The organism is uncultured Maribacter sp. (assembly GCF_963977385.1).
Classification (GTDB): domain Bacteria; phylum Bacteroidota; class Bacteroidia; order Flavobacteriales; family Flavobacteriaceae; genus Maribacter.
The window spans coordinates 1-57,671 of record NZ_CAXBOU010000024.1; the positions used below are offsets into that span (position 1 = coordinate 1).

A 57,671-nucleotide genomic window follows, 5' to 3' on the forward strand; every position below is an offset into this window, starting at 1 on the left:
CAATATGCCGCTTAAAACTAATATTAATCTGTAGCCGTATTTTAGGACGTGACATTATAAAAGTAATATGAAAAAAATTATTATTTTATCTCTTACTATACTTTTAATAGGGTGTAAAGAAGAAAAGAAAAAAGAAGATGTTAAAGCTAAAGACAACCAAGAAGTTGTTAAAAAGGAACGGCCAGTAGCAATCGAAAATGGTAAGTTTTTTGAAGTCGACGGCAAGAGAATGCTTTATGGTGGTGAAAATGAAAATCAACATTTTGACATAACCGATTATTTACTTAAAGATGAACAGTTTCATTACGGAATTGGGCGTGAAAAATTTCCAGCTTTATTAAAACCAGAATTCATTACAGTAAGCGAAGCGAATAAAATTTGGGCAGATAGTACTAGGTTTTTATTAGCCCATTCTGGAAATGACATTAAAGCTTATTCTGTTAAAGACCTGACGAGACACGAAATTGTGAATGATGTTTTAGACGGACAACCAATAATGGCAGTTTACTGCATTTTAGCTGATTTAGGAGCTATTTACGATAGAAACTATGGAGGAAAAGAACTGACATTTGCTTTAAGTGGTTACACATATTATGATAAAAATGTATGGAACGGATTAGATGGATTTGTCTTTTGGGATAGGGAAACGGAAAGCCTTTGGTGGCCTTTAATTGGGAAAGCTGTATCTGGACCTCTAAAAAATGTAAAACTTATTGAAATGGATAATAGCAAGTGGAAAGATACTACTTGGAAAGATATAAAAAATAATTACCCAAATGCTCAGGTTTTAAAATCTGAACAGGATTTTGAGAGACCAACTGAATGGAAAAAAACTGAAAATGTGACATCAATAATAGAGAATTACACGATTGAAAAATAATAACATTTACCAACAAAGGCTGTAAGTAGTTACTTTTTCTCGACTACTTATGAAAATCCTAGTAGATTTTTAGTTTGCTGTATACTTGTAGAGTTAAGTACTGTCCTACGCCACTACTAATATCCGAGACATTAGCAAGTGTTTAATACATAATATTATGAAAGCATGGAATTTTAAAGTAAAAAGTAACCCTAAAGAGATTGGTGATAAATTAGAATCCGCACTTGGGGCTGTCGATGGTTTGGTTTTCAATATGAATTGTAAAAAGAATAACTCAGTAACATTTAAAGTACGCAAAAAGATTCTTTATGCGTGGTATATGCTATTCCTTAATTACATTATTGTAAATGGAAGATTATCAAAAACAGCTATTAAAAATGAGACTGATGTAGAAATTTCTTTTACGCTACACTTTTTAATGGCGTTGATAATATTCACTTATGTGTTGTTATTTTTTGGTTTACTTATAACGATAATTTTAGGGACAAATAACAGTCTTTTGATGTTTATCTCTGGCGGGATTTTACTTGCAGTCGGAGTATTATTATGGATTGAATTTCAGAAGAGAACTGATAAGAAGGTTCAAGAATATAAGACCTTAATCTCTGAAATATTAGAGTTCTAAAAAGGAAAACCTCCAATGAAAAACACCTTTCTCATACTACTCTTTTTTTATTTTGTAATAGGATGTAACGACCCAAAATTAAGCATAAAGAGGTCGTCACTACCTATTACAATGCTTTCGATTCAGGTGACTACAATGAAATAAAAACAGTTATAAGCGATAGCATTACAATTATTGGAGGAGATTACGTAATGCCTTTTAATAACGAAAGTTTTTATGAACACTTTAAGTGGGATTCCATTTTTAAAACAACGTATAACATTCTTAAATTAGAACAGAAGAATAATCTAGTTTTTGCCACCGTAGCATCAAAGTCAATTAAAAATGAGTTTTTAAAAAACAATCCGCTTACATGCAAGTTTAAAATCTCATTCGAATCTGGTAAAATTTCAAAAATCGAAGATTTTGAATACATAGCAACTGATTGGGAAAGTTGGGTAAATGAAAGAGATTCTTTAGTAAATTGGATAAGCAAAAGTCACCCTGAACTAGATGGTTTTGTGCATGATATGACCATGAAGGGTTCCATAAATTATGTAAAGGCAATTGAGATTTATGAAAATGATAAAAAGGCCCTGTAGCTTTGTAACTAAATACAAGAAGTAAACAAATTTAAGAGTCCGTACAAAATGGCAGAATTTTGGGAAGAAGCATTTAAAGACAAGCAAGAAATGTGGGGATTTGAACCTGCACAATCTGCGGTTATAACAAAGGATCTTTTCGTTGCAAATAACGTGACCAACATTTTGATTCCAGGAATTGGTTATGGTCGAAACGCCAAGGTATTTACCGATAATGGGATACGGGTCACAGGTATTGAAATCTCTAAAACAGCCATTGAATTAGCGAAAAACCATTTCGGAAACAACCTTACAATTTACCATGGTTCGGTTACGGAAATGCCTTTTGATAGTAATAAATATAGCGGCATATTCTGCTACGCATTAATTCATTTATTGAATAAAGAAGAGCGAAAGAAGCTACTTCAAGATTGTTATAATCAGTTATCCGATAAAGGTTATATGATATTTACTACCATCTCCAAAAAGGCAACAATATATAATCAAGGTACATTTATAAGTAAAGATAGATTTGAGATTTTCGGTGGCGTTAACATGTTCTTTTATGACCAAGAAACAATAGAGGAGGAATTCGGAGCATTCGGTTTAGTTGAAATAACGGAAGTGATTGAGAGCTATCCTTTTCATATGATAAAGTGTAAGAAAAGCTAATTAGATGAGCTTGCATATTGTAATTGAATTACCAACGCTTGCCAAAGTAATTTTCAAATGATAATCCAAATTATGAAGGTTTACAGCTAGGGTTGTTGATTTTTAGAAATGCTATATTTAGGTCTATGAATGAAACATTGGTCGTACTTCGGAAAGAGTTACATAAACACCCTGAACTTTCTGGTCAAGAGCATACCACTGCAAAACGTATTGTTGAGTTTGTAAAGGATTATCAACCAACCAACATCATTGAAAATATCGGTGGGACAGGGGTAGCAATAATCTATGAGTTCGGAAATGACGGACCAACCGTTGCCATTCGTTGTGAGTTAGACGCTTTGCCAATAGTAGAAGAAAATACCTTCTCGCATCAATCTAAGAATAAAGGTGTTTCTCATAAATGTGGGCATGATGGTCATATGGCCATTGTTGCAGGTTTATCTATGTGGTTGGCAGAAGCTCAATTCAAAAAAGGAAGTATAGTACTATTGTTTCAACCTGCTGAAGAGACAGGAAAGGGCGCAGCTAAGATGTTAGCAGATACTAAGTTTACAAATCTTGCGCCAGATTATGTTTTTGCACTTCATAATTTACCTGGTGAGAAACTACATTCTATATTAGTGAAACCTGGTTATTTCACGGCCACAGTACAAAGTTTGTGCATTCAATTGAAAGGAAAAAAAGCACATGCCTCTGAACCAGAAAACGGAGTAAATCCGTCACTAGCAGCGGCAGAGTTAATTCAACTATTATCCTCGTTTGCTAATCCAAATTTTGAAAATGATGGTTTTGCTTTATTGACTCCTATTTGTATGCATATCGGTGAAAAAACCTACGGAATATCTCCTGAACATGCAGAGTTGCACTATACAATTCGAACATGGAGCGGACAACTAATGAGCGAGTTAGAAGATAAGATTAAAGATGTAGTTAATGTTGTGGCTAAAAAGCATCAATTGAGTTATGACATCAATTGGTTTGAGTTTTTTCCGGCTTCAGAAAACAATGCATTCTGTGTTGAATTAGTGGAAAAGGTGGCTACGGAAAAAGGATTTGAATTAAATAAAAAACCAACACCGCTAAGATTTGGCGAAGATTTTGGGTGGTTTTCTCAAAACTATAAAAGTGCTATTTTCGGATTAGGTGCTGGCGAACAGCATCCTTCTTTGCATCATGCAAATTATGACTTTCCAGATGAATTAATAGATACGGGACTACTTATGTTTAAAGGTTTAATTACCGAAATTTTAGGTAAATAAGACATTTGTATTATTTATAAGTATATCATTTTAAGAAGGTTTGTCTTGCATCCAAAATAAGTAAAATAGGTATCTTTAAGCCGAATCAACGAAAACCAACCTACATGAAAAACCTATTTCTATTACTCTTTGTTACTGTACAACTTTTTTCCTGTCAAGAAGAAAAGAAAGTAATTGAACCTGTAGTACAAAAGCCAAATATTATATACATATTAGCCGATGATTTAGGCTACGCCGAAATTGGCGCTTTCGGTCAAGAGAAAATAGAAACCCCCAATATAGATGCCCTTTCCAAAGAAGGAATGATTTTCACACAACACTATTCTAGTGCTCCGGTTTGTGCACCAGCACGATATATGTTTTTAACAGGAAAACATTCAGGCAATGCTTTTATACGTGGTAATGATGAGTGGAACGAACGTGGTGATGTTTGGGATTATAGAGCAATGGCTAAAGACTCCACCTTAGAAGGGCAGCGACCTGTACCAAAAGGTACCAAAACAATTGCCAACTACTTGAAAGATGATGGTTATACGACAGGCTTGGTTGGTAAATGGGGATTAGGCGCTCCGCATACACATTCTATACCCAATGAAATGGGATTTGATTTTTTCTATGGCTTTAATTGCCAACGACAGGCACACACCTATTATCCGTTGCACTTATACAAAAACAGAAATAGAGTCCATTTGGCGAATGACACGATTGCACCTAGCACACCATTCACAAAAGGCGCAGATCCAAAGGACCCGAATAGTTATAAAGATTATACGTTGACAGATTATGCACCTGACTTAATGTTTAAGGAGCTTACGGGCTTTGTTAAGCAAAATAAAGACAATCCGTTTTTCTTGTATTGGGCAACTCCGATTCCGCATGTAGCATTGCAAGCACCACAAAGATGGGTTGATTATTATATTGATAAATTCGGACCAGAAAAGCCTTATTTATCAGGGGAAGGCAATGATTATTTTTCACACCAAAATCCACATGCCGCCTATGCTGCCATGGTTTCCTATTTTGATGAGAATGTAGGTAAGTTGATACAACAATTGAAAGATGAAGGTATTTATGATAATACCCTGATTGTGTTTACATCTGATAATGGTCCTAGTTATGCTGGTGGTGCCGACCCCGAATTCTTTGATAGTGCTAAACCATTTGATAGTAAATATGGCAAAGGAAAAGGGTTTGTGTATGAAGGAGGAATTCGAGTGCCAACATTTTTTACTTGGCCAGGAAAAATTAAGCCAGGAACCACGAGCGACCATGCGTCGGTTCAGTATGATATGTTGGCGACTTTTGTCGATGTAGTAGATATTGAACTACCGATGCCAACCGATGGTATAAGTATTTTGCCAACATTGCTAGGAGAAAAAAATCAAACCGAACATGAATTTATGTATTGGGAATTTCCTGAATATGGTGGTCAAGTAGCCATTAGAATGGGGGAGTGGAAGATTATACGTCAGCATTTAAAAGATGATGAACAGCCAACCTTAGAGTTGTATAATCTAAAGGAAGACCCTACAGAAAAAGTAAATGTAGCTGAACAACATCCAGAAATTTTGGATAGGGCAGCAGCAATCTTCAAAAGAGAGCATACTACGGCAGAAACCGAACGGTTTCAAATACCGCTCATTGAAAATGGATTGTTAGAAAAATAATTTGCTAAGAACATTATATTCCTTCTTTTTGTATTAGCAAGTTTACTCGTATTCTATAAATTCCTTCTTTTCAGTGTATGATTAGTCCGATAAACTAATTAGTTTTATATCACATAAGTTTTTAGATAAAATAAATTGTTCCATTTACACATGATAAAAAGTATTAAAACTCTTGGTTTAGGTTTGCTTCTGGTAACGCTGACATATTGTAAATCAGAAACCAAGGAAAAGAAAACAGCAGTAATAGTAATAGATCAGGAGCATGTATCAGCTGAAGTTGAGAAGCATATATTAGTAGTTGATAAACCTGAAGGAGTAACTACACCTGAAGGAATGGTTTGGGTACCTGGAGCCACATTTGAACAAGGCGCGGTAGATGCTGATAAAATGGCAATGGATCATGAAAAACCTACTATTGACGTTATGGTAGATGGCTTTTTTATGGATGCTACAGAGGTAACCAACAAACAATTTGCTGACTTTGTAAAAGCTACGGGATATGTAACCATTGCAGAACAAGGTATAGATTGGGAAGAATTAAAAAAACAAGTTCCAGTAGGTACTGAAAAACCGCATGATTCTATTTTGCAGCCAGGGTCGTTAACCTTTAAAAAGTCAAAATCTCCCGTTGCAAATCTTTATGATTTTTCGCAGTGGTGGAATTGGACGATTGGTGCTAATTGGCAACATCCAAATGGACCAAAAAGCAATATTAAAGGAAAAGACAATTATCCTGTTGTTCAAATATCCTATGAAGATGCCTTGGCATATTGTGATTGGGCAAATAGACGTTTGCCAACAGAGGCAGAATGGGAATTGGCTTCAAGGGCTGGTTCGTACGGTACGGTTTATAATTGGGGCAATGATCTTTCTGTATTAAGTAGTAAAGCCAATACGTGGGAAGGTCAATTTCCTGTTGACAACAGTAAAACGGATGGATATGAATTACGTGCTCCTGTAAAATCATATCCAGCAAACGCACTAGGGCTCTATGATATGGCGGGTAATGTTTGGGAATGGACGAGTGATTGGTACAATACCAATTATTATAAAGAGGTAAGCGGTCAAAACACTATTTTAATCAATCCGACAGGGGCAACAAGTCCTTTTACACCTAATAATCAACTTGCAAAAGAGAAAGTTATAAAAGGAGGCTCGTTTTTATGCAGTGCTTCTTATTGTGCTAGTTATAGAGTATCTGCTCGTATGGGTTCTAGTATGGATTCTTCTCTTGAGCATACAGGTTTCAGAACAGTAGCTAGTGTAAATATGTTAACGAAATAATTAAGTAATCAAAATTACTCCACACACTTTAGAAGTCGGTCTAGCTCAATGCCTTTGGTACGACTTATAGGTATTTTTTTATCTTTAATTTCAATGAACTCATGGTTGTATCGTTCAACCATTTTTAAGTTAACAATATAAGATTTATGTATTCTTACAAATTTATCATCACCAAGTTTTTTATGAAAAGTACTTAAAGTAGATAATATTACATAATTACGTTCTGGGGTAATTACCTTAACATAATCACCTAAAGCCTCTACCCACTGAATTGCATGAATGTTAAGCTCAACCTGTTTTAAGTTGTGTTTTATCACCAATTTGCTTTCCGGTTTATTTCTAATGCTAGTTTTAACCTTGATAATAGCTTTGCCTACTGCTATTTCAAATCTTTTTTTACTATAAGGCTTCAAGAGAAAATCAATAACATTATGATCAAATGCTTCTAATGCATAGTTCGAATTTTGACTAGTAATTATAACTTGTGGTTTTATTTGTAATCCGGCTATAAATTCAAATCCGTTCATAAAGGGCATCTCAATGTCCAAAAACAATAAATCAATTTTTGATGAATTTATCTTTTCCAATGCTTCGGTACTACTGGTAAAGGAATATAGAAGTTCTAAATTCGGAGTTTTGTGTATAATCTGTTCCAACAAAGTACGTTGTACATTTGAATCTTCAACTATCGCACAGTTTAATTTTCTCATCTTGCATTACATAATGGTCCCTACAATACTTACGTATTTTATACAGTGAAGGTTCGTTTACTATGATATATTTTTTAATCCTTTTACATATTTAATTACCTTATTAAAGTTATTAATAAGGTATCTGATTATCTAATGACTCGATTAAAACTTTTGATAACTTAATTGTAAGTTTTTTACTCAAAAACCTACTTTTGTATTAGAGATTAATAATTGAACCACTTGATATTATGTCTGATAAAATAGAACGCGTAAAAACATTAATTATAGGATCCGGCCCTGCAGGCTATACAGCAGCTATTTATGCTGCACGTGCAGATTTAAAACCTGTTATGTATACTGGTATGGAGCCAGGCGGACAATTGACAACCACCACAGAAGTAGATAATTTTCCGGGCTATCCAGAAGGTATCGACGGACCTTCAATGATGGTGCAGTTACAACAACAAGCCGAACGTTTTGGTACCGAAGTTAGAATCGGTATGATTACTTCAGTTGAATTTTCGAAGGAAAAAGGAGGTATTCACAAAGTAGTTGCCGATGGTGAAAAGCAAATAGAGGCTGAAACCGTAATTATTTCTACGGGAGCTTCCGCAAAATATTTAAATATACCGAGTGAACAACGTTTACGTGGTGGTGGAGTTTCTGCTTGTGCAGTATGTGATGGTTTTTTCTATAAAGGTCAAGACGTTGCCATTGTTGGGGCGGGCGACACGGCTGCGGAAGAAGCATCTTACCTGGCAAATATTTGTAATAAAGTAACCATGTTAGTGCGTAAAAGTGAAATGCGAGCTTCGAAAGCGATGCAACATAGAGTAAATAGTCTTAAGAATATCGAGATACGTTATAATACAGAGGTCGATGAGGTTTTAGGCGAGCAGGTAGTTGAAGGCTTACGTATGGTAAATAACCTAACGGGAGTAAAAGAAGAAATAGCCATTACAGGTATATTTATCGCTATTGGTCACAAACCAAATACTGATATTTTTAAAGGTCAGTTAGATATGGATGAAACAGGATATCTAATTACGAAAGGTAAATCTACCAAGACGAATTTACCAGGAGTTTTTGCTAGTGGTGATGCCCAAGACAAAGAGTACAGACAAGCTGTAACTGCAGCGGGTACCGGTTGTATGGCTGCTTTGGATGCTGAACGTTATTTAGCTTCTATTGGTTCTGTAGAAGAATCAGTAGCAGACCAGTATAATTTATAGTTGTAAAATAACGCTATAAAAAAAACGCCGTTTCGAAAGAAACGGCGTTTTTTTATTTTTAATAAAAATTAGCTAATCTATTCTTTTGTAATTTTCTGAAAACGTTCTGTTTCCTTCCTCATCTAGGCTTATTTGACTGAACCTATCATCGCTAAGTTGAAGTTCAAAAGTAAAAATACGCATGGTATCCATAGCCATAATCATCTCATTATCTCCATATTCAATGGTTTCTATAAGTTTATCATCCGTTATATTATACGTGCCATAACCAAATCTTCCAATTTTGTCAACAGGTACATACCGACTCCACATTATTTTGCCATTATAATACATTTTCACCTGTCGATACCCGTCAGTGGTAGGTACGGTATCGATAATTTGTTGGCCATCATAATTATAAAAGCTTTCCAGTTCCCAGGTACCTTCTATAGTATGCATGTAGTTCTCGTTGATTATATTGGTCGAGGCGGCAGAAACCAAGACTAACATTAATAAAACCAATCCTATTAATTTTTTCATGGTGAAGAGTTTTAGTTAATATTTCAGTTGAATATCTACTAAAAAGATACGAAATAAATTTAGGATATGTTAAAATTTAAAGCAATTAATTAAGAATATGGTAAAAATATCTTCACGTTATTTAGTATTCTAAATTACTAAGGTGTTAAGTATTTTACTAAGTTTAAGAATATCTTCTTTTGTATGGGACGAACTAAGAACAATACGGCTCATTAATTCATCATCTTCAGTAGGATAACGAAAGTTAGTGACTAGAATACCATTTTCTTCTAGCAAAGCTGCCATTTGCTCATTTTTAAAGCTAAAGGTAGGATGTCCTTTAGACATTGAGAAGGACAATGGATTGGAAAAATGAGTTAGGAACAGTGCAATGTTCCGATTCAACAATGCTCTTTTTTCTGAATAAATAGAATGAGCATCTATTAATGTAGCTAAAGCAGACGGTGTAGCCGGACTAGAACCACCAAAAAATTGAGTTTCTTTTAAATTATCAATCATGGTCTCACTACCAAAAATTGCACCTGCCTGTATGCCAAAGCCTTTACCGAGAGAACAAGTAACTAATAACTCCTTAGGTTTTAACGATTTCAAGTATTTGAGGCTACCACCACCATTAGAACCGGTAATGCCGATACCATGAGAATCATCTATAATAAGAATTACATCTTCTAAAGGTAGTTTTTGAAGAGGTTTGTAATCGGGAAAATTATTGCCATTAAAATCAATGCTATCTAAGAATATCACATGTTTTTTATCACGGTTCTTTAAAACATCTTTTTCTAGTTGCTGCCAGGTTTGATAAATATATTGTTGTCCTCTAAATAGCGCAGAATGAGTATTAGGAGCATAATATAATTGATAATCTTCACAACTAAAATAATCACAAATCAATTGCCCAGCTAAATACCCAGATGACATGGTAATACAACCTTCACTACCTACTAAATTTGATAAGTAGGATTCAGTCTTGTCAAAAATAGAAATGCGAATATTAGATTTTCTTGACGCACTATAAGAAGTGCCATATTTTTTAATATTCTTAATAAAAAGTTCCTGAAAATCTAGGTCTGTCTGTAAACCTAAATATGACGTACCGCCAAAATATAGAAAGTCTTTACCGTCTACATTAATTGTTCTACCAGGAAATTCATCGATTGTAATCATTACTCTAATAGTCGTACACCGGTACCGGCAAGTTTAGGAAAAATTACTTTTCCGTCAGGTTCAATTTGAACTCCTGTGGCAATATCACTTTTCAAAAGAAGTGCCCCGTCCATATCCACATAATCTAATTGTGGTATTAATTGAGCTATGGCAGAGATGCCAACTGTAGACTCTGTCATGCAGCCCACCATAACTTTTATGCCTAAATCCTTTCCTTTTTGTATCATGCGTAGGGCAGGGGTGAGTCCGCCACATTTGGTCAGTTTAATATTGATACCGCTAAAATGAAGTGCACATTTTTCAACATCACTTTCTACAATGCAACTTTCATCAGCCATAACAGGTAAAACGCTATGATGCATAACTTCTTCCATACCAGACCAATTATCGGCTTTTAACGGTTGCTCTAAAAATTCTACTCCAAGCTCTTTTAAAATTGGGGCATTAAATATGGTCTCTTTCGCGGTCCATGCACAATTGGCATCAATTCTAAAAATAGCATCGGTGTGTTTTCTGAGTTCTCTTACAATGGCTACATCATCGCTTGTGCCTAATTTTATTTTATAGATAGGCCATGGCATTTCTTGCATCTTAGCCAGCATAACATCAATAGATGCAATACCTATGGTGTAATTCGTAATAGGATAATGTTCGGTATTTGTACCCCAAATTTCATATAAAGGCTTGCCTAGTAATTTTCCATAAAGGTCATGAGCTGCTAAATCTAAAGCGCAGATGGCAAAGTTTGATAAGCCTTTGTTTACCAAAAAACCATGGAATATTTCTGGTTTGGTAAATTCGAATTTTTCAATTTCTCCTGAAATGGCCCCAATTTCAGCCATCATGCTCTCAGTAGTGATTTTATAATATGGATTGGATGTTGCCTCGCCATAACCTGTTTGACCATTTAAGGTAAGGGAAGCAATCATAGTATCTTGAAAATCATGAGATTCTCTTGAGATACTAAACGTATGCTTCAATGGTAATGTATATTTTTTTAAGTGTACTTGCATGGTACTAATATACATATTAGCACCTGACTAAAAAATGAAAACCCACTGATAATTCAGTGGGTTTTAAAGTTAAGTTGATTGATGATTTTTAATACTTATGTACACTACCAGATACCGATTTGTTCTTCTGTACCGACGGATTGCCTTTGTAAGATATATTACCACCACTAGAAGCTTCCGCAGTTAAATTATTGGCAACATCTATACTAATGTTGGCTCCGCTGCTGGCATCTGCATTACAACTTAGGGTCATAAGGTCGTTTGCTTTAATATTAGCACCACTACTGCCATCTACATACACTTCTTTTGCGTTACCGGAAAGTGTAATATTAGCACCACTACTGGCATCTATCTCCATGTCCGTCACTTTTACATTTGCATTTAACATCGCTCCACTGCTGGCGTCAACATGTAATTTATCAGCCTGTATCATATTTTCCGCAGTTAAATGAGAACCACTTGATGCATATAAACCAGTAACTGCCGGTAAAGTAACATATACCTTTTTGGTAGCTCTACCGATGTTCTCTATTGCATGAATTTTTAATTTACCGTTTCTAATATCGGTACCTATCAAATCCAAGATATTTTCATCTGCTTCAACAGATATGTCAAAATCAGAACCTTGGGTTACAAAAACATAGATACCTTCAGATGATGATACTTCTGTAAACTCTTCAGTAATTTCTCGAGTTTCTTCGACGACTACGCCGTTTCCTTTTTCTCCTGTGCCAAAATCTCCGAAGTTAATGTCAAAGCCACAAGAGGTAAGCAAAAGGGTGAGAACAAGTGCGATTGTAATTCTTACTAGTGTTGTCATGATTGTTTGTTTTTTAGATTGATGTAAAATTGATTGTTTTATAATTTTTCTACGATTAAATACTACTCAATTGTAGATTATGGTGTATGAACTGTAATTAGTTGATACTATCGTTAGCGTTGATTTTTACGCCGTTCTCATCTAATTTCATTTTAAAGGATTCACCATTATCATTGACATCGATATCAATACCGTTTTCATTGATTTTTATTTTACCCTTTTCCCCATTACCATTAATATTAATATCAATTCCATTTCCATTAATATTAATTCGATTTTCCCCGTCGCTTTCATCGTCCTCACTCATATATTCAGGGCAGTCTTGACACTGCAATTCACCGTTGGCGGCCATTTTCCAAACATAGCCTTCAAGGTTATCAACATCTTTATCAGTTGTCATGGTAGTAATATAATTTATACTACTTGCCTGATCGTACTTAAGAATGGTACCCACCGGAAGAAAAATATTAACACGTACTTCTTGATCCTTAAATTTCGGACCTTGAGTGGTTAGGTAATCGTTAAAAGAAATAGTGTTGCCATTAACCTCATACTCATAAATAATTTGCTCAGCTATTGCCTTTGCTTCTCTGTTCGATGGCCCATCTGCTTCTTTACGTACTTGAATGCGTACTAAAGAATCTTGTGATTTTCTAATGCGGAATCTAACATCGTCAGAAACTAAGACCTTATTACCAGCTTCATCATAAGAGATGAACGTATCTCCCATATGTATATCCTTTTCATAGTCGTACTCATCGGTAGCCACCAAATTAATTTGCAAAGTATCTGAAGGTATAATCCCTGTAATTTCATTCTCAACAGAAGTACTACCAGTATAAGCATGAGAAGCAGCTTCTCTAATACCAAAAACAATTAAAAGAATTACAGTAATCAACCAAAGACCTAAAAGTGAAAATTTTGCAATATTTCCTATAGACTTCAAGTTATTGACCAATATTTTTAATCCTAAATACATTAAGAAGAAAAACGGAATACCTATAGCAAAAAAGGCTAATAACGATACTACCCATATTGGTAAATTAGTTGAGTTGACCACATTGTAAAAATCTATACCAGGTACATGAATAACATCTAATATACCTACTGTAAAAAGGCCAACGAAAAGTCCGATTAATGTCGAAGCTCCTATAATAACCAATAGAATACCTATGAATTTGCCAAATATTTTGAATAGAAACATGACTATATCACCAAAAGTGTCAAATACGGTTTTACCTCCTTTTTTAACGGTATTGCCTACTTTTTCATAGTCAACACTTTTTACGCGATCCGCAACGTCATCAAAACCCTCTTTGACCTTACGTTCGATATTACTGATGTTCACGGTTTCACCACTCATATCTAATTTTTCTGCCGTGGTTTTCGCTTCAGGAATAAGGATCCATAATAGTCCATAGATAAATATGAAACCACCCCAAGTGAATATGGTCAAGAATATCCAAATTAAGCGTATCCATAAAGGATCGATTCCAAAATAATGAGCTAAACCTGAAGAAACCCCAGCAACGTATTTTTTCTCTGTGTCTCTGTATAGTTTTTTAACTCTCTCTTTATTAGAAGCAGTTTTTGCTCTTGGCTCATCTTCAAAGATTTCCTCATCGACCATATAATCTTCTGGTTGCCCCATAATAGCGATTACATCATCTACTTCTTTTTGTGTGATTACCTGCCTTTCATTTTCTAATTTCTCATGGAAAAGTTCGGCGATACGTGCTTCTATATCGGCAATGATTTCATCACTACCCGGTGTATTGGCAAAGGATCGTTTAACCGATTCTAAATACCTACGCATTTTATTATATGCCACTTCGTCTATATGGAAGAGCATGTTTGCTAGATTAATATTTACTGTCTTGTTCATCGTTAGCTGTTTTTTGTGTTGGTTACCAGGTTCGTGGCTTTTCTCAATTCATCCCAAGTGGTATCTAATTCTTTAAGAAAAAGTTTACCGGTCTCGGTTAAGGTATAGTATTTTCTTGGCGGTCCAGAAGTAGATTCTTCCCAACGGTAGTTCAGAAGACCTGCATTCTTTAACCTTGTAAGTAGTGGGTATATAGTACCTTCTACTACCAGCATTTTGGCATCTTTAAGCGTACCTAAGATTTCAGAAGCATATTTATCGTGTCCGTTTAAGATGGACAGGATGCAATACTCCAAAACCCCTTTTCGCATTTGCGCTTTTGTGTTTTCTACATTCATAATGTCTTTTTGCTTTTTATGCAGTCCCCTTTGTGGAGGGGTTTGCTCCATAGTGTCTGTTGTCTGCATAGATTAACTGTTCGTTTTTTGTTCGATGAATAAACATCCTGATTAATTTTTGATTGATTAATAAACTCTTAAGGGTGTGATGAATACCCTGTCTTTTAATGTAAACTTATAACTCTGCTCATAAGCCATTTGCTATCAGTCTTTTTCCAGATAACAATAAATTTTGTTGGCTTCGATATGGCATTCGGTTCTTGGTTATTGTAAAATTTGTGCAATCCTATTTGTACTGCTCCAAAATCTTTTATGGGGTAAACCTCTACACTTTCTTTAATTAAGGTTCGTGTTACTTTACCACAAATATTCTTCTCGATACTTTTTAAAAGTTCAGCTTTGTCTGTTGCCAACCCTCCTTTATCATGATAAAACTCAATATCCTCATCATAGAACTCGGTTTGTGTTTTCATATCACACTCATTATATGCGATGAAATATGTTTTATCCAATTCCATAATGGTATTGTAAAGGGCTTCGTTTTCTACATCTTGACCCTTAAGCATGTTTGATACCAATACAAGAGTTAGAATTATTATTATTTTAATTAGGCCCATTATTTTATGAATTTTATAGTTAATGGATATTCAAAATGCTCACCTTCATTTGTTTTTATGGTTGCCAAAATGGTGTATACAATATTAATAATGAACAAAGCTGATTGGGCTAGTCCAAGTAATCCTACAGGTATCATCCAAGGGCCAAAGAAATCATCGCTATTAAAATGAAAATCAACAAAACTAAAACTCTGTAGGTTTGAAAAACTAAAGTGATCAAAGTCGAAAATATTTGGAATTAACCCCCCTAAGAAAAATGGTATGCTAATCATACCTACTAAAATAGAGTAGAGTAAAATGCTTATTTGAAAATTTAATGCCTGTTTGCCATTATGGTCTATAAATTCATATTCTTTCTTGTTCGCTGTCCATAATACAAGAGGTATTATAAAGTTCCCAAAGGGAAAAAAGAATTTAAAAAACGTACTCGCATGTATAAGTGCAGAGAGGTTTCGTTCGTGCTTAGTTACTGTTTCTATCATGATTGGTTCGTTGTTGATGATGATTGTTTTTATTACTATGCAAAAGCTATTTACTTTGATAACCTAATAACTTCCTATGCAAATATATGGCTAAAAAAAGGTACTATGTTAGACATAGTACTAATATTTAACATTATTTTAACATTTTAGTATGCTATAAATAATAGCTACTTTTATAAAAATATATAGATAATATGGCCGTAACAGCTAGTAAATTCAACATGTTTTCTTTTTTAAAACTACCTGCAGCATGGTGGTGTGGGGTGCGCTTAAGAACAATAGATAAAAATAAGGCCGTTGTGACCGTAAGGCACAGATGGATTAATCAGAATCCGTTTAAATCAATGTTTTGGGCAGTACAGGGTATGGCGGCAGAATTGGCTACAGGAGCCATGATGATAGACCAAATTGAAGCTTCTGGCAAGAAAATATCCATGTTGGTAGCTAATAATAAAGCCAATTTTTCAAAGAAAGCTACAGGTAAAATCACTTTTACTTGTGAAGATGGGCATATGATTAAAGAAGCTTTAGATAAAACTATTGCTACAGGAGAAGGACAAACTATTTGGATGAAATCTATCGGAGTAAATGAAGAAGGAGTAGTGGTGAGTACTTTTGATTTTGAGTGGACGGTGCGATTGAAGAAGTAATGTTTAATGCCAATTAATAGAAAAAAATACTCATTTTAAGACATATTACGATGGTATTTAATAGCTAAAAACTAAAGTTTGTAGCTTAATGACAGCACATGTTATCGTTTTAATAAGGTATATATATTAGAATTGAATAGTAGCGCATTTAATTTTTTGCAAGCTTTGAATTTTCGTTTTCGCTTTTAATTGTTTTGATGATTTATTTGCATTTTCATCAATTTTCAAAAAGTCTTCAAAAGAATATTCCATATTATGGAGTTCAAAAATTTTCTTTACAATCGCTTCTCTACTTGGGGCATTAAAAGAATTTGCTAGATTGCTAACTCCCATAATACTTCTCTGTTCTGGTCTCCAGAAACCAGTACTTCTATAATTACCCCCTTCATATGCTCCTACATGTTCATAACCGGTAAGTCCAATAAAATGTTTCCATTTAATGGAAGTCAAATTATTGGTGGAATCTAAATTGGCAGTATTATTTGCTAAGGCGTATGCCGGGTAATCCTCTCTAATATACTCATCTCCCAAACTTGCAAAGGCATGACCAACCTCATGAATCATTATTTCGTTATTTCCATCTCCAAATACTGCAAGATTTCCATTAAGAACTGCGAATCCATTAACCTTTGCATTTTTACCATTTACAGATAAAAGCACTAGGTTTTTTCCGTTCTGTGGGTCAAAATTCTGTTTTTCTAAATATTCAGTAATAGGATTCCAATTCTCAAGAAGTAGATTTCCATCAGAATCTACATAACCACCAAAAGGAGTTTCCACTACAAGACCACCATCGTCGGATTTAGAGGATTTAGATTCTGCATAAATGATATATGCATTAAAATATTCCTTGTATTCAGAAAATGGAGGAGTGTTAAAAAGATAATTGATGCTACTTAGACCTTGTGTTCTATATTTTCCATTTTCTGCCTCTAAATCATTTTGAAAATAGATATCTCCAAGAAATATTACGTTAATGCCATTACTCTTATTATTTTCAAAAACGATTTCAATATCTCCGTCGTTAAAAAATTGATCATCAGTAGTATAGGTCAAATTATCTGCCGACTCATCTTTTCCACATGATATGAATACAGTAATAAAAAGGAGTAGGATAATTTTTGAAAGTGTTTTGTACATGATAAATAGCGGTTGAAATTAAATCTGTATCAGTAAAATTATAACTATTATATTTTTAATAAATTGCTCGTAAATTGTTTAAAGTGATAATATATTTTAAGAAAATTAACTGTATAAATTTATTTTAATAATGGGAGCATCTTCATTTAATTTTCAGGAAACACAGAAATTCACCCAATGGTAGCTGTGGTTGATAATTCTGGCTCCAATAATTTTAACTGGATTAAAAATAGTAAGTAGTATTATGGTTGTTTTTAGTGGTTACATTCCAGATGATTCTGGTAATAACAGCATGATGTGGATAGCAAATAGAATACCTCTTAGTAAAATAGTATTTGTTCTACTTTACTTGCTTACCATCTTGTTTTTAGTAATAGCAAAGCTAAAAGTGGTGGTATCTGATACTATTAAAATTCGGTATCTTATGTTCTTTAAAAAAGTAATTAGTCTAAGCGATATTGCAGTGGCAACAGCTATTAATTATGACTTTGTGGGATATGGCATTAGAAAAACTAAAAAGTACGGTACTGTTTTTAATGTTAAGGGAAAAGAAGGCATTTCTTTAACACTTAAAAATGGAAAGAAATACCTTATTGGTACGCAAAGGTCTCAAGAATTAGCACAGGCTGTAGGAGAAGTTTAGTATTGATAAACAAATTAAACGAATGGCTATAAAGTAGTATTAGCTAAAAATAAAGTTAAGCTTAAAACATTTATGCAACTAATACAAAAACATAAGTCAATTCTTTTAATTCTATTTGTACTGGTTTTAGTACATCTACTTCATGGTGTGATAATTTGGTCATCAATCGGACTACAATTAACAAATAAACAAGTAGACTTTATCTCATTAATATCGATACCTATTGTTATGGTAGTTGGTATAATTTATTTATTAAAACATTTTGGAATTCATTTAAATTTTTCATTAAAAAAGGTAAATCCGAAGCTAGTATTCTATGTAATACTTCTTGCTGTATTTATTATTATTCTCCAAACAGCTCTAGACATACCTTTTGTAAAAGAACTACTTCAATCAAAAATTCGTTTTTTTACTTTTACTAATCCATTTCAATATGGTTTGCATGGTATGGTTTATTTGTTGCTAGCAGTAATTGCAGCACCAATTACCGAGGAAATTTTATATAGAAAAATTATCTTCAATAAATTAAAGGAACAATACGGGTTCACCTTTGGTTTGGTTGTTTCGTCTTTTCTATTTGCGTTCGTACACTGGAATCTTGAAGGCTTAATTGCCTATTTTATTATAGGTATTTTATTTGCTTATCTCTATCATTTAACTAAAACTCTGTGGCTTAATATTTTACTTCATGGTACTTATAACTTTTTAGTAAAGTTTATAACCATTGAAACTTACGATTCTTCACATAGAATGTATATAATTATTTTGTTGTTGTACTTAATTTCTGTTGCCGGTATATATATGATTTTAAAAGAGGTGAAAATTCTTACCAATGATTCAAATCGAATTTGACTTGTAACAAAACATTTTTTTTATCTACTAATAAGCATCAATCAATAAAAATTAAGAAATGAACGCACACGAAATAGAATACGAGATTTTTGGAGAAGAAATGCAATACGTTGAAATAGAGCTTGATCCTCAAGAGGCAGTTGTTGCCGAAGCTGGTAGCTTTATGATGATGGACACCGATATAAAAATGAATACCATTTTTGGTGACGGAAGTAATCAAGACAATAGTGTTTTAGGTAAAATATTTTCTGCAGGTAAACGAATGTTGACCGGTGAGAGCCTGTTTATGACTGCCTTTTTAAATATTGGTAAGGGAAAGAAAAAAGTGAGTTTTGCATCACCATATCCTGGTAAAATTCTACCTATAGACTTATCAGAAATGGGGGGACGGTTTATTTGCCAGAAGGATGCTTTTTTATGCGCCGCAAAAGGAGTATCGATTGGTATCGAATTTTCAAAGAAATTGGGCCGTGGACTATTTGGTGGAGAAGGTTTTATCATGCAAAAATTAGAGGGTGATGGTATGACCTTTATTCATGCAGGCGGAACTTTAGCGAAAAAGACATTAGGTCCTGGAGAAGTACTTAAAGTCGATACAGGGTGTATAGTTGGTTTCACTAAAGATGTCGACTATGATATTGAGTTTGTAGGGGGAATTCGAAATACCGTTTTCGGTGGTGAAGGATTGTTTTTTGCGACACTACGTGGACCTGGTACAGTTTATATTCAGTCATTGCCATTCAGTCGTTTGGCAGGTAGAGTGCTAGCTTCAATACCAAGAGGTGGAAAAGATAAAGGAGAGGGAAGTATTTTGGGTACTCTTGGAGATATCGTTGGTGGGGATAATAGGTTTTAGTCATATTCTACTTATATAATTTGTATAAGTGGAAATATTTGCTAAATAAATGACAGGAGTTGTTTACGATTTCACCTGGGTTTTACATTCTTACAATTGAAAAAATGTCGGTTTTAATGAGAAACTGATAGAAAAGCCTAAAACTAAACAATATATACAAATTTTACTTCTCAGTAATTTTGATTCCGTATCTTAATTCCATGTTCTTTTATGAGAATTGGAAACTAGATGTTTTTTAAACTTGATTCGGTTATTTTAGAACCTTAAAAACCAACATTTTCGAGTGTTATTAATTTTAAATTTGTCTTTTTTAGGTCCTTCAAAGACTAATAAGCTAGCGAGAATTAAATAAATTTAAATAGTGTATAAATGTGGATCATATTCGATTTTGGACATTTAAAGTTTAAAATTGCCAAAAGACATATTTAAAAAGTCGATTAAAGAAATCGAAACCAATTGAAAATTTAAAAAGTTGAATTCACTAAGCCGCTATAAAACAAAGTTAATTGTATTAGGGAAATGAAATTTGTTCTAACATTTTTTATATCATTATTTTTTCTGAGCGCTACATTTGCTCAAAAAGAAAAAGACTCCCTATTTCAAATTTGGCACAACATAAACATTCCAGATTCAACTCGGTTTAATGTGATGAGTAATTTAATTGATGATCACTATTTATTTAAAAAAACAGATAGTGCACTTATTTTAGTCCATCAAATGTTAGATCTCGCCCAAAGCAAAAAGAACATTAGATACGAAGTTGAAGCACAAACATTACTGGGTAAAATATATTTTGAAAAAAAAGAAAATGAGAAAGCCAAAACCTATTATACAACGGGCTTAGAACTTGCACTTTCTATCAAGGACAGTTTTTTGTATGCTAATAAGCTACTGGGTTTGGGCAGTTTAGAATATACTTATGAGGATTATACCAACGCATTTAAAACACTGCAAAAATCCCAGACATATAGCGAAAAAATAGGGGATAGCCTTAATTTGGGTTGGAGTATAGCATATCAAGGGTTCATTTTTACTGCATTGGGTGATTATCAAGAAGCAGAAAAGTACCATTTAAATCATTTAAGATTAAGCAAAAAATACGGAATAAAGAGAAGCATATCTGGAGCAAATGGGAACTTAGGAAATGTGTATAAGAATTTAGGAAATATTCCTAAATCTATTAAACATTGGAAAGAAGGCATTAGAATAGCCAAAGAAATAGGACTTCCGCTATATGCAGTAATAGGCACTGGAAATTTAATTTCTATTTATATAGATGAAAAAGATTATGAGAATGCAAGTAAATATTTGGAAGAATATATATCCGTTCTAGGGCATTTAAAAAACCCTGAATATCATAGCGATATTTTATTATTCCAATGTCAAATAGAATATGGATTAGGCAATTACATAGAAGCTTTAAAAAAATGCAATGATTGTATTAAGATATATGATGTGAATAATTGGGACTATGATACTGATATTTTAAAAAGCCTTTATGAGATAAATAAAAAATTAAACAACCACGCATTAGCTCTTAATTACTTTGAAAAATATCAAGAACTAATTGATAATGAAAATGAAAATAAATCAAGAACAGAAATTCAGAATATCATTTTCAACAATCAGTTAAGCACTGATAGTATTGCAAAAGCGCAGGAAAAAGAATCGCTAAGTAGAACCTATAAAGCAGGTTTGCTTAAAAAAAACAGAGAGCGAAACTTGTTTTTAATTCTTGGATTTCTGGTTCTTCTTCTAGGTACAGCATATTTTATTATTTACCGAAAAATTGAAACCACAAAGAGAAAGAGGCTTAGAGAAATCAATACGCTAAAAAATGCCTTATTCACAAACATCACTCATGAATTCAGAACACCACTTACGGTTATTAAAGGTATGACCGACGCTATTAAATCTGATTTACAAAATAAAAAACCAGAAGGCATTCAGAATTCATTAGAAATGATTGAGCGTAATAGTAATAATCTGTTGCACTTGGTAAATGAGATGTTAGATTTATCTAAGTTAGAAAGTGGAAATATGGAATTGCAATTAATACAATCCGATATAATTCCCTTTATAAAATATTTAGGTGAAAGTTTCAGTTCTTATGCTCTAGAAAATGATATAAAACTTACTATTTATTGTGAAATAGAATCCTTGATAATGGATTTTGATGGTAATAAACTTACTTCAATTGTTTCTAACTTACTTTCAAATGCCATTAAGTTTACAGAAGAGCAAGGCAAAATTATTGTTCATATCAATAAAATAAATCAGAAAGACCAATCTTATTTATCTATAAAAATAAAAGATAGTGGTATTGGTATCGCTAGTGAAGAACTACCAAACATATTTAATCGTTTTTATCAAACAGATGCGTCAACTGTAAGAAAAAATGAAGGCACAGGCATTGGTTTAGCGCTTACAAAAGAACTTGTTGAATTAATGAATGGAACTATTGAGGTTAAAAGTAAACTTAGCAAAGGAAGTGAATTTAGCGTTAAAATTCCTATTACCAATAATGCAAAAACAATATCGCAAGTTCCACAAACTTTAGATTCTACCTTTCAAATAATTAGAACTAAATCGAAACAAGTTGCCAAAACCCAAGATACTGCCGCTGAATTACCTTTATTGCTAATAATTGAGGACAATATGGATGTTGCTCATTATTTAAAAACTTGCCTTAAGAGCACTTATGAAACCATTCATGCAGTGAACGGAATTGAGGGAATTGAGATAGCACTAGAAAAAATTCCAGATATTATTATTTGTGATGTTATGATGCCTGGTAAAGATGGTTTTGAGGTATGTAAGACCCTAAAAAATGATGAGCGATCAGACCATATTCCGATTATAATATTAACAGCTAAAGCGACTTTCGAAGATAAATTAAAAGGTTTATCGATAGGGGCAGATGCCTATTTAGCAAAACCATTTAATAAAGAAGAGCTTTTTACCCGACTAGATCAACTGATTTTAGTGCGCAAAAAGCTCATGAAAAAATTGGAGAAAAGTGGATACTCTTCATTGCTCAATGAAGAATTTGAAGATCCACAAACAAAATTTTTAAAACAAATTATTGAAAGTGTACATACCCACTTAGACGATGCAAATTTTGGTGCTACTCAATTAGCCAAAGAATTGCATTTAAGTGAATCTCAAATCTATCGCAAATTAAAATCCATTTCAGACAAGTCTACAGCAATTTTTATTAGAACTGTTCGTCTTCAAAAGGCCAAAGAACTGCTTCAAACTTCATCTAAATCTGTTTCCGAAATAGCATATGTTGTCGGTTTTAGTAATCCATCGTGGTTTAGTAGAGCATTTAAAGATGAATTTGGTTATCCACCAAGTGAAGAGGTAAGTATCTGATTATAATATAGTTACAGGTTATCTTTTGCATGTTATGCACAAATAGTACATGCTTTTTCTTCTCGATTCAAAATTAGTTCTAGGTTTTGAAAAAATAGTGAATACTATTTTTTTGTAAGCATCATATCATTGTATCATAATTAATTAAAACAAGTATTATGAAAACAAGATTAACACAGGTATTACTTTTAGTAATTGGATTTGCATTTATAAACTGCAAAGCACAAGCAGACTTAATAAACGACGAATTTCCAGAAGCTAAACAAGAGGTTATGGAGACGTTTGGCGCCATAGCACAAAGTATTAAAGACAAAGATTTAGACAAACTAATCGCCTTCCATGCCTATAGTCCAAAGTTTACCGAATTTAAAAATGGTGAGCCTAGAAATGGATCCGAAGCAAATGAAGCTCACGAGCGCAATGTTTTTGGCTCTGTAAGTGACGTAATAAAGTTCGATGCCAATGATCTTCAAGTAGCAGTTTATGGCGATGTCGCCAACGTAACCTTTCATTCTGATTTTCATCTAAAATTCGGAAAAGACCTAGTTGTTGTCAACGACCAAATTACCCTCTTATTTGTCAAAACTGCACAGGGTTGGAAAATGGTACATGAACACCATTCACCTTTAAAACAAAAATAGAAACTAGAAAACATCATACTCTTAAGTAGGTCTTCAAGTTTAAACTAGCAAGTACATTTATACAATTACCACATTATTTAAAGGTTTTGCACCATAAGTTAAAGACCTGAATAAAAGCTTAACAAGACTGAAACATGCTTGTTATACACTGTATATGCTTTCATTTTATATTAGACTCTTAATAGTTTAATACAGAATAGAACAGTAATTCAGGCCATTAAATTCAATTACATTTTCAAAACATCAATTATGAAGTCTAAGAGAAATAATTTCGCGTTTTTATCGAGTATTGCACTAGCCTTTACATTATTAAATTGTAGCAGCGATGATAATGCAATAACAATTCAGGAAACTGAAACGCCTAATCAAGCACCGGAAGCCTTTTCGTTAATAGGGGTTGCCGATGCTGCGACTCAAGTAACCGTTACGCCAACATTTAGTTGGAATGCTTCAACCGACCCAGATGGAGACCCTGTAACCTATGAACTGTTTGTTGATGGTAATAGCAACCCTACAACAAGCATTGCAAATAATATCAACGATACCAGTTTTACTTCAGAAGAAAGGTTGCCTTTAAACCAAGGCTTATTTTGGAAAGTTGTAGCGAGTGATACAGAAGGGAATACGACTTCTAGTGAAACTTTCAGTCTTACTACAAGAAATCTTCAGATATCAGAAAATCCAGTAACTGCAAATGCCGCTTTCTCAGAAAGAACAGATCACTCCTCTGTAGTTTTTAATAATAAAATGTGGGTCATAGGTGGGTATGATGGTGCTGCGCACCTCAATGACGTATGGCAAAGTAGCGATGGGGAAACATGGACCCAAGTTACTGCTGAAGCTCCATTTCATAGAAGAAGTGGACATATTTCTGTAGTTTTTAATAATGAAATATATGTAATCGGTGGGTTTACTGGGGTGGACTTTTTAAGAGATATATGGAAAAGTTCTGACGGGGAAACTTGGACCAAAACAACTGGAGCATCTCCATTTCCTTCTAGCGGCCTACACTCCGCTATAGTTTTCAAAGATAAATTATGGGTTATAGGTAGTCTCAATGCACCTGCAAAATCATCAAATAATATATGGCAAAGTACTGATGGGGAAACTTGGACTCCAGTCAATGTGACAGTGCCTTTCCCAGAAAGGTATAGACATACTAGCATGGTCTATGATGATAAAATATGGATCATAGGAGGAAGGAGCTCAATAGGTGTTTTAAATGATGTATGGCAGAGTACTGATGGTAACAATTGGACTGAAGTAATTAAAGAAACAGCTATCGAAGGAATTTCCGACCATACGGTTGTGGTCTTTGATGATAAAATGTGGATTATTAGTGGCCGAGATAATAAGATTAGCACTAACAGAATTTGGCAAAGTACAGATGGAAAAACATGGAGCCAAGTAATTACAGAAGTTCCTTTTAACGAAAGAATAGAACATACCTCTGTAGTTTTTAATGATAAAATATGGGTGATTGGTGGCAGAGGCGGCATACTTGCCGACTCCTATTTAAATGACGTATGGTCTATGGATTAATACGTATTGAAGAACACGGCACTAACTGGCAATCTATAACATCAAGCATAATTTTTAAAACAAAAATCATGAAAACGATACAAACAGTTTTTAAAGCAAATATAAAAGCGAGCATCACTATACTACTACTTCTGATGATTGGTTTACACAGTTGCAGTAAAGATGATGCACCACCAATTGCAGAAGCGACACCAAAAGAAGAAGTAAAACTTAGCGATAAAAAACAGATTACCAGTTTTGTATTTCTATTGACGAATAACCCTATTGAAGTAAACGTCGTCGCAACCATTGATGAAGAAAACATGACCATTACCGCAGCAATGCCACCGGGTACCGACCTCTCTGGACTCTTACCGGAAGTGAAAATTTCTGAACTTGCCACTTTAGACCTTGATACAGCTCAAGATTTTACCGATTCACTAGATTATAAGGTGACCGCAGAAGATGGCAGTACCGCCGTTTATACCGTAATCATAAACGCACTATTAACGCAACGCCAAATTTTACAGGCCATTTTAGATGCTAACCCGCAAAACACCCTTACATGGGATCTTAATGCAACTGAAAATTTAGGAGACTTAGATGGTGTAATATTAAATACGGAAAGTGAAATTATTGAATTAAAGATAGTAGGTAAAATTATTTCTACACTTCCTAAAGAGATAGGGCAATTGACTAATTTGAAAAAACTGCAATTAGAAAATAATCAAATTACTTCTCTTCCATCTGAAATAGGTGAATTAACCGAGTTAGAAAGTTTGCATTTGAGACTTAACCAACTTACGATAATTCCTTCAGAGATTGAACAATTAACATCCTTAACAAGTTTAAATTTAATTTCTAACAACTTTACGTCTTTGCCTCCGGAGATTGGAAAGTTGATAAATTTAATAAGTTTAGAATTAAATTCTAATCAGCTTTCAGTCTTACCTTCCGAAATTATTATGTTAACCAAATTAGAAAATTTATCCCTAAGAACTAACCTGTTTACTCAAATTCCAACAGAAATATGGCAATTGAACAATTTGGAAACATTGAATTTAGGGGCAAACCTACTAACCGAACTTCCTTCAGAAATTGGCCAGTTAATTAATTTAACAGGTGTGTTTTTAGATCGTAATAAACTTTCTTCAATTCCTTCAGAGATTGGCCAGTTAATTAATTTAACATACGCCTCTTTTGGCAATAATGAACTTATTTCCCTACCACAAGAGATTGGTCAACTAATTAATTTAAGAGATTTGTGGCTAGATGAGAACCAACTTACTACCCTACCTGAAGAAATAGGACAATTAACCAGTTTAAGATTTATATCAATAATAGATAATCAACTCGCTATCCTACCTCCAGAGATTGGGTTTCTAATCAATTTGAAAACTGTACAAATGAGAGATAATAATTTAGTGTCAATTCCAAAATCAATGTGTTTCTTGGTAGATTTTAATGGGCTGTTCATATTAAAAGATGAAGGCATTACTTGTTCAACCACCTCACAAAAAGATGCCCTTATTAGTATTTATAGTGCCAACCCTGGTAATACTTTAGGTTGGGGTGTAGATAATTATCCAAAAGTTACTTTTGATGATACCGGCAACCCCATTATTCTAAATATGAATAACACCAATTTAGCACGAATTCCTGATTCCATTTCAGAACTCAAACAACTAGAAGAATTTAGTGTCAATGACAATCAGTTAAATAGTTTGCCGGTTTCTTTAAGTACGATACAATCTTTGAAAATTATAGCGGCTGCTGGTAATAATATAACAACAGTACCATCAGAATTTCAATTGTTATCCGGTTTAGGACTGTTGCTTTTGACCCAAAACCCTATATCAAGTATACCTCAAGAAGTTTGTGATGAGCAAACAAATGGTATACTGACGATTCTTACTGACCCAGGAGAGGGCTGCGATTAATAAAACTAAAATCATACAAAATAAGGTCATTAAACTAGTGCCGAATTTTAAACAAAAATTATGAAAACGATACAACCAGTTTTGAAAGCAAATATAAAAGCGAGCATAATCATGCTACTACTTCTTATGATTGGCGCTACCAGCTGTAGCAAAAATGATGAATCCATAACCAAACCAACAGTTACTATAACACCAGAGGAAGAGGAAATAATCTTAAGTGATGAAAAGCAGATTACTGAGTTTAAATTTTTGGCTGCCGAAAATATAGTGTTAACTACAGATGTAATATCCACTATAGATATAAACGCCAAAACAATTATCGTAAACCTACCTAGTGACATTCCATTAACAGCGCTTACTCCTAAAATAAGCATTTCACCAAAAGCAATTGTTAGTCCCACTGGTGAAAAAGATTTTACTGATGCAGTCACGTATACCGTTACGGCCGAAGATGGCACAACAAGTAGTTATTCGGTAACGGCAACTAGTACGAGCAGCGCCAAAGAGATTACCAGTTTTCGGTTTACAGGCATTGAGAACAACGGAGTTACTGTTGATATTCCAGGCGAAATTGATGAGGAGGGCAAAACTATTGCTCTGGAAATGCCCAATGGAACAGAAATAACCACATTGGAACCCGAGTTGGAAATTCCGGACAACGCGATATACGAACCTACGGGCCCGCAAGACTTTAGCTCGCCTATAAACTATACAGTAACAGCAGAAGATGGCACAAGTCGCACCTATCTGGTAACCGTAGATGTACTTCTTAGCCAGAAAGAGATCCTTTTGATTATCTCGGAGGTTAACCCTAGTAACACCTTAAATTGGAACGAATCGGACAACCCAAGTGAATGGGATGAGGTAACCTTGGATGGAAATGGAGACATAATTGAATTAACAATGAACTTCAGAGGATTAATTATACTACCTCCCGAGATAGGGCAGTTGCGTAGTCTGGAAGTTCTACTTTTAGCTAATATGCCGTCATTGAGCAGGCTGCCCCCCGAAATCGGGCAGTTAAGCAATTTGAAAAAGTTGCATGCTGAGGTCGCACTAACCAGCCTACCTCCCGAGATAGGTCAGTTAATCAAACTAGAATCTCTAAATATAAATTTCAACTACTTAAGTAGTCTTCCTCCCGAAATCGGGCAGTTGATCAACCTTAAAGAGCTGAATTTGAGGAATAACAGACTAAGTAGCCTGCCCCTAGAAATTTGGCAGTTAAACAGCCTTGAAGAACTGTCCTTATCCACAAATAATCTGAATAGCATACCTCCAGAAATTGGGCAGTTAACCAAATTGGAAAGTCTGAGTTTAGGTCACAACCAGCTAACTTCTTTGCCAACAGAAATCAAACAACTGGTGAATTTAAAAAGTTTAAGCGTAAGTAATAATAATCTAAGCGAGTTCAACCATGTACCATTTATACCTTCTGGCAGCAATTCTAATATTCTTAACTGTTCCACTGAGACAAATCTGCTGAAATTATATTTATCCGGAAATCCAAATCTAACGGCTATCAGTCAATGTATCTGTGATCTAGATGTTGCTAATGGAGGTGCTGTTGAAATAGATGTGGTGCCCGATGAGGTAGCGTGTGTAGACAATAATGTCATCAGCAATTAGAAGCACCTTTGCATAAAATTAAACGACCAAGAAGATTCACCATCAATGAAGTGAAAATGTAACCGCGTAAAGCAATATTGCAATGAAAATTGATAAAGGGCGATAGTTTTTTTGTGGATTAATAAAATCATGAAAAAAACAAGGGCATCGAACTAGAGCTAATTCTTAAAACAACAATTATGAAAACGATACAAACTGTTTTGAAATTAAACATAAAAGCGAGCATCGGTATTCTACTACTTCTTATGATTGGTTTAACCAATTGTAGTAAAAATGATGACTCTGCAGAAGTTCCGAAAGAAGAAGTGAAACTTAGCGATGAAAAACAAATTACCAGTTTTATTTTTCGATCCGTTGATACTCAATTTTCAATAGACGCTGTAGCAATCATAGATGAAGAAAATAAAACAATTGATATCACCGTACCGCCAGATGCAGATGTTTCGAGTCTGCTTCCCGAAATAAAAATATCAGAGGCAGCCAGTATCGATAAGACGCAGGCACAAAATTTTAGCAACCCTGTATTATACGTTATAACCGCTGAAGACGGGTCTACGGCTACTTATACGGCTACTGCACATTTTCCGTTAACTCAACTTCAAGTTTTACAGGTCATTTTAGATGCTAACCCCAATAATATACTTTCTTGGGATCTAGCAACTACAACTGATTTAAATAACCTAAATGGGATTGTCACTAATTCAGGAAATAAAATTACACATTTAACTCTTGGAGAGAGTGGTATTACTTCTTTACCTGAAGAAATTGGGCAATTATCTAGTTTAAGATATTTGTATGTTGGCGAGTCACAACTTACAGAATTACCAAGCGAAATTGGGCAGCTTACCAATTTAGAAGAATTATATCTACATAATAATTTAATTACAGCTATACCTGATGAAATTGGGAACTTGAGTTCGCTATTATTTTTAGGTCTAGATGGAAACCAATTGACTACTATACCCAATACGATTACTAAAATGGCCTCTTTAGAAAAGCTCCATCTCAGTAGTAACCATTTAACTTCATTTCCTTCTGAATTAAGCAGTATGGTTAATTTAACTGATTTGATTTTAAGTGATAACCAATTAACTACTATAACAACTGAAATAGGTGCATTACCTAATTTAAACAGCTTAAACTTAGGCGGTAATAATATTTCTGTCTTACCAGTAGAAATAGGAGAATTATCCAATTTAAGATACCTGTCTTTATATAGTAATAAGCTTACATCATTGCCCAAAGAAATTGGAAAATTAACCGCTTTAGAAAGGTTACATATAAATAATAATCAACTTACAATTGTTCCTCCCGAAATAGGATTTCTTATAAATCTTGCGTCATTGCGTTTGTCTGAAAATAACATAACTAAATTACCGTCATCAGTTTATTACATAAAGAATTTTCGCAATTCTACAATGGAAATAAATCATGATTTTATTCAAGTAGGTGCTGATACTCCGTTAGACGCACTTATCGGTATCTATACTGCCAACCCTGGTAATACTTTAGATTGGGGTGTAGATGATTATCCTGAAGTTTCATTTCATGACAATGGCGACCCTAAAGCCATTACAATGAATAATAAAAATTTAACTAGAATACCAGAAAGTATTTCGTCTTTGTCAGGTTTAGAAAGCTTTAATGTAAATAATAATAATTTGCAAAGTTTACCAGCAGCACTTGGCTCAATAAACTCCTTAGGTGCTATTACTGCTGCGAGTAATCAACTAAGTACAGTGCCTTCAGAATTAGGCCAGCTACAAAATTTGGCCTTACTAAGCATAACCAACAATCCTATAACAAGTATACCTGAAGAAGTTTGTAATCAGCAAATATCGAACGGCGGCATACTTACCATCTTAGCTGACCCTGGCGAAGGTTGCAATTAATAAAACCAAGATCATTAAAAATAAGGTCATTGAACCAGTGCTGAATTTTAAACAAAAATCATGAAAACGATACAAACAGTTTTGAAAGCAAATATAAAAGGGAGCATTAGTATACTTCTACTTCTACTTCTACTTCTTATGATTGGTATTACCGGTTGTAGCAAAGATGATGCACCACCAATTGCAAAAGAAGAGGTAAAACTCAGCGATAAAAAACAGATTACAGAGTTCAAATTTTTAGCTATCGATAATACGGTGTTAGCTGCAGATGTAATAGCCACTATAGATATAAACGCCAAAACAATTAGTGCAAACCTACCTAGTGACATTCCATTAACAGCGCTTACTCCTAAAATAAGCATTTCACCAAAAGCAATTGTTAGTCCCACTGGTGAAAAAGATTTTACTGATGCAGTCACGTATACCGTTACGGCCGAAGATGGTACAACCAGCAATTATGCAGTAACAGCGACCAGTAAGAGTAGTGCTAAGGCAATTACAAGTTTCGTGTTTCTACTGACCAATAACCCTATAGAGGTAAATGTGGTAGCTATCATAGATGAAGAGAACAAGACCATTACGGCCGCCATGCCACCTGATACAGATATTACAGGGCTATTGCCCGAAGTCAAAACATCTGAGTTTTCAACAGTTGACCGCGATACAGCTCAAGACTTTACAGCGCCACTAGAATATACCGTAACCGCAGAAGATGGGAGTACCACTGTTTATACTATAAGCATTACCACGCTGTTGACACAACGGCAAATTTTACAAGTCATTTTAGATGCAAATCCAGGAAATACAATTGATTGGGATCTTATTACTACTGCAAATTTAGAAGATCTAGATGGTGTTGTCACAGATACCGAAGGGCGCATTATATCACTCAAAATGAGTAATAGACTACTTATTTCGATTCCCTCACAAATTGGACAATTGACTAATTTAATGGACTTAGATTTAAGCCTTAACCGTCTTACATCTTTACCTCTTGAAATTAAAAATATGACTCAATTGAAACGATTTAATCTCAGCTTTAATGGGTTTAGCACTTTACCAATAGAATTAACCCTATTACTTAATTTAGAAAGGTTAGAATTAGCCGAGAACCAAATTATGTCTATTCCTCCAGAAATTAGACAATTAAGTAAATTAACATATTTAGACCTACAAACAAATAGGCTTAGCGTCGTTCCACCAGAAGTAGGTTTTCTTACAAACTTGACGACCCTTGGTCTTCTAGAAAACGTTTTAACTGAACTTCCTCCAGAAATTGGTCAATTGACCAATTTAACGACCTTAGCATTAACCAGAAACCAACTTACCGAACTACCGCCGGAAATAAGTTTTTTAATAAAGTTAGAGGATTTACTTGTTAAGAGCAACAATCTAAATACTATCCCTTCAGGGTTTGGGTTGCTAACCAAACTATCAACATTAGATTTAAGCCAAAACCCCATAACAAGCATACCTCAAGAAGTTTGTGATCAGCAAACATCAAATGGTGGTATACTAACGATTCTTACCGATCCTGGAGAAGGTTGTGATTAAAATAATGGAATTATAACTCTAAACTAATGGTAATGAATAACTCATTATTTATAAAGAAAATTAGTATAAACAGGTTGTTAGTAAAGCAGAATTGGATGCAGAAAAAACAAGCATTCTTATATACTTTTAGTATACTAGTGATGTGTTTATCCTGCGAAAAACCAAATACTACACAAGAACCATCCTTTTTTGACGTTCAAGGTGAAAATGGATTCGTTGGTAAACTTCAAGGTACAAATGCACTCGTATCCATATTATTGGGTGAGAATGAAGGAATAGCCTATATATGCAATGGTGAGGAGGATATTTCTGAATGGTTTAGCGGTCCAATATCAGACACACGGCAAATACATTTCACCAACAGACAAGGGGCAGAAATCAAAGCAAGCTTAATCAAAAATATTTTTGAAGGTGAAGTTGTTTTACATGACAACACTACCTATTCATTTACGGCAAAAGTTAATTCAGGAATTAATGGCGGAATCTACAGGGTTATTGATGAAAAAGCAGAACTAGCTGAAATTGAAGCGTCTTGGATTGTCAATTCTAATAATGAACAAAGAGGTTCAGTTACTGTGCAATCACGTCAATTACCAAACATAATTTTAAGTCAAAAAAACTTTGATGACATCAATAATGGATTGTCAAATAAGATAAATATTCAAGGCAACTCTTTTTCTGTTTTTAGATATCGGGTAAAAGACCCCATATCTCCGGTTCCGCCGGTTCCTATTCCCTATCCGATTAGATCTAATTAAAGTGTCTGAAGGCAAATAGTAGTTTAAAACAAAATATTATTAATCAACAAGCACTAACAAACCAGATACCATTGATAGTCTCTTAGAGTCACAAATACGACTAGATATTGAATAAATAGTGACAGCTATTTTTAACAGCTATTTTGAAATTGCACTATAAAAGTCCATCATTAATTTCCTCCTAAATGATTGGGCCATGATTCCCCGCTATAGCTTGCATTTCTATTATCATAGCTAATACCTTTTAAATAACCATAAAACAAAAATTATGAAAAAAGTACTCATTGTAATTTACGGAATCATCGCTTACCTCATTTTTTTAGTAGCCTTTCTTTATGCTATCGGCTTTGTCGGAAACCTTTTCGTACCCAAATCGATAGATTCAGGGGTAGAAACTCCCTTAAGCACCGCTCTTCTAATTAATATAGGCTTGATGAGTCTTTTCGCTATTCAGCACAGCATCATGGCGAGACCAATTTTTAAAAAATGGTTTACACAGTTTATTAACCCGGCCATGGAGCGTAGTACTTATGTCTTGCTTTCAAGCCTTTCACTGCTACTTTTGTATTGGAAATGGCAACCCATGACATCCATTGTTTGGGAGACGGAAGCTACGGTATCATCTATTTTAATGGTGGTTTTCTTTTCAGGTTGGTTAATTGTTTTCCTTTCTACTTTAATGATCAGTCACTTTGAGCTGTTTGGCCTAACGCAGATTTATCAGAACTTTAAGAACCAATCATTGACCACTCCTAAATTTCAGGTTAATTGGTTTTATAAGTTGGTAAGGCATCCCATAATGTTAGGCTTCATCATCGCCTTTTGGGCCGCACCCACCATGACTTTTGGTCGTCTTTTGTTCGCTGTGGTAACAACAGCATATATTTTAATTGCGGTTAAATTTTTAGAAGAGAAAGATTTGAAAAAAATTATAGGTAAAGATTATGAAGCATACCAAAAGCGGGTGCCCATGATTTTTCCGTTTACTAAATTCAAAAAGATTTAAAAAAGGTCATATTAAGCTGAAAAATGATGAATATAATTTTAAGTATGTTTATTCAAATAAAAATTCTACGAAATAAAATATTGTTATTTATATTTCTAATAGTATGTAGTCACACATTTTTTGCCCAAGAAAAAAATAGTTTTAAAGTAGGAGTTGATTTTGGTGCTGCAATAGCTTCAGATATAGGTGTTTTAATGGCTGTTGAGCCTAAATATAATATTAATGAGAATAATTCTATAGGTCTTCGGTTGGGAGTAGCTTTTCTATTGGGAAGAAATATTGGAGAACCTATGAATTTTCAATACATAATTGAAGAAGGGCTTAGTTTACATGAAACCTACTCTTTGGCAGCTACTTTTGACAGATATATAGGTAAATCAAATAGCAGATTTCAACCTTTTATTGGTGGTGGTATTAGTTACTATAAACTAAGTAAAGTAAATCAAGTTTCAACTGTAGATAACTCAAATCTAAATTTAGCATCTACCACCAAAGTTAAAGGACAAATGGGTCTATTAGTGAGAGGTGGATTTGAAACCGGTAAATTTCGACTTGGCTTAGAATTTAATATGATTCCTAAATCAAAAATACGATTGTCCAATGATGATGTTGCAGGAAGTGTTAAGGATAGCTATTTTGGTGTTTCCATTGGATGTATCTTTGGGGGAAGAACGAAAAAAGAGCGAATAAAATAACTGATTTTAAAATTTTGCTTCTTTGTAATAGAATGAAGCTTAAGTACAATGTAAAAAGTCTTAAGTACGAAGTACAAAGTAAATTTGAACTTGAACTTGATTTTTGAATTTGAGTTTTTTTTCCAACAACCAACAACCAACAACCAACAACCAACAACGAACCAATGAGTTTCAAAAATCAAATAGAATTCCTTAAAGAATTACAGAATAACAATTCTAAGGAATGGATGGATGCCAATAGAAAATGGTACAAGCAAGTCCGTGATGAATATATTGGTTGGTTAAATAGTATGAATACAAGACTTTCTGCTATTGATAACGAATATTATGATACACCTGGTAAAAAAGGAATTAACCGTATCAATAATAACCTCATGTTTCACCCCAATAAACCCGTTTACAAAGACCATTTTGGTGCTGGGTTCGATAAGAAGCCAAAGACAGCAGATTTCTATTTTGAACTAGGTATTGAACGTTGCACTTTTGCAGGCGGATTATGGCGACCAGAATCAAAAGTACTACGAAGTGTTCGCGATGCTATTGATTATGATGGTGAAAACTTAGAGAAAATCTTAAATAAAAAGCCCTTCAAAACTCGTTTTGGAGGACTTTACGAAGATGTAAAACTAACCAATGCACCGAAAGGATTTGCCAAAGACCATCAATACATTGAGCTGCTTAAGAATAAAACCTTTGCCGTATTTCAAGAATTTGACACCAAAGAAACTAGCACTAGTAATTTTGACGACCAATTAATTGAGGCATACAAAGATATGCTCCCTTTCAGGCGCTATTTAAATAAGGCGATTACCGTATAGTTATTTAGAATCAGCAGCAGGTATTAGCCTAGCCTTTAAGTTAGGTTGAGTCATAGCGCTATCTATAGGAAACATAGGTCTATTGATTCTTTTATATCCTAATCTATTCAAGTCTTGGTCAACTCCTCCGGGAGTTAATGCCATTGTCCAATCGCCACGCATTTCGTACAATTCTGGAACTAAATAACCAATTTTTACAACGACAACATCAGCATTTTTAGGATCTAACCCTAAGTTGGTAAAATCACTTAAATGATGGTAGGGCTTCCGTTTTTTGGTTACGATAACATCTATATTACCTACTTTAACGACCACTTCGACCACGGCATCTTTGTCACCTTTTTTTATGGCAATAATAGTACCATCTAATAGTAATGGGCCGGCAAATCTATTGTCTACGGCAGCACCAGCTTCCGCTTTTATTTTTCCTCCAACACCTATTTCCATTGCTTTTTTTACAAATTCAGGACCTGGTATAGATGCATAAATTAAAGATTTTCCTTTTGTTGATTTAAACTCAGATCTCGCCAATAGTTCTTTTAATGTCCAAGTAACATCACCGGCACCACCAGCCGTTGGGTTATCTCCCATATCACTGATCATATAAGGCTTCTTATCACTAGCTAATGCTAGTTTTAAGCTTTCTTCTAATGTAGTTGTAGGTGCAACAAATTCAAATTCATTTCTAACATCCCAAAAGCTTTGGGCTAATTTTTCGGCTCCTTCTTCTACTTTATCTTTATTATCACCGGTAACCATTACTACGGCATGGTTTCTAGGTTCATCTGCCCAGGCATAACCTATCCAAATGGCGGCATCAATAACTCCGTCTTGTTTCGTAATATCTGGTATTTTGGCATATAGACTTTTGCCTGGCTCAATACGTGTGCTTGTCTTTTCACCTGGTAATAGAATTGGAACGGGAACCCAAGCCTTATACCCCGGTTTTCCTTTACCACTTTCTAAACGGTCAATTAAGTTGGTAACTGCTCGTTTTTTAGATTCAATAGCATCTTCATGTGGTGCCATACGGTAACAGGTAATTAAATCTGTATGCTGCGCTAATCTTTCAGAAACATTTCCATGTAAGTCCATAGAAGTGGATATGAGAACATCATCACCTATAACAGCACGTATACGTTGTATTAAATCACCTTCTGGGTCATCTAGCCCCACAACACTCATTGCCCCGTGAATATCAAAGAAGAGTCCGTCATAAGGCTTGTTTTCCTCTAATAGTTGCAAACTCTTAGTTACTAATGATTCATAAGCTTCTCGTGTAACAGTTCCGCCTGGTAAAGATTTCCCTACTAATGTAGGTACCCATTCTGCTCTATTTCTATTCAAAGAATCTACCTGAAGAAATGGGTATCTTGTAAAAACGGAATCACCAATTTTTGCGTGAAAAGCTTCTTCTGTAGAAAGGGCAGGTGAGAAGGTGCTACTCTCAATGCCTAAACCTGCAATTGCAATTCGTGGTAGTTTTTTTTCTTCTGCTTGGTTGTCTTTACATGAAGAGACCAATACTAAAATTAAAATAGCAAATGTGTATAAATGTTTCAAGATGGTAGGTATTAAGTTGTTTGAATGGAAAAGATAGAAAAAAAATGATACGGAAAAGTATTCTTTTGCTGTACAACCTCTTTAGAGCGATTAATGCAAAAGTTAATCAAATTTGAGTATGCTATTTAACTATATAAGAGTTTGCTTATGTAAACTTCTTAATTATTTAAAAAGTTCTCTATACATGTATTAAATTCTTAATTATTCGGGCTCTTTTCAATCTGAAAAAATAGTAGAAAATGTAGTAAGCTACCACCCATTTCCCGATACTTGTGAATTTGGCAAATCCTCATATATAATTTAATAATCGTTGGAGTTTATAATCTAAAAATTCTTACGTACTAATCTGTATTTTTAAAAACCACTTTACCATCAAAAATGGTCATAGCTATTTCTGTTTTTAAGAATTCATCTTCCGGTATGGTCATTATATCTTGATTGTAAATAGTAAAGTCAGCCAGTTTACCAGCAGTGATCGACCCTTTAATATTTTCTTCAAAAGCGCCATAGGCAGCATCAAGCGTATACGATTTTAATGCTTGTTCCCTAGTCATTTTCTGTTCCGGTTCATAACCGCCTTCAGGTAAACCTTTTAATGTTTTACGACTGATACTGGCATACAAACTCGCAATCGGATTTAGCGGCTCTACCGGTACATCGGTACCATTTACAATAGGTATACCACTTTTTAGAAGGGCTTGCCACATATACGCCCCTTCTTTAATTCGTTTTTCTCCCAAACGGTCAATAGCCCAAGACCTATCAGAAGATAAGTGAATAGCTTGCATTGCAGGTATTACACCTAGTTGTGCAAAACGGGGAATATCATCAGGATGTAAATGTTGGGCATGTTCTATTCGAAATCGGTGATCAGTTTTTAAATCGGGCAATTTTTTAAAGGCAGTTTCGTAACGGTCTAAAATTTCTTTATTGGCACGATCACCAATAGCATGGGAGCATACCTGAAAGCCTTTTCGCAAACCATTTAAGGCAGTTTCTAGAACCATTTCCATAGGTAACGTTTCATGTCCAAAATGTCCTGGTCGGTCAGTATAGGGTTCTAACAACCAAGCACCACGTGACCCTAGAGCTCCATCACAATTTAATTTCACGGAACGTATGGTCACTAAATTATCAGGATCTACTAACGGTCCTTTTTCATACCATTCGCCGAGTAATTCTTTGTCCCGCCCGGTGAGCATAACGTATAAACGAACTTTCATTCTGTCCGCTGTTTTCATTTGTTCGTACAATGCTATTGTTTCTCGACCGATACCTGCATCGTGAAAACCAGTAATACCGTTTCTGTGACAAGCTGCCACCGCCAGTTCAAATGCTTTATTATTTTGCTCGGGAGTGCTTTCTGGAATATGCTGCCAGATCAGACCTTGTGCCCGCTCATTGAAAATTCCGGTAGGTCTTCCTAGTTCATCGCGCATTACTTCACCACCTTCGACGTGTAATTTATCAATACCATCCTTGGGCAATATCTCAATTCCCGCTATTTCCATGGCCTTAGCATTTGCAAAACCTGCATGGCCACTGGCATGGCTCAAAAACACAGGGTTATTTGGAGTTGCAGCACTTAACAAGTCGTGTCTTTGAAATCCGTTTACAGCATCTGCTGGCAATGTATCCCATTTGCTTTGGTGCCAGCCTCCTCCAATAATCCATTCACCAGGTTCTACATTTTTTACCGCTTCTGCGACTATATCTACAATTTCTTGGTAGCTTGTTGTATTTAGTAAATCAATTTCTAGTTCAGCATTCCCCAATCCCATAAAGTGACCATGTCCTTCTATGAGACCAGGTGTCATCGTTTTTCCTTCTAAATCAATGATTTGGGTTTGTTCATTTTTGTATTTTTCAGCTTCTTGAAGATTACCTGCAAAAAGTATAATACTATCTTTTGTGACAACAGCTTCAACTTTTGTTTGAACCGAATCAACGGTATAAATAGGACCACCATGTATTAATAAAGTTGCGGCTTCCTTTTTCGGACCAGAACATGCAGTAAATAAAAGAAAACTTATTACTGAGCTCCAAAAAATTGAATTTGATAATTTCATTGGTTTGGTTTTGAAAATTTAAGTTACGATTAAAAAGTTGAATTGTTCAATAGGTTCCTATTATACAAGTACTTATAAACGATGCTAACATAATATGATGGATAATTCTGGTAGTTTGTATCTTGGTATGCTAAAAAGTACGGCCTAGAACTACATTCATTACAATGCCATAGTATTGAGATCGGTTAGTAATTGTTGTTTAAGATTTAGGAAGCATTTACAATTAAAATTAAAAGAGTATTTTAAAATAAATGAAATTATATATGCCTAATAACAAAGTACGAAATATAGAAAGAGAGATTCTATCCGATAATTGGTACACCCTTAATAAATACACCTTTGAATACCAAAAACCAGATGGTTCTTGGGAAACCCAACAACGAGAGGCGTATGACCGTGGTAATGGTGCTGCCATTCTTTTGTATAATGCTAATAAAGGCACTGTTGTGCTAACAAAACAATTTAGAATGCCCACGTATGTGAATGGTAATGATGATGGAATGATGATTGAAGTTTGCGCCGGACTTTTAGATGGTGATAATCCTGCAGACTGTGTGCGTAAAGAAACTGAAGAAGAAACAGGGTATAAAATCAGCAATGTCAAAAAAGTAATGCAAACTTATATGTCGCCTGGATCTGTGACCGAGATTCTATATTTATTTGTTGGGGAATACGATGAAAGCATGAAAATTAGTGAAGGTGGTGGTGCTGAAGATGAAACGGAAAATATAGAGGTTTTGGAATTGGAATTCGAAAAGGCTATGGATATGATTATTACGGGTGAGATTAATGACTCAAAAACTATTATGTTGCTTCAATATGCAAAATTAAATGAGTTAGTTTAGGCTATTCTGTCCGACAGAAAGGTATGCGAAATATGCGTAAAATAGGTTTTGGTGGTGGCTGCCACTGGTGTACCGAAGCAGTTTTTATGGCACTTAAAGGTGTTGCGAAAGTAGAGCAGGGTTTTATTGCACCACAAGGCAATATCGATAACTTGTCAGAAGCTGTAATTGTTCATTACAACGCTGAGTTAATTGAATTAAAAGATTTAGTTGCCATTCATTTAGACACGCATCAAAGTACTCAAAATCATTCTATGCGGCACAAATATCGTTCTGCGGTATATTACTTTATGAAGGAAGATAAGGAATTCCTAAAATTAATCATGAATGAATTTCAACAAGAACTGAGCACAGCTATCATTACTTCTATTCTTCCTTTTGGTCAGTTTAAATTATCCGAAGAAAAATTCCATAATTATTATTTCATCGATATTGAAAAACCGTTCTGTAAGACTCACATTTCACCTAAGATTCAACTGCTTAAAGAGAAGTATACAAAACATGTCTCTACAAAAGTGACGTAGCTAATAGTTGTCTCGTAAAATTTGTAGCATTTGTTCAAGGCGTAACCTTTCGTCAGATGACGATTCTCTAAAATGATTATTCATAAAACTAAAAATCAGTGTCTTACCAGAAGTGGTCAGAAGGTATCCACTTAAACAATAATTATTACTTAAGCTACCAGACTTCGCATAGATGTATGGATGTTCGTCTCCTGCAAATCTATTTTTCAAAGTGCCAGATAAACCACCTGCAGGGAAGATAGAAAATAGTCTTTCTTGCGGAACCATTACATAAAGTTTATCCAATACATTCACTATGTTTTGTGGTGTAAAAAGATTGTAACGAGATAATCCTGACCCATCGACCCATCTGGGTTGTTGCGCTAAATCTTGTAACTCATTTTCTAAGATATGTGTTCTAATTAAATTACCGTTTAAAGTATCTTTTAATTCAGAAGCGGCCATGAATAAAAGTTGTTCAGCAATAAAATTGTCACTCTCGTGCATCATTCTTTTATAGAGCGAATCCGTTTCAATTCCGTACAAGGTTTCTTTTTTTCCTATAGGCATATTTAAAGTTGTCGAAATTTTTTTACTCAAGGCTTGCTCTAAAATAAAAGTTGTGGTTTGTAGGCTTGTAATAAAAGGGGTTTCTAAGGTGTCTTTAGATTGAGGCGGGTAATAGAAAATATTTGAAAATTCATTTCTATTATCCTTATGTAAAATTTCTATAACACTGTCTTTAAAATAAGGAGGCGATACCACCAGTTCAGTATTCTTATATGATAGTACCACATTTCCGTTTATAGGGAGTGCATTTCGTTCGGGAGAATAATACCATTGATAATCGTCCCAAGCCCAACCTGGCCCATATTTTACATCTTGAAAATTTCCAGAAACAAACGCAAGGTTGCTTTGATTTTTAAGAAAATGGAGTGCCGTAGAATCTTTTAAATAAGGGTGCAAGAAAGAGGGGTCGCCTGTTCCTTCAAAATAGAGAGAGTCATTAATTTTTATATATCGTAATGCGGGTACTTGTTTCGGTAAAGTTTTTAAAGCAGTAAAAAGAGTGAAGATTTTGGTGTTGCTAGCGGGTATGAAATACTTGTGACTGTTTTGATTATAAATGGTATCTTTTGAATGGGCATCGATGACTAAAACTCCTGTGAATTGATTTTTGTAGAATGATGAAGAAAGGGATTTATTGAATTGCTTCGTAATAACAGATTTCTTTGAAATACAGGCGGTAAGGACTAAGAAAGTGATTGCTGTAAGTACGATTTTCTTCATGACTTCGAAATTACAAAATAGTATTCTTGTTGATGTGATAAAAATTTAACATCCTTTCATTTACTTTAACTTTTTATATGCAATATTCAATCTGCATTTCTGTTTACCTTTATGAAACAACATTTTAATCAACATATATCATGGCAAATTCTATGCTAGAGTATAGTAAAACGGTTCTTAAAAAGGTAAGTTTTGATACCTTGCTATTCTGTAAGGAGTTAAAAAAAGCTCTCATGACATTACTACCAGAAGAGGTAGAGGAATTAAAAATCTGGTTAGAAAATTATATAACAGACAAACCAGAATTACAACAAAGTTTAATTTATATAAAAGCATAATATAGAGCCACGTAAAGTGGCTCTTTTTCTTTTATAAAGCAACCATTGAGTTATTTAGACATCTTAATCTAAAACGATGATGGCTTCAAAAATTTCCTTTTCCCTATTTTTATTATTCTTACTCCCTTGTCAAAGTGATGATATGACATTGGATACCACTCCTGTTGATGATCTAGTTTGGTTGGCGAATGGCTGTTAAATGCAACCTATATTAGCCCAGGAGGCACAACTGAATAGAAAGTAGTTCAGGAGGGGGCTAGATATTTTTTTGATGAATCAGGTAATTATAGATTAACTGATTTTAATAAAAATATGCAAGAAACCGGCGAATATGAAATAAAGGAAAGTGAACTTTATTTATACTTTCTTACTGAGGGAGAAAAAGATACCTTAGGTTATAGAGCTGATTTTAATGAAGACAAAACTATGTTAACACTTTCACCAACATACCCGATCATATGTATAGAAGGATGTTTATATCGTTTTAAAAAGGAATAAGATTTATTTATTCAGCGGACTAATAATTTTTACATCTTGAAAAGCTATTGCCCCACGTACTATACCAGTAATAACATCTTTTAACGCTTCGGTAATCTGAACTTTCAATTCCTTTTTGTGGTAAATAAGACTTACTTCTCTAGCAGGCGACGGGTCTTTAAAATATTTTAGATTTTTTTTCTTGATATCATCTAACTCAATTGTATTTAAATAGGGAAGAAGTGTCATACCCAATCCTTCATTAGAAAGATTGATTAAAGTTTCAAAACTTCCACTTTGTAAGCTAAAATGTTCATTACCAATTTTAGGTGTTTTACATAAATTTAAAACACCTTCTCTAAAACAATGTCCATCTTGTAAGAGTAAAATATCTTCAATATCCAAATCTTCAGGCGTAATTTGAGTACTTTTTCCTAAACGATGTTCTTTCGGAACGTAACCTACAAATGGTTCGTAATATAGCGGTCTTTCTGTAATGAAATCAACCTCTAATGGTGTAGCAGCGATAGCTGCATCTAAATGACCATCTTGAATATTTTTTATAAGATTTTCAGTATTCTGCTCTTTAATGATAAGGTTTACTTTCGGATATTTCTGTATAAAAGATTTTAGAAACATTGGTAAAAGTGTGGGCATGACGGTAGGTATAATTCCCAGAACGTAATCACCACCGATATACCCCTTTTCCTGCTCTACAATATCTTTTATTCTTGCAGCTTCATTTACAATATTCTTTGCCTGAGCTACTATTTTTTTTCCAACTTCGGTAATGGAAATAGGCTTTTTGCTTCGGTCAAAAAGAAGTATGTCTAGTTCGTCTTCTAATTTTTGAACCTGCATACTTAACGTAGGTTGGGTAACGAAACTTTTCTCTGCAGCAAGAGTGAAATTCTTGTATTCTGCAACCGCTAGCACATATTGTAATTGAGTAATTGTCATTCGTATAGTTTGAAGCTATAAAATTACTAAAAACCATTATCATAACCTATTATAAAGCCTATCTGAACAGACAATGTAGCTGCTAAAATCTAAGGATAGATTCAAGATCATCAGAGCCTACGGTAAACCTAACATCTTAAAAATTAGGTGGGCCCATTAGCATAGGGTTATTGCTCATGGCATAATTCTCTATGGGCATACCGTTCGCTTGAAAATCCATTCGTTGGTTGTCATTAGCATCGTGTAAAGCCGAAATTGCATATTCACCTGGTAGAACGTTTTCGAAAATCAGCGTTAATTTTCCTTTCTCAGATTTGTCCTTCTTCATTATGAGTCCATCACTTTTCATAAACGATTTTTCGTTGTGTAATGCACTTAAGATATGACCATCGTTATTGAGGACATTTTCTATAATTACGGTTAATGTTACACCTTGATTTTCTTGAGCTTTGGCAGTAAAAATTGTGGCTAATACGCTGATTGTAAATAATAATTTTTTCATTTTTAAAGTTTTAAGATTAATTATCTACTTCAAAAATGTCTTTAATCCGTATGATATAAAAAATGACGTTACCCAATTGGTAAAATATGTAACCGAATTGTAACTGTTATAAATCCTTTATAAGTAATTTAAAAAGTAAATTGTAAAATTAGCAAGGGTAGTTTAATAAAAAATATTTGCCATCATTTTGAGGCGTGAAGTAATCTATAACACTATTATTTTACAACATTCGTAAAGCGGTTGTATGCTCACTTTATTGCCGGTTCCTTTTATTTTATAGTGATGTAGTCTATTTCAAGGTTAAAATTTTCATCTTTATTATTCCCGATTAAAAATGCAACTTGCGCAAGAAAATCGCCATGATAATTTGGCATCTTTAAGGTGTCCCCTCTAAAGTAGGGTTCCATCTTCTCAAAAGGAATTGTAATTGTTGTCCAAATTTTCCCAGGGTCAAAAGTATAGATATAGGAATGTCGTTGATGATCACTTGACTTGCAACGAAACTGATATTTTTTTCCATCACCCTTTAATCGAATTTCAAATGAGGAATAATTATCAACTTCTATACGTTCTAAGTCATGTCGTATCAAACAAAATCCGCCATTGTTATCAAGAGAAACGTGGCCGCTAAATACTCCATTTCCTTCAGGGTTTATTTGAATAAGTCCCATTGACATTCCGCCCATAACTTCATCATTGACGACTTGCCAATTTTCAATTTTGGTAGAATTCGAAAAATTAAAAATGTTTTTAGATTCCTTCATATATGCTATAGGGAATAAGATGAAATTGTATTTATAAAATTAAATGAATGATTTCAACTTAATATATCTTAAACGTAATTATTTTGACTTGTTTGATTTTAATTCATTTATTAAATCTTCATAAGTGAAATAAGAAACCGACCATAGAACGCTAACAAAAGGCAAACAAATTTTTAAGAATTGAGCTTTTTCATCTCTTTTGCTATAGCTTTTTCAGCCGAACCTTGCTTTTCCAATTCTTCTATAATTTTCGGGTGATCATGACTTCTACCTTGTGAAAGTTTGTTAACGGCTTGTATGTCATTGACAATAATTTCAAAACCTATTATACCCGTAACTTGTCTCATAGTCTTTTTGGACATATCATCTAATGAAATTGGGTGTTCTGATTTTTGTTCATACTTATCTACCAATTCATAGAGCGATTTCATCAACTCCTCTGCAGTTTGAATTTTTACAGTTCCATAAACATGAACGGCAATATAATTCCAAGTAGGGACTTCTTCTTGTTTATACCATGAAGAAGAAACGTAACTATGAGGACCATTAAAAATACACAAGACCTCATCTCCATCAGTTAGATTTTTACTTTGAAGGTTTGCCTTGGCAATATGGCCGACCAGTATGTCTTTTTCGTCTTTGCTTTTGCTTAATTCTAATGGTATATGTGTTCCCCAAGGTTTTCCATCAATCGTATTAATTAGAATACCAAAACTATTATTTTTGAGAAAATTATGAATTTCGCTGAGATCTTTGTTTTTATAGTGCTCGGGTATAAACATGTTGTTTTAATTTATAAGTAAATATAATGGTTTTGAATATTCGGTTTATGAACCAATTATTTAACGCATTGTGCTAAGTGAACTCCCTCTTGTTTAATATCTTGTAGTTAAATTTAAAAGATAAAAATATGCCATTTATAACAAATACATCAGCGAAAGAGCAGGTAGATATTTTCTACGAGGACTATGGTAGCGGACAACCAGTAATTTTAATTCATGGTTGGCCTTTAAGCCAAAAATCTTGGGAACAACAAGTTTGGAAAATAGTAGAAGAAGGGTACCGTTGTATTTCTTATGACAGAAGAGGTTTCGGTACATCTTCATCACCCTGGGGCGAATATGATTACTCAGCTCTAGCAAGTGATTTAAATGCCATTATTGAAGAGTTGGATTTGAAAGATGTAGTTATAGTAGGTTTTTCAATGGGTGGTGGTGAAGTTGTTCGCTATTTAACCGATTATGGATCTAGTAAAATTGCTAAAGCGGCTCTCATTAGTTCTATTATACCGTTAGTAAAACAAAAATCTGATAACCCGGATGGGGTGCCGGAGAAAGCTTTAGAGGGTATTATTGAAGCCTTACAAAATGATAGAGTTGGGTTCTTAAAAGAATTCAGTAGAGGGTTTTACAACTACGACGAAAATAAAGGGGATAGGGTAAGCGAAGCACAACTAGATTATGATTTTACCATTGCTTCTTTCGCATCTCCTAGAGCAACCATTCAAACGGCTTTAGCATGGATGCATACAGATTTTAGGTCAGAACTAAAAAATGTTGTCGTACCAACTTTAATTGTTCACGGCGATGCGGATGCTACTGTGCCTATCGAAACTTCTGCAAAACAAGCAGCTACCGGAATTAAGGATAATACGTTTGAAATTATTAAAGGAGCACCACACGGACTCAATATAACCCATGCCGAAGAATTAAATAAAATTTTAATTTCGTTTTTGAAGAAATAGAATAATTCCTTATAAATTTAAAAATCCCGATACATTTCAATGTATCGGGATTTTTTATGCTCTACTTAATTTATTCTACAATTGGTTGATTGTTAGTCTTCATGGTAGAGTTTGGTTAAAACTGGTAGATGATCCGAGATATGTTTATTATTCTCCATACGGTCATCAATATGTATGTATTCTTTTACTTCAAAATTCTCAACAAAAATATAGTCAATACGGTTAGTTAAAATCCGGCTGTGGTCAAATCCACTAAATGTCCCAGGAGGACCATAAAAAGCTTGTTGGGTAATAATTTGACCATCATTCAATTCTTTCTTTAAAAATTGAATCGGAGTTTCTTCAGGTTTTAAATTCAAATCACCCATAAGCATAACAGGAAGCTTTTCTGTATTAATTTTTTTCATTTTACTAACAATGAGTTCTGCTGATTTTTCGCGTGCCAAAACTCCTCTATGATCAAAGTGCGTGTTGAAAACATAAAATTGTTTATGTGTTTTCAAGTCTTCGAAAAGGCCATATGTAGAAATACGTTCTAATGAAGCATCCCAACCAACAGATGGTTTATCGGGTGTTTCAGAAAGCCAAAAGGTTTCACTTTTTAGTAATTTATAGGCTGAGGTATCAAATAGAATAGGGGCATATTCCCCTTTTTCCTTTCCATCGTCACGGCCAACACCAATAAACTCATAGTTGTTAAGATGTTCTACTAAATATGTTAATTGGCCATGCAATACCTCTTGCATACCAATAATACCAGGCTTATAATGCTGTAATAATACAACCATGGCATCTTTTCGGTCGTTCCAATTGTTTACCGTATCGTTAACATTGTCATATTTAATATTATAGCTCATCACGGTAACGTCTTGGCTATAAGCCTTGGTAAGTGTGATTAGACCTATTAAAACGAAGACTAGTTTATGTAATTTCATAATATTATTCAGCATTTTTATATTTATCGAACCAAGCTAAAACACTGGCTATTTTGGCAACTAGATTACTTGGTCTATTTGCAATACCATGACCGGCACCAGGTATTCGTACCATAGCCGTTTCTACACCTTCTAATTTTAAAGCAGTATAGAATTGTTCAGATTCAGCAATTGGCGTTCTATAATCTTCTTCTCCGGTAAGTAACATGGTAGGCGTAGTAACATTTGCAACATACATTAAAGGAGAACGTTTAAAATAGTTTTCAGGATCTTCCCATGGTTTTTTGCCGAACCAATATTTAGAAAAGAAAGCAGCACCATCAGCATATAATACAAAACTTGTCCAGTTGATTACTGGCTTGGCTACCACAGCAGCTTTAAATCTGTCGGTTTTACCAACAATCCATGCCGTAAGCACTCCGCCGCCACTACCACCGGTAACAAAAAGATTATTTGTGTCAACATATCCTTTTTCAATTACGGCATCTACACCACTCATTAAATCATCATAATCATGATTTGGATAATCATGGTGAATCAAATTACCAAATTCAGCTCCGTAGCTCGTACTTCCTCTTGGGTTAGCATATAAAACAACATAGCCCTCGGCAGCATATGCTTGTATTTCGGCACTATAAACAGAACCGTAACTTGTAAATGGGCCGCCATGAATTTCAAGAATAAATGGGTACTTTTTATTTGGATCAAAGTTTGGCGGAGTAACCACCCAACCTTGAATTTTTTGTTGGTCATAAGAAGATTCCCACCAAATTTCTTCAGTTTTACCTAAGTCCCTGAAAGAGAAAAGATCATCATTTACAAAAGTCAATCGTTTAGAGCCTTTTTTATCTGCAACACCCAAATCAGATGGATGCTGTGTACTACCAAGTGTATAGGCAAAACGAGAATTAGTTGAAACTGTGAAATCAGCAGCATTATATGGGCGACCTAATGAAAGTCCGCCAAGACCTTCAACAAGTGTAGTCACTTTTCCGTCTAAAGCAATATGGCCAATTTTGGTAGTACCTTCAGTATCGTATTGAAAATATAGTCCTTTTCCGTCTGATGCCCATTGTGCATTGGCAATGTCTCTATCAAAATCTCCAGATAGTAATTTTGAGTTTGTACCATCGGTATTCATTACATATAAATTTGTAATCTGATACCCCATTAGTTTATCATCATTACCAGTATAAGCAATCATTTTACCATCAGGAGAAACAGTTGGTGAACTGTCAGGACCATATCTTGTAGTTAACGGTGAAACTTCGGCAGTAGAAAGTTGCAGAGAATAGATTTCGCTATTTGCAGGTTCAAAAGCCTCATCAGGATTAAAATTCGCTGAGAAATATAAGGTTTGGTTATTTTTAGACCAAATAGGTCCTCCGTGGTCGAACTTGGTTGAGGTCAATTGCTTCGGTGTACCACCATCAATTGAAAGAGTAAATAATTGATCATGACCACCTTTTATGTAGCCTTGCCCATCACCTCTATAATTCAATTTATCAATATAAGTCGGCGGTGTGTTCCATTTTGCGCCTTCTGGTTTAGCAGGTAACTTTACAATAGATTCCTCTGCTTCAGGTACAAACATGGTAAATGCCAAATAACGGTCGTCGTTAGACCAACTAACCGCTCCTGGAGCTTTTGGCGTATTGGTCAAAGGGGCTATCTCTTTGGTATCCATCCACATTATATACAATTTCGTGTTATCATCTGTTTGGTTCGATTTAAAGATGATTTTTTTACCATCGTGCGACCAACGTGGATAATTGTCGTTTTGGTTTCCTGTGGTCAACGGTCTGTTTTGTGAACCATCATAATTTACCATCCATAAGTTCGATAAGTTCTTATCGGTCATAATGTCCTTAAAATTTCGCACGTAGATAATTTTGCTTCCATCGGGCGAAATTTGAGGGTCAGACACATATTCCATGTTAAAAATATCTGTAAGCTCAAGATTAGAAGAAACCTGTGCCGTTGCAGATACTGTAAACAATAGTAAAAACAGCGTTTTAAAAATAATTTTCATAGTGTTGAATTTGGTTTGAAATGATTTCATGAAGATACTAATTACCCATAAAAATAATAGCCTCTCACAGCACAAATTGTCTCAGGTTATAACAATTCTTAACAGTCATATTTTATTGCTTTTCGTATTTTCACACTATGGAGCAAAAAAGCTTTGAAAATTAAAATTCTTAGGTAGAAGAGTTAAAGGATATGTCTTTTTAAATGTAAAAAAGAATAGACTAGTTTGCCATAGAAATTTTTTAGTTTGATGTGTTTAATTAATTGATATTCAGTAACTAAAATATAAAAATGAAAGTATTATTTATAGGAGGAACAGGAAACATTAGCACACCAAGCAGCAGATTGGCAGTAGCTAAAGGAATGGATTTATATGTACTGAATAGGGGAAAAGCTAAAGTAGACATTGAAGGTGCACATTCAATTATTGGAGATATCAACAAACCCGAAGAACTAACAGAGCTTAAAAAACATGATTGGGATGTTGTGGTTAATTGGATAGCTTTTACTGCGGATGATATTGAACGTGATATTGAATTATTTAAGGGAAAGACCAAACAATACATTTTTATAAGTTCTGCATCATGTTACCAGACGCCACTGAGTTATCCGGTCATAACCGAATCTACTCCGCTAAGTAATCCGTTGTGGGACTATTCACAAGGTAAAATAGCCTGTGAAGATAGATTACTAGAAGAATATAGAAAAAATGGATTTCCAATAACCATTGTTCGTCCGTCATTGACCTATGATACGGTAATACCCATTGCTATTGGCGGATTCAACAAATACAATACTGCACAAAGAATTTTAGATGGAAAGGAAATTATTATACATGGTGATGGTACGTCACTTTGGACGGTAACTCACTCCGATGATTTTGCAAAAGGCTTTGTTGGCTTATTAGGAAATACCCCTGCTATTGGTCATGCATTTCACATAACTTCAGATGAGGTGTTGAGCTGGAATATGATTTATAAGATTTTAGCAGATGCCCTAGGGAAAGAAGCAAAAGTAGTCCACATAGCGTCTGACTTTATATGTAAAGTAGAGCCATCATTTACTGGTACTTTATTGGCAGATAAGGCTGAAAGTGTGCTATTCGATAATACAAAGATTAAAACCTTTGTGCCTGGTTTTAAAGCTACCATTCCTTTTTCTGAAGGTATTAAAAGAACGATTAAATGGTTGAAAGAAAATCCTGAGCATCAAAATATAGATACCGATACCCAGGCTAAGATCGAGAATGTGTTGAAGGCTTATAAATCTTTGGCTACCTAACAAACTATTAATTCTCGTTCAAGAAGTCTGAAACCAACCGATTTTTTTCAGATTCCATCTCGCAGGTCCAGCTATCTATAAACCATCTGCCTTTTTCATAATGAAGTTGAATACTATTCAATCCCCTTATGTCAGAGGTAATGTTTGGGTCTGTTCGTATTTCAAATGCGCTCCATACTTGGGCTAGATTTCCAAAATGGTTGACGTTTCTTTTAAGTTCTATTTCATAAAAGTCTTGACGTGGAGATAATCCCATTGGAATGTATTCTGATTCCAAGGTATGTGGGTTAGTATTGCCATTTTCATCTAAACGTATGATGACTGCATTTTTGGAGTGGATGTAACTATCTCTTTCAAATTGCCAAGGTTGTTGGCTAGAGCCCGATATTACATCGTAATAAGCATTTAATATAGCGTCGATAGATTGTACATCTTCAGCATATTTTTCATCTTTAGTTTGCGCAAAAATGGAAATACATGCTATAAATGCAACTGCGAGCATTATTGTCTTTTTCATACTTTTGGTTTTTATCGTTTACACTAATTTTATAGATACCATTTAATCCTTATTGAGTAGGTTTTGATGAATTTTTCTAAAGGAATTAATCATAATTATATAGTATTCTCCTCTGGGGAGGGGCAAGATGTAGGTTTTATTTGTTTTCGTTGGCCTTTAAAACCCGTAACAGATTGCCGCCAAGTATTTTATCGATATCTTTTTCACTATATCCTTTTTCAACCAAAACCTTTGTAATCTTTGAATAATCGGTTACATCGTCTAATTGTTTGGGAGGTTGATAAATGCCGTCAAAATCGGAGCCTATTCCCACATAATCTATGCCCACCAGGTTTATTACGTATTCTATATGTTGAATTACCCAATCAAAAGCCGCACGAAGCTCATAGGACTCATCCGTATACTTTTTATACATAGATTCCTCAGCGTGGTATGACAACATTCCGGTTTTTACGAGGGAGTCTATTTCAGTTTGGTGTTTTTCCAGAAATGCAGTTTCTCTTGGTTCAACAGAAGGATCTATAAACCCTGAATTAAAATTGATTTGTATTACGCCTCCATTTTTGGCAACCGCTTTTATTTGGTCATCCTTTAAATTTCGTTTGTGTGGACAAAGCGTGTAAACCGAACTATGTGAAGCAATAACAGGTTTTGTAGTCGTGGCAATAACATCGTAAAACGTTTGCTCACCAACGTGAGAGATATCTATCATAATACCCAAAGCATTCATTTTTTGAACCACTTCTTTACCAAACACTGTTAGTCCTTTTTTACCTTCGGAATTTTGAGCGCCATCGGGAATGGTTTCGTCGGAAGCACTTGTTGCCCAAGGAGTAGAGTTGTTCCATGTCAACGTAATATACCGAACACCCCGCTTGTAAAGGGCTTCCATTTTGTTCAAATCGTTTTCAAATTGATGTCCGCCTTCCAGTCCGATTAATGCGGCAATTTTATGCTGTTTTAATGCTTTTAGAAGTTCTTTTGAATTGGCAACTTTTACTATTTTATTAGGATTTCGTTTAATAACGGCATCCAAACTATCTATTTGCCTATTGGCAAATGCATAAGGATTCAGCTGGTCGCCATCGCTCCAAACCGAAAAGAATTGTACGTCTACACCACCTTCTTTCATCCTATTGAGGTCGCTGTGAGTTATACCTTTTAAATCGGTGTCGAAAACGAAATTCTTCTCCATTGTTTGGGTAAGAAAATCGTTATGAGTATCCAAAAAAATGGCTTTGTTGTGGATGTTTTGATAGTTCTGCGCGCTTAATTGAATGGTTACAATTAGACTGAAGAGAAGTAATTTGGTTTTCATTTTTAGTTAGTGTTATCTGGTTTGGTTAGTTCATTATTTTCTTCTAAGTGGTTTTATGGGATTTTCCTAAAGAATTTCAGCATTGATTTTACTTTATTATCTATTTGACAAGAGCACTACTAGCTGGTAATTGGCCGGTTTTATCTAAAATACCATTCATTTTTAGATGCGTAATAACAGGTTCATTTGCCATTCTTATCAACGAAATATGGTCAAACGCCATGGAGTCTTGTTCATTTTGATAACCTCCTGTAGTTCCAAGAATCATATAATCACGTTGGTTGCGTAACCTATATGAATACGAGTGCTCGTGACCATTGATGACCGTATAGGGTCTCTTGGTCAAAAGTGCCTCTAGTTTTCCTAAGCCTTTATCGTCTTCACGTTTCCAAAGAGGTTTATGCATGAGTATGAATGTCCATTTTACTGTTGGGTTACGTTCTAGTACATTTTTAAAATAATTAAATTGGTCATTGCTTATTCCACCTACTTGGCGTTCTTTCATGTGATAGTATTCGGTATCTTCATAAACGCCTTCGACCTCACCAGCAATAATTTTAAGGGCTTTTGCACGGGCTTCATATATCTCTTTCATACGTTGTTCCTCATAGTCTTCTGAATCCATCATTAGAAACAGAATGTCTTTATATATAAAATGATAGTATCGGCGCCCGAAATGTTGTTCCCAAAATGTACGCATTACCGGATTGGTGAGATCATGATTGCCACCTAAATAAAAGAATGGCATATTCAACTTTGAAGTTCGCTTTTCAAAAGAATCCCATTCGGTAGCTAATTGTAATGTATCTTCGGTACCGCCATTTATTAGGTCACCTACACTAACTACAAAAGTGGGGTCTAACCTGTTCAATTGCTCAACGGCAGCACTATACACCCCTTCGCGTTCCCCTCCAGTCAAATCTGCAATGATGGCAAAAGTGAAATCGGTTTCATCCAATTCAAAAACATCATTGGTCCATGGGGTAGGGCCAGATGTAATGTCGTGCTTAAATACAGGCACTTTCTCAATAGGCTGATTTTGTCTGCAATTGGTTAAAAGAACAATAATTACAGTAGCTAAGGTTAAATGTAATTTCATAAGATTAGACAATAACGATTAATTAGGTATTTCTATTTTTTAGAATACTAATAGTTTAGAACGCTATTAGCATTAATTTTTAATAGGAGCCTCAGGAACTTTACCGTACAAGACATTCGCAGCGGCTTCATATTTGTCACCTTTAATCCAATAGGGTCTTTCTGGGTCATTGGCGATAGACCGTCCTGAAAGTATATACCCTTGGTAAAATTTCACCAAGTAATCATAATCTAAACTATCAGCTTCATCAGCCGCCTGATGGTAGTATTTGTTGATTTCGTCATCAAAGGCATCAAAACCGGTAGAGTATGTGGGAGCAGGGATGCCGACTTTGGCAAAACTAACATTATCACTTCGGTCGAAAAGTCTTTCTTCCGGCGCTACCTCATCAATATCCAAGGCTTTTAAGCCAAAGGTCTTGGCGCCTTCAATCATTTTATCTTTTGCTGTTGTACGGTTTAACCCGGCAATGGTTGCCAAAGTCGTATTGTTATAACCACCACCATCTGTATTAAAACAATATATCATTTGTTCAAGAGGCAGTATAGGGTTTTGAACATAATATTGGCTTCCCAATAGCCCCATTTCCTCCCCTGTAAACAAGATAAAAAGTGCTGAGCGTTTGGTTGGATATTTGGCCAAGTTTTCCGCCATGGTCAGAACAGCAGTAGTGCCGATGGCATTGTCACGTGCCCCATTATAAATACTATCTCCTTTAGCATCGGGTTTGCCGATACCAATATGGTCGTAATGTGCTGAATATATCACATATTCGTTTTTAAGTTTAGCATCCGTTCCCTCTAAAACTCCAACCACATTTTGGCTCTGGAGAATCGCCTTTTGAATGCCATTACTCTTAATTTTAATTTTTAAGGTTTCAGCGCCCAATTTATCTAATTCCTCTTGACTCGTTTGAACCCATACATATAGTGGTAAGGGCTCTTTTTCACCTTCGCTAAGACTAACACGTTCTTCAAATGCATGTTTAAAACGAGGCCATATAGCTTGGTCAAATGAACCTATTTCTATTAAACCTTTTGCGCCATTTTTTATAGCTAATTCCCTTTTTGGTGCTCTACTGCCAAGTGCGGGTCTTAATTCTAAGGCATCGGGAGTACCGGCTTTCACTATAATTATTTTACCCTTTACATCTTTACCTTTATAATCAGCTTCAAGACCATAATTTAGGTATACAGCATCTTCTTCACTATCAATAGCATCGATATCGAAAGCAACTACCTCTGGGAAATTTATACCATTGAATGATAGATCTATTTTTTCATTTAAATAGAACCGAAACATTTCAACTTTTTGATAGTAATCGCCGCTAACCGGATTGGGTTTTACCCCGTAACTACGCAAAGTATTAGCCAAATAAGATGCTGCAATCTTTAATTCTGGGGAGCCAGTAGCGCGTCCTTTTAACACATCATCGGCCAAAAAATAAATATGACCTTCAATTTCACTTTTGCTGACCGTTTCGGCCGCTTTTTCGGTATCGGTTTGTGCTGATAAAACACTTGTAAAGGCAAGTGCTGCTAAGAGTATGTAGTTTTTCATTTTAATGTTCTTTTTGTTAATTTCTATTATTTTAAAATACATAGGTTATTCTTTCTTTGTAAATACTTCTCCCATTATATTGAATTGGCTAATCTTTCCAGATTCATTCAGGTCAAAACTTACTTTTAATTTCTCATAAAAACGAGGGTCCTTATTGGTTATAAACGTATCGTAGTGCCAATGTTCTGCGCTATAGGTTATAAAGTCATTAAAGTTGATTTGCAATTTGCCATTAAGCAACGTCACTTGCACGCTACCTAACATATTGTTCTTGTATGTACCCTCGTAATCTGCCAATGGTAAGCTTGGTTTGGTATTTTTTACACGTGCTGCATCTTCTTTTTTTGTTTTTTCAACTCCTTCTTTATTAAAACCTTCATATAGGTCGAATACCTCTGTATGCCAATCTCGACTATCATCTTCAAAAGCGAACAAATCCAATGCCTTGTACATAATCGCATGTCGTAATTCTGCGTGGTCCAAATTTGCAAAAACATAGACCGCTACGTCTTTGTCATGCATAATGCCTGCAATGGCTACCAAACCAAAAAGGCTACCGGTATGAAAATCTAACTTATGCCCCTTGTAGTCTTGTTGAAACCATCCCAGTCCATACGTGTTCCAATTGGGTTTAGTAAGGGAATTGGTAGGATAGATTCCCGTTGTACCTAAAAAAGAATAGGGCTCAAACAGTTTTTTGAAGGTTTTAGGTTGTACCAAGGTATCTGACTGGTATACGCCATCATTCACCAAAAAAGTAAGATAATTGGAGATATCATGAGCGGTGGAGCAAATCATTCCTGCCGGACCTATTTGCTCCGAAAATCCGTAATCAACTTCTACGATGCCGTCTTCCGGATCATTTAAATAGGGAGTTACATAGTTGCCCACCTTAAAAATATTGGCTGCTATGGCCTGTGTTCGGTTCATTTCCAAAGGGTTGAAGATGCGTTCCTGTACAAATTCGTTCCAAGGTTTTCCGCTGGCAGCAGCAATAACTTCCCCAGCTACGGCGTACATGATATTTTGATAGGCAAACCCGCCACGAAGGGGGTAGGTTTTCTCCGCAAACTGAAATCTTCGAATTGTTTCCTTGGTAGAAAGACTGTCCAAAGTCCAAAGGGCATCAGCATTACCGATGCCTAAATTATGGGTCAGTAAGTCTTTTATTCGAGCATCTGAAGTACTATAGGAATCTGACAGCTTAAAGTAGGGTACATAATCGGTCACTTTATCATTCCAGTCCAGTTTTCCATCATCGACCAACATGCCTATGGCAATGGCTACAATGGCCTTAGTGGTAGAAGCCATATTGAATAAGGTGTTTTCGTTAACCTGCTCCTTGGTTTCCAAGTTTTTGACCCCGTAGGTTTCTTGGAAGACCACTTCACCATCTTTAACCACAATGGTAGCCAATCCGGGAATTTTCCAATCCTTGATGCCCTGCACAATCATGGCATCAAGCTTCCTGTTATTGGTTTTTTGTTGGGCTATTGTACCTAATGTAGAGAGTAGGGCAATTAAAAAAACTAAAACTGATTTATTTGAATTCATTTTAATCTGGTTTGGCATAATTAGGTTTTATTCTTTCTTTTTTAAAAGGTAATGGCCATAGACTTGATCAGTTTCTAGAAGTCCGTCTTTAATTGAAATGGTGGTGTTACCATCCATCCAAGTATGGTTTCCAATGTAGGTATTTAAGGTATCGATATTTCCATTGTTGTTGGACTCAACAGTAATGGCATCAGTAATCGCTTTTACGTCAATACTTTGCATTCTTCCCCTAGTCTGACCTACATAGGAGCCTTCAATTTCTTTGGGATCAAAATCTAAAGTAAGGGATTCATGGTCTTTCTTTTCCAATAGTTTCCACATGAGGTTGTCCACAAAAAAATTACCACCATGAGGTCCTGCGGTGTTTGTTATACTAATGATATACAGGTCTTGTTCGGGAAAATAGTTGGTTTGTGTCAAAAATCCTGGAATACCGCCGCCATGACTTATTTCTTCATTACCATAATTATTTAAATGCGCTAGACCCATGGCATAGCGAATAGGAGTTCCATTGTTCAAATTTTTTGGGGTAATAAGTTCTTGGTATTGTTCTGTAGAAAGCAATTTACCAGCATGTATAGCTTTCATCCAAATCAGTAGGTCTTCTGTGGTGCTACAAAGAGAACCTGCGGCATAGGG

54 protein-coding genes (1 of these 54 running past the window's edge) are annotated in these 57,671 nt (G+C 34.8%); 29 read left to right on the top strand and 25 right to left on the bottom strand.

What is annotated here, in order from left to right; translation table 11 throughout:
- Positions 1 to 67 precede the first annotated feature (67 nt).
- The 7 genes from AAC084_RS19285 to AAC084_RS19315 all read left to right on the top strand — a co-directional run bounded on the left by AAC084_RS19285 (position 68) and on the right by AAC084_RS19315 (position 6,947).
- A complete protein-coding gene (locus AAC084_RS19285; RefSeq protein WP_339841945.1) occupies positions 68 to 880 on the top strand; it encodes a DUF3179 domain-containing (seleno)protein in 813 nt (270 codons plus the stop codon).
- 157 nt (positions 881 to 1,037) lie between these two features.
- The gene (locus tag AAC084_RS19290; protein WP_339841947.1) at positions 1,038 to 1,505 is read left to right on the top strand and encodes a DUF423 domain-containing protein; all 468 of its coding nucleotides are present in this window, start codon (positions 1,038 to 1,040) and stop codon (positions 1,503 to 1,505) included.
- Between the two features lie 191 nt (positions 1,506 to 1,696).
- Complete coding sequence (locus tag AAC084_RS19295; protein ID WP_339841949.1) at positions 1,697 to 2,086, top strand: hypothetical protein; 390 nt, start codon at positions 1,697 to 1,699, stop codon at positions 2,084 to 2,086.
- A 48-nt stretch (positions 2,087 to 2,134) separates the two neighbouring features.
- Positions 2,135 to 2,737: a class I SAM-dependent methyltransferase gene (locus AAC084_RS19300; RefSeq protein WP_339841950.1), complete on the top strand. Its 603-nt coding sequence runs from the start codon at positions 2,135 to 2,137 to the stop codon at positions 2,735 to 2,737.
- 125 nt (positions 2,738 to 2,862) lie between these two features.
- Positions 2,863 to 3,996, top strand: a complete 1,134-nt coding sequence (locus AAC084_RS19305) for an amidohydrolase (protein ID WP_339841951.1) — start codon at positions 2,863 to 2,865, stop codon at positions 3,994 to 3,996.
- A gap of 104 nt (positions 3,997 to 4,100) precedes the next feature.
- The gene (locus AAC084_RS19310) at positions 4,101 to 5,663 is read left to right on the top strand and encodes an arylsulfatase (RefSeq protein WP_339841952.1); all 1,563 of its coding nucleotides are present in this window, start codon (positions 4,101 to 4,103) and stop codon (positions 5,661 to 5,663) included.
- Between the two features lie 150 nt (positions 5,664 to 5,813).
- A complete protein-coding gene (locus AAC084_RS19315) occupies positions 5,814 to 6,947 on the top strand; it encodes a formylglycine-generating enzyme family protein (RefSeq protein WP_339841954.1) in 1,134 nt (377 codons plus the stop codon).
- 14 nt (positions 6,948 to 6,961) lie between these two features.
- Here AAC084_RS19315 and AAC084_RS19320 read toward each other — a convergent pair whose 3' ends face one another.
- Positions 6,962 to 7,657 carry a LytTR family DNA-binding domain-containing protein gene (locus tag AAC084_RS19320; RefSeq protein ID WP_339841956.1) on the bottom strand — a complete coding sequence of 232 codons (696 nt, stop codon included), beginning with the start codon at positions 7,655 to 7,657 and terminating at the stop codon, positions 6,962 to 6,964.
- Between the two features lie 230 nt (positions 7,658 to 7,887).
- Here AAC084_RS19320 and trxB point away from each other — a divergent pair, with 230 nt between their 5' ends.
- Positions 7,888 to 8,871, top strand: a complete 984-nt coding sequence (trxB, locus tag AAC084_RS19325) for a thioredoxin-disulfide reductase (RefSeq protein ID WP_339841957.1) — start codon at positions 7,888 to 7,890, stop codon at positions 8,869 to 8,871.
- A 72-nt stretch (positions 8,872 to 8,943) separates the two neighbouring features.
- On the opposite strand, the gene AAC084_RS19330 is transcribed toward trxB, so the two are convergent.
- The 8 genes from AAC084_RS19330 to AAC084_RS19365 form a co-directional block, all read right to left on the bottom strand.
- A complete protein-coding gene (locus AAC084_RS19330) occupies positions 8,944 to 9,390 on the bottom strand; it encodes a hypothetical protein (RefSeq protein WP_339841958.1) in 447 nt (148 codons plus the stop codon).
- Positions 9,391 to 9,519: 129 nt separating this feature from the next.
- Positions 9,520 to 10,554, bottom strand: a complete 1,035-nt coding sequence (locus tag AAC084_RS19335) for an aminotransferase class I/II-fold pyridoxal phosphate-dependent enzyme (protein ID WP_339841959.1) — start codon at positions 10,552 to 10,554, stop codon at positions 9,520 to 9,522.
- A complete protein-coding gene (locus AAC084_RS19340) occupies positions 10,554 to 11,567 on the bottom strand; it encodes a dipeptide epimerase (RefSeq protein WP_339841961.1) in 1,014 nt (337 codons plus the stop codon). Before AAC084_RS19340 ends, AAC084_RS19335 begins: the two co-directional genes overlap by 1 nt.
- An 88-nt stretch (positions 11,568 to 11,655) precedes the next feature.
- A complete protein-coding gene (locus tag AAC084_RS19345; RefSeq protein ID WP_339841963.1) occupies positions 11,656 to 12,387 on the bottom strand; it encodes a head GIN domain-containing protein in 732 nt (243 codons plus the stop codon).
- Between the two features lie 97 nt (positions 12,388 to 12,484).
- Complete coding sequence (locus tag AAC084_RS19350) at positions 12,485 to 14,272, bottom strand: PspC domain-containing protein (protein ID WP_339841965.1); 1,788 nt, start codon at positions 14,270 to 14,272, stop codon at positions 12,485 to 12,487.
- 2 nt (positions 14,273 to 14,274) lie between these two features.
- Entirely contained in the window at positions 14,275 to 14,610 is a 336-nt protein-coding gene (locus AAC084_RS19355; RefSeq protein WP_339842016.1) for a PadR family transcriptional regulator, read from the bottom strand.
- 164 nt (positions 14,611 to 14,774) lie between these two features.
- Positions 14,775 to 15,176: a nuclear transport factor 2 family protein gene (locus tag AAC084_RS19360; protein ID WP_339841967.1), complete on the bottom strand. Its 402-nt coding sequence runs from the start codon at positions 15,174 to 15,176 to the stop codon at positions 14,775 to 14,777.
- A 50-nt stretch (positions 15,177 to 15,226) separates the two neighbouring features.
- Positions 15,227 to 15,709 carry a DUF4870 domain-containing protein gene (locus AAC084_RS19365; RefSeq protein ID WP_339841969.1) on the bottom strand — a complete coding sequence of 161 codons (483 nt, stop codon included), beginning with the start codon at positions 15,707 to 15,709 and terminating at the stop codon, positions 15,227 to 15,229.
- A 194-nt stretch (positions 15,710 to 15,903) separates the two neighbouring features.
- Here AAC084_RS19365 and AAC084_RS19370 point away from each other — a divergent pair, with 194 nt between their 5' ends.
- The gene (locus AAC084_RS19370; RefSeq protein ID WP_339841971.1) at positions 15,904 to 16,359 is read left to right on the top strand and encodes a DUF4442 domain-containing protein; all 456 of its coding nucleotides are present in this window, start codon (positions 15,904 to 15,906) and stop codon (positions 16,357 to 16,359) included.
- Between the two features lie 126 nt (positions 16,360 to 16,485).
- On the opposite strand, the gene AAC084_RS19375 is transcribed toward AAC084_RS19370, so the two are convergent.
- Positions 16,486 to 17,499 carry a M64 family metallopeptidase gene (locus AAC084_RS19375; RefSeq protein WP_339841973.1) on the bottom strand — a complete coding sequence of 338 codons (1,014 nt, stop codon included), beginning with the start codon at positions 17,497 to 17,499 and terminating at the stop codon, positions 16,486 to 16,488.
- Between the two features lie 244 nt (positions 17,500 to 17,743).
- On the opposite strand from AAC084_RS19375, the gene AAC084_RS19380 reads away from it, so the two are divergent.
- The 14 genes from AAC084_RS19380 (at position 17,744) to AAC084_RS19445 (ending at position 35,682) form a co-directional block, all read left to right on the top strand.
- A complete protein-coding gene (locus tag AAC084_RS19380) occupies positions 17,744 to 18,142 on the top strand; it encodes a hypothetical protein (protein WP_339841974.1) in 399 nt (132 codons plus the stop codon).
- Positions 18,143 to 18,214: 72 nt separating this feature from the next.
- Entirely contained in the window at positions 18,215 to 18,994 is a 780-nt protein-coding gene (locus AAC084_RS19385; protein WP_339841975.1) for a CPBP family intramembrane glutamic endopeptidase, read from the top strand.
- Between the two features lie 58 nt (positions 18,995 to 19,052).
- Positions 19,053 to 19,850 (top strand): TIGR00266 family protein, encoded by a 798-nt coding sequence (locus AAC084_RS19390; RefSeq protein ID WP_339841976.1) that lies wholly within the window; start codon positions 19,053 to 19,055, stop codon positions 19,848 to 19,850.
- Positions 19,851 to 20,369: 519 nt separating this feature from the next.
- Positions 20,370 to 23,228 carry an ATP-binding protein gene (locus AAC084_RS19395; RefSeq protein WP_339841977.1) on the top strand — a complete coding sequence of 953 codons (2,859 nt, stop codon included), beginning with the start codon at positions 20,370 to 20,372 and terminating at the stop codon, positions 23,226 to 23,228.
- A 158-nt stretch (positions 23,229 to 23,386) separates the two neighbouring features.
- Complete coding sequence (locus tag AAC084_RS19400) at positions 23,387 to 23,869, top strand: nuclear transport factor 2 family protein (RefSeq protein WP_339841978.1); 483 nt, start codon at positions 23,387 to 23,389, stop codon at positions 23,867 to 23,869.
- A gap of 249 nt (positions 23,870 to 24,118) precedes the next feature.
- Positions 24,119 to 25,411: a kelch repeat-containing protein gene (locus AAC084_RS19405; protein ID WP_339841980.1), complete on the top strand. Its 1,293-nt coding sequence runs from the start codon at positions 24,119 to 24,121 to the stop codon at positions 25,409 to 25,411.
- A 68-nt stretch (positions 25,412 to 25,479) separates the two neighbouring features.
- Positions 25,480 to 27,330, top strand: a complete 1,851-nt coding sequence (locus AAC084_RS19410) for a hypothetical protein (RefSeq protein WP_339841982.1) — start codon at positions 25,480 to 25,482, stop codon at positions 27,328 to 27,330.
- 60 nt (positions 27,331 to 27,390) lie between these two features.
- Positions 27,391 to 28,959, top strand: coding sequence for a leucine-rich repeat domain-containing protein (locus AAC084_RS19415; RefSeq protein WP_339841984.1), 1,569 nt, complete (start codon positions 27,391 to 27,393; stop codon positions 28,957 to 28,959).
- 179 nt (positions 28,960 to 29,138) lie between these two features.
- The gene (locus AAC084_RS19420) at positions 29,139 to 30,851 is read left to right on the top strand and encodes a leucine-rich repeat domain-containing protein (protein WP_339841985.1); all 1,713 of its coding nucleotides are present in this window, start codon (positions 29,139 to 29,141) and stop codon (positions 30,849 to 30,851) included.
- A 60-nt stretch (positions 30,852 to 30,911) separates the two neighbouring features.
- Positions 30,912 to 32,405, top strand: coding sequence for a hypothetical protein (locus AAC084_RS19425; RefSeq protein WP_339841986.1), 1,494 nt, complete (start codon positions 30,912 to 30,914; stop codon positions 32,403 to 32,405).
- Positions 32,406 to 32,437: 32 nt separating this feature from the next.
- Positions 32,438 to 33,163 (top strand): hypothetical protein, encoded by a 726-nt coding sequence (locus AAC084_RS19430; protein WP_339841987.1) that lies wholly within the window; start codon positions 32,438 to 32,440, stop codon positions 33,161 to 33,163.
- 268 nt (positions 33,164 to 33,431) lie between these two features.
- A complete protein-coding gene (gene mddA, locus AAC084_RS19435) occupies positions 33,432 to 34,169 on the top strand; it encodes a methanethiol S-methyltransferase (protein WP_339841988.1) in 738 nt (245 codons plus the stop codon).
- A 23-nt stretch (positions 34,170 to 34,192) separates the two neighbouring features.
- The gene (locus tag AAC084_RS19440) at positions 34,193 to 34,864 is read left to right on the top strand and encodes a hypothetical protein (RefSeq protein ID WP_339841989.1); all 672 of its coding nucleotides are present in this window, start codon (positions 34,193 to 34,195) and stop codon (positions 34,862 to 34,864) included.
- A gap of 164 nt (positions 34,865 to 35,028) precedes the next feature.
- Positions 35,029 to 35,682: a DUF2461 domain-containing protein gene (locus tag AAC084_RS19445; RefSeq protein WP_339841990.1), complete on the top strand. Its 654-nt coding sequence runs from the start codon at positions 35,029 to 35,031 to the stop codon at positions 35,680 to 35,682.
- On the opposite strand, the gene AAC084_RS19450 is transcribed toward AAC084_RS19445, so the two are convergent.
- A complete protein-coding gene (locus AAC084_RS19450; RefSeq protein WP_339841991.1) occupies positions 35,683 to 37,245 on the bottom strand; it encodes a M81 family metallopeptidase in 1,563 nt (520 codons plus the stop codon).
- Positions 37,246 to 37,586: 341 nt separating this feature from the next.
- Entirely contained in the window at positions 37,587 to 39,314 is a 1,728-nt protein-coding gene (locus AAC084_RS19455) for an amidohydrolase (protein WP_339841992.1), read from the bottom strand.
- Between the two features lie 263 nt (positions 39,315 to 39,577).
- Here AAC084_RS19455 and nudK point away from each other — a divergent pair, with 263 nt between their 5' ends.
- Complete coding sequence (nudK, locus tag AAC084_RS19460) at positions 39,578 to 40,159, top strand: GDP-mannose pyrophosphatase NudK (protein WP_339842017.1); 582 nt, start codon at positions 39,578 to 39,580, stop codon at positions 40,157 to 40,159.
- Between the two features lie 23 nt (positions 40,160 to 40,182).
- On the top strand, positions 40,183 to 40,683 hold the full coding sequence (locus AAC084_RS19465) for a peptide-methionine (S)-S-oxide reductase (protein WP_339841993.1): 501 nt from the start codon (positions 40,183 to 40,185) through the stop codon (positions 40,681 to 40,683).
- On the opposite strand, the gene AAC084_RS19470 is transcribed toward AAC084_RS19465, so the two are convergent.
- Positions 40,684 to 41,952, bottom strand: a complete 1,269-nt coding sequence (locus AAC084_RS19470; RefSeq protein WP_339841994.1) for a D-alanyl-D-alanine carboxypeptidase — start codon at positions 41,950 to 41,952, stop codon at positions 40,684 to 40,686. It lies immediately after the preceding gene.
- A 140-nt stretch (positions 41,953 to 42,092) separates the two neighbouring features.
- On the opposite strand from AAC084_RS19470, the gene AAC084_RS19475 reads away from it, so the two are divergent.
- The gene (locus AAC084_RS19475) at positions 42,093 to 42,290 is read left to right on the top strand and encodes a hypothetical protein (RefSeq protein ID WP_339841995.1); all 198 of its coding nucleotides are present in this window, start codon (positions 42,093 to 42,095) and stop codon (positions 42,288 to 42,290) included.
- Between the two features lie 312 nt (positions 42,291 to 42,602).
- Positions 42,603 to 42,788 carry a hypothetical protein gene (locus AAC084_RS19480; protein WP_339841996.1) on the top strand — a complete coding sequence of 62 codons (186 nt, stop codon included), beginning with the start codon at positions 42,603 to 42,605 and terminating at the stop codon, positions 42,786 to 42,788.
- A 3-nt stretch (positions 42,789 to 42,791) separates the two neighbouring features.
- Here the strand turns inward: AAC084_RS19480 and AAC084_RS19485 are convergent, their stop codons facing one another.
- The 4 genes from AAC084_RS19485 to AAC084_RS19500 form a co-directional block, all read right to left on the bottom strand.
- Entirely contained in the window at positions 42,792 to 43,727 is a 936-nt protein-coding gene (locus AAC084_RS19485) for a LysR substrate-binding domain-containing protein (protein ID WP_339841997.1), read from the bottom strand.
- Between the two features lie 136 nt (positions 43,728 to 43,863).
- Positions 43,864 to 44,229, bottom strand: coding sequence for a DUF2141 domain-containing protein (locus AAC084_RS19490; RefSeq protein ID WP_339841998.1), 366 nt, complete (start codon positions 44,227 to 44,229; stop codon positions 43,864 to 43,866).
- Positions 44,230 to 44,498: 269 nt separating this feature from the next.
- Positions 44,499 to 44,993 carry a CIA30 family protein gene (locus tag AAC084_RS19495; protein WP_339841999.1) on the bottom strand — a complete coding sequence of 165 codons (495 nt, stop codon included), beginning with the start codon at positions 44,991 to 44,993 and terminating at the stop codon, positions 44,499 to 44,501.
- A 173-nt stretch (positions 44,994 to 45,166) separates the two neighbouring features.
- Entirely contained in the window at positions 45,167 to 45,775 is a 609-nt protein-coding gene (locus AAC084_RS19500) for an FMN-binding negative transcriptional regulator (RefSeq protein ID WP_339842000.1), read from the bottom strand.
- 128 nt (positions 45,776 to 45,903) lie between these two features.
- On the opposite strand from AAC084_RS19500, the gene AAC084_RS19505 reads away from it, so the two are divergent.
- Positions 45,904 to 46,737 (top strand): alpha/beta hydrolase, encoded by an 834-nt coding sequence (locus AAC084_RS19505; protein WP_339842001.1) that lies wholly within the window; start codon positions 45,904 to 45,906, stop codon positions 46,735 to 46,737.
- Between the two features lie 92 nt (positions 46,738 to 46,829).
- On the opposite strand, the gene AAC084_RS19510 is transcribed toward AAC084_RS19505, so the two are convergent.
- Together AAC084_RS19510 and AAC084_RS19515 are read right to left on the bottom strand one after the other, a co-directional pair.
- Positions 46,830 to 47,672, bottom strand: a complete 843-nt coding sequence (locus AAC084_RS19510) for an endonuclease/exonuclease/phosphatase family protein (protein WP_339842002.1) — start codon at positions 47,670 to 47,672, stop codon at positions 46,830 to 46,832.
- A gap of 4 nt (positions 47,673 to 47,676) precedes the next feature.
- Complete coding sequence (locus AAC084_RS19515; protein WP_339842003.1) at positions 47,677 to 49,704, bottom strand: S9 family peptidase; 2,028 nt, start codon at positions 49,702 to 49,704, stop codon at positions 47,677 to 47,679.
- A gap of 290 nt (positions 49,705 to 49,994) precedes the next feature.
- On the opposite strand from AAC084_RS19515, the gene AAC084_RS19520 reads away from it, so the two are divergent.
- A complete protein-coding gene (locus AAC084_RS19520; protein ID WP_339842004.1) occupies positions 49,995 to 50,984 on the top strand; it encodes an SDR family oxidoreductase in 990 nt (329 codons plus the stop codon).
- 7 nt (positions 50,985 to 50,991) lie between these two features.
- On the opposite strand, the gene AAC084_RS19525 is transcribed toward AAC084_RS19520, so the two are convergent.
- From AAC084_RS19525 to AAC084_RS19550, 6 genes are all read right to left on the bottom strand, one after another.
- A complete protein-coding gene (locus AAC084_RS19525) occupies positions 50,992 to 51,501 on the bottom strand; it encodes a hypothetical protein (protein WP_339842005.1) in 510 nt (169 codons plus the stop codon).
- A gap of 136 nt (positions 51,502 to 51,637) precedes the next feature.
- A complete protein-coding gene (locus AAC084_RS19530) occupies positions 51,638 to 52,819 on the bottom strand; it encodes a dipeptidase (protein ID WP_339842006.1) in 1,182 nt (393 codons plus the stop codon).
- 100 nt (positions 52,820 to 52,919) lie between these two features.
- The gene (locus tag AAC084_RS19535; protein WP_339842007.1) at positions 52,920 to 53,918 is read right to left on the bottom strand and encodes a metallophosphoesterase; all 999 of its coding nucleotides are present in this window, start codon (positions 53,916 to 53,918) and stop codon (positions 52,920 to 52,922) included.
- Between the two features lie 72 nt (positions 53,919 to 53,990).
- Positions 53,991 to 55,478, bottom strand: coding sequence for a M28 family peptidase (locus AAC084_RS19540; RefSeq protein ID WP_339842008.1), 1,488 nt, complete (start codon positions 55,476 to 55,478; stop codon positions 53,991 to 53,993).
- 45 nt (positions 55,479 to 55,523) lie between these two features.
- Positions 55,524 to 57,032, bottom strand: a complete 1,509-nt coding sequence (locus AAC084_RS19545; RefSeq protein WP_339842009.1) for a serine hydrolase — start codon at positions 57,030 to 57,032, stop codon at positions 55,524 to 55,526.
- A 27-nt stretch (positions 57,033 to 57,059) separates the two neighbouring features.
- On the bottom strand, positions 57,060 to 57,671 hold the end of the coding sequence (locus AAC084_RS19550; protein WP_339842010.1) for a serine hydrolase domain-containing protein. 750 nt of this gene lie beyond the right edge of the window; only the last 612 of its 1,362 coding nucleotides appear in the window; its start codon lies off the right edge, out of view; its stop codon occupies positions 57,060 to 57,062.

What these genes read in the sequence shown, in the direction of transcription:
- AAC084_RS19335 (WP_339841959.1), bottom strand. Translation starts at nt 10,554, where the DNA reads ATGATTACAATCGATGAATTTCCTGGTAGAACAATTAATGTAGACGGT.
- AAC084_RS19455 (WP_339841992.1), bottom strand. Translation starts at nt 39,314, where the DNA reads ATGAAATTATCAAATTCAATTTTTTGGAGCTCAGTAATAAGTTTTCTT.
- AAC084_RS19540 (WP_339842008.1), bottom strand. Translation starts at nt 55,478, where the DNA reads ATGAAAAACTACATACTCTTAGCAGCACTTGCCTTTACAAGTGTTTTA.
- AAC084_RS19500 (WP_339842000.1), bottom strand. Translation starts at nt 45,775, where the DNA reads ATGTTTATACCCGAGCACTATAAAAACAAAGATCTCAGCGAAATTCAT.
- AAC084_RS19365 (WP_339841969.1), bottom strand. Translation starts at nt 15,709, where the DNA reads ATGATAGAAACAGTAACTAAGCACGAACGAAACCTCTCTGCACTTATA.
- AAC084_RS19480 (WP_339841996.1), top strand. Translation starts at nt 42,603, where the DNA reads ATGCAAGAAACCGGCGAATATGAAATAAAGGAAAGTGAACTTTATTTA.
- AAC084_RS19505 (WP_339842001.1), top strand. Translation starts at nt 45,904, where the DNA reads ATGCCATTTATAACAAATACATCAGCGAAAGAGCAGGTAGATATTTTC.
- AAC084_RS19530 (WP_339842006.1), bottom strand. Translation starts at nt 52,819, where the DNA reads ATGAAAACCAAATTACTTCTCTTCAGTCTAATTGTAACCATTCAATTA.
- nudK (WP_339842017.1), top strand. Translation starts at nt 39,578, where the DNA reads ATGCCTAATAACAAAGTACGAAATATAGAAAGAGAGATTCTATCCGAT.
- AAC084_RS19520 (WP_339842004.1), top strand. Translation starts at nt 49,995, where the DNA reads ATGAAAGTATTATTTATAGGAGGAACAGGAAACATTAGCACACCAAGC.
- AAC084_RS19510 (WP_339842002.1), bottom strand. Translation starts at nt 47,672, where the DNA reads ATGAAATTACATAAACTAGTCTTCGTTTTAATAGGTCTAATCACACTT.
- AAC084_RS19415 (WP_339841984.1), top strand. Translation starts at nt 27,391, where the DNA reads ATGAAAACGATACAACCAGTTTTGAAAGCAAATATAAAAGCGAGCATA.
- AAC084_RS19300 (WP_339841950.1), top strand. Translation starts at nt 2,135, where the DNA reads ATGGCAGAATTTTGGGAAGAAGCATTTAAAGACAAGCAAGAAATGTGG.
- AAC084_RS19440 (WP_339841989.1), top strand. Translation starts at nt 34,193, where the DNA reads ATGATGAATATAATTTTAAGTATGTTTATTCAAATAAAAATTCTACGA.
- AAC084_RS19330 (WP_339841958.1), bottom strand. Translation starts at nt 9,390, where the DNA reads ATGAAAAAATTAATAGGATTGGTTTTATTAATGTTAGTCTTGGTTTCT.
- AAC084_RS19490 (WP_339841998.1), bottom strand. Translation starts at nt 44,229, where the DNA reads ATGAAAAAATTATTATTTACAATCAGCGTATTAGCCACAATTTTTACT.
- AAC084_RS19475 (WP_339841995.1), top strand. Translation starts at nt 42,093, where the DNA reads ATGGCAAATTCTATGCTAGAGTATAGTAAAACGGTTCTTAAAAAGGTA.
- AAC084_RS19495 (WP_339841999.1), bottom strand. Translation starts at nt 44,993, where the DNA reads ATGAAGGAATCTAAAAACATTTTTAATTTTTCGAATTCTACCAAAATT.
- AAC084_RS19470 (WP_339841994.1), bottom strand. Translation starts at nt 41,952, where the DNA reads ATGAAGAAAATCGTACTTACAGCAATCACTTTCTTAGTCCTTACCGCC.
- AAC084_RS19485 (WP_339841997.1), bottom strand. Translation starts at nt 43,727, where the DNA reads ATGACAATTACTCAATTACAATATGTGCTAGCGGTTGCAGAATACAAG.
- AAC084_RS19345 (WP_339841963.1), bottom strand. Translation starts at nt 12,387, where the DNA reads ATGACAACACTAGTAAGAATTACAATCGCACTTGTTCTCACCCTTTTG.
- AAC084_RS19420 (WP_339841985.1), top strand. Translation starts at nt 29,139, where the DNA reads ATGAAAACGATACAAACTGTTTTGAAATTAAACATAAAAGCGAGCATC.
- AAC084_RS19285 (WP_339841945.1), top strand. Translation starts at nt 68, where the DNA reads ATGAAAAAAATTATTATTTTATCTCTTACTATACTTTTAATAGGGTGT.
- AAC084_RS19350 (WP_339841965.1), bottom strand. Translation starts at nt 14,272, where the DNA reads ATGAACAAGACAGTAAATATTAATCTAGCAAACATGCTCTTCCATATA.
- AAC084_RS19385 (WP_339841975.1), top strand. Translation starts at nt 18,215, where the DNA reads ATGCAACTAATACAAAAACATAAGTCAATTCTTTTAATTCTATTTGTA.
- AAC084_RS19525 (WP_339842005.1), bottom strand. Translation starts at nt 51,501, where the DNA reads ATGAAAAAGACAATAATGCTCGCAGTTGCATTTATAGCATGTATTTCC.
- AAC084_RS19400 (WP_339841978.1), top strand. Translation starts at nt 23,387, where the DNA reads ATGAAAACAAGATTAACACAGGTATTACTTTTAGTAATTGGATTTGCA.
- trxB (WP_339841957.1), top strand. Translation starts at nt 7,888, where the DNA reads ATGTCTGATAAAATAGAACGCGTAAAAACATTAATTATAGGATCCGGC.
- AAC084_RS19425 (WP_339841986.1), top strand. Translation starts at nt 30,912, where the DNA reads ATGAAAACGATACAAACAGTTTTGAAAGCAAATATAAAAGGGAGCATT.
- AAC084_RS19340 (WP_339841961.1), bottom strand. Translation starts at nt 11,567, where the DNA reads ATGCAAGTACACTTAAAAAAATATACATTACCATTGAAGCATACGTTT.
- AAC084_RS19405 (WP_339841980.1), top strand. Translation starts at nt 24,119, where the DNA reads ATGAAGTCTAAGAGAAATAATTTCGCGTTTTTATCGAGTATTGCACTA.
- AAC084_RS19430 (WP_339841987.1), top strand. Translation starts at nt 32,438, where the DNA reads ATGAATAACTCATTATTTATAAAGAAAATTAGTATAAACAGGTTGTTA.
- AAC084_RS19410 (WP_339841982.1), top strand. Translation starts at nt 25,480, where the DNA reads ATGAAAACGATACAAACAGTTTTTAAAGCAAATATAAAAGCGAGCATC.
- AAC084_RS19360 (WP_339841967.1), bottom strand. Translation starts at nt 15,176, where the DNA reads ATGCTTAAGGGTCAAGATGTAGAAAACGAAGCCCTTTACAATACCATT.
- AAC084_RS19320 (WP_339841956.1), bottom strand. Translation starts at nt 7,657, where the DNA reads ATGAGAAAATTAAACTGTGCGATAGTTGAAGATTCAAATGTACAACGT.
- AAC084_RS19380 (WP_339841974.1), top strand. Translation starts at nt 17,744, where the DNA reads ATGGTTGTTTTTAGTGGTTACATTCCAGATGATTCTGGTAATAACAGC.
- AAC084_RS19375 (WP_339841973.1), bottom strand. Translation starts at nt 17,499, where the DNA reads ATGTACAAAACACTTTCAAAAATTATCCTACTCCTTTTTATTACTGTA.
- AAC084_RS19295 (WP_339841949.1), top strand. Translation starts at nt 1,697, where the DNA reads ATGCCTTTTAATAACGAAAGTTTTTATGAACACTTTAAGTGGGATTCC.
- mddA (WP_339841988.1), top strand. Translation starts at nt 33,432, where the DNA reads ATGAAAAAAGTACTCATTGTAATTTACGGAATCATCGCTTACCTCATT.
- AAC084_RS19515 (WP_339842003.1), bottom strand. Translation starts at nt 49,704, where the DNA reads ATGAAAATTATTTTTAAAACGCTGTTTTTACTATTGTTTACAGTATCT.
- AAC084_RS19290 (WP_339841947.1), top strand. Translation starts at nt 1,038, where the DNA reads ATGAAAGCATGGAATTTTAAAGTAAAAAGTAACCCTAAAGAGATTGGT.
- AAC084_RS19535 (WP_339842007.1), bottom strand. Translation starts at nt 53,918, where the DNA reads ATGAAATTACATTTAACCTTAGCTACTGTAATTATTGTTCTTTTAACC.
- AAC084_RS19395 (WP_339841977.1), top strand. Translation starts at nt 20,370, where the DNA reads ATGAAATTTGTTCTAACATTTTTTATATCATTATTTTTTCTGAGCGCT.
- AAC084_RS19370 (WP_339841971.1), top strand. Translation starts at nt 15,904, where the DNA reads ATGGCCGTAACAGCTAGTAAATTCAACATGTTTTCTTTTTTAAAACTA.
- AAC084_RS19315 (WP_339841954.1), top strand. Translation starts at nt 5,814, where the DNA reads ATGATAAAAAGTATTAAAACTCTTGGTTTAGGTTTGCTTCTGGTAACG.
- AAC084_RS19355 (WP_339842016.1), bottom strand. Translation starts at nt 14,610, where the DNA reads ATGAATGTAGAAAACACAAAAGCGCAAATGCGAAAAGGGGTTTTGGAG.
- AAC084_RS19445 (WP_339841990.1), top strand. Translation starts at nt 35,029, where the DNA reads ATGAGTTTCAAAAATCAAATAGAATTCCTTAAAGAATTACAGAATAAC.
- AAC084_RS19465 (WP_339841993.1), top strand. Translation starts at nt 40,183, where the DNA reads ATGCGAAATATGCGTAAAATAGGTTTTGGTGGTGGCTGCCACTGGTGT.
- AAC084_RS19305 (WP_339841951.1), top strand. Translation starts at nt 2,863, where the DNA reads ATGAATGAAACATTGGTCGTACTTCGGAAAGAGTTACATAAACACCCT.
- AAC084_RS19310 (WP_339841952.1), top strand. Translation starts at nt 4,101, where the DNA reads ATGAAAAACCTATTTCTATTACTCTTTGTTACTGTACAACTTTTTTCC.
- AAC084_RS19390 (WP_339841976.1), top strand. Translation starts at nt 19,053, where the DNA reads ATGAACGCACACGAAATAGAATACGAGATTTTTGGAGAAGAAATGCAA.
- AAC084_RS19545 (WP_339842009.1), bottom strand. Translation starts at nt 57,032, where the DNA reads ATGAATTCAAATAAATCAGTTTTAGTTTTTTTAATTGCCCTACTCTCT.